We start from the raw sequence: 57,671 nt of genomic DNA on the forward strand, positions 1-57,671 counted from the left end.
GCCGCCGCATCCGTCAGATGACGCGCTACCTGCCGGTGATCATCATCAGCGCCCGCAGCAGCGAGACCGACCGCATTACCGGGCTGGAAACCGGCGCCGATGATTATCTGGCGAAGCCGTTCTCGGTGCAGGAACTCATTGCGCGCATCAAAGCGCTGTTCCGCCGCCAGCAGGCGATGGGGCAGGCGCAAACCGACGGTCAAATTCAGGCCCACGGTCTGACCATCGATCCGCTGGCGCGCAGCGTGCTGCTTCACGGCCAGGTGGTGGATCTCACCCCGCGTGAATTCGAGCTGCTGTACTTCTTTGCCCGTCATCCTGGCGAGGTCTTTTCGCGTCTGGCGCTGCTGGAGCAGGTCTGGGGCTATCAGCACGAAGGCTATGAGCACACTGTTAACACCCATATCAACCGCCTGCGCATCAAGATTGAGAAGGACGCCGCCGAGCCGGAGATTATTCGCACCGTCTGGGGCAAGGGCTATAAATTTGCGGAGCCAAATCATGATGCGCCGCTTTAGCCTGGGCCAGCGCCTGACGCTGCTGTTTATCCTGCTGATGATGCTCTGCGCCACCGTCGCCTGTGCGGTACAACTCTACACCAGTACGCAGTACGGCAACGCGATGGTGCAGCGGCTGTCGGGCGGGCTGGCGCAGCAGATCGTTCAGCGTGAACCGATTCTTAACGCGCAGGGCAGGGTCGACCGAACGGCACTCAAGCCGCTGTTCGATCGGCTGATGACCTTTAATCCGAGCGTTGAGCTGTACGTTGTCTCCCCGGACGGCGATATCCTGGCGGATGCCGCACCGCCGGGCCACATTCAGCGACAAAAAATCGATCTGGCCCCGGTTCAGACCTTCCTGAGCGGTACCGCCATACCGGTCCTGGGCGACGATCCTCGCAGTCAAAATAAAAAGGTCTTTAGCGCCACGCCGCTGCGGCAGGACGGCGAGCTAAAAGGCTATCTGTACATTATTTTGCAGGGCGAAGAGTCAAACGCCCTGGCTGAAATGGCCTGGCATAAGGCGCTGTGGAGCACGGTACTGTGGTCATTGCTGTGGGTCGCGCTGTTTGGCCTGCTGGCAGGTTTACTGGTCTGGTACTGGGTCACGCGCCCGGTAAAACAGCTGACGGTGGAGGTCGCCGGGCTGGAGCAGGACAGCATCAGCGCTATCAGACAGCTGGCGGCACAGCCGTCGGACGCGGCGGCCAGGGATGAAGTGGCGATCCTGCGCAACAGCTTTATCGAGCTGGCACGCAAAATCACCCGCCAGTGGGACCAGCTGGCCGACAGCGACCGCCAGCGCCGGGAGTTTATCGCCAACATTTCGCATGATCTCCGTACGCCGCTGACCTCGCTGCTGGGCTATCTGGAAACCCTATCGCTAAAATCCGCCACGCTGACGCCGCAGGAGCACCAGCAGTATCTCGCCACCGCGCTGCGTCAGGGGCAAAAAGTCCGTCATCTATCGCAGCAGCTGTTCGAGCTGGCGCGCCTTGAGCACGGCGGCATTAAGCCGCAGCGCGAGCGTTTCGCGATGGGGGAGTTGATTTCCGACGTGGCGCAGAAGTTTGAGCTCACCGCCCGCACGCGCGAAGTGAATCTGCATATTGACGTGCCGGGACCGCTGCCGCTGATTAACGCCGACGTGTCGATGATCGAACGCGTGGTGACCAACCTGCTCGATAATGCGATGCGCCATACGCCATCTGGCGGGGAAATTCGTCTGGCGGTCTGGCAGGAGAATGAACGGCTTCAGGTCGAAGTGGCTGACAGCGGAACGGGCGTGGATGCCTCGCTGCGCGACGATCTGTTCCAGCGGCCATCGGCGTTGAACACCCAGGCATCGCGGGAGAATCGCGGCGGGCTGGGGCTGTTAATCGTGAAACGTATGCTGGAGCTGCACGGCGGTGGGATCAGGCTGATGGAGTCGGTGAGCGGGGCGCGGTTCAGGTTCTTTGTGCCACTGTGAGAGAGTGCCGGGTGGCGGCTTCGCCTTACCCGGCCTACAGACTACCACCCCCGTAGGCCGGGCCACCCGGCAAAAAAATCTTACTGCGGGAACCACTGCTCGCTGATTTTCTGGTACGTACCGTCAGCTTTAATCGCTTTCAGCGCGCCGTTCAGTTTTTCCAGCAGAGCCTTGTTATCCGGACGTACCGCGATGCCCAGACCCGTGCCGAAGTACTGCGGATCGGTCACTTTCTCGGTTGCGGTGCCCAGCTGCGGATTGGTTTTCAGCCATTCGTTCACCACGGCGGTATCGCCGAACACGCCGTCGATGCGGCCATTTTTCAGGTCGATAATCGCGTTCTGGTAGCTGTCATAAGCCACGGTTTTCACTTCAGGATGTTTGTCCTGGAGGTATTTCTGGTGCGTGGTGCCGTTTTCCATCCCGATGCGTTTGCCTTTCAGCTGATCGAAAGAGGTATAGGCGCCTTTCTTCGCAATCACGACCGCCGAGTTGGCGTAGTACGGGTCGGTGAACGCAACCTGTTTGCTGCGCTCAGGCGTGATGTCCATCCCGGAGATCACCGCGTCGTATTTTTTGAATTTCAGCGACGGGATCAGGCTGTCGAAGGCATGGTTGGTAAAGGTGCAGTCGGCCTGCATTTGTTTGCACAGCGCTTTTGCCAGGTCAATGTCGAAGCCCACGATCTGGTTGCTGGCATCCAGCGATTCAAACGGCGGATAGGTGGCGGACACGCCAAAATTGATTTTATCAGCTGCGGATGCGCCAGCGGCGAAGGTGGCGAGTAATGCGGCCAGAACTAACTTTTTCATTGTAATGCTCCCGTCTGTCTTATTTATGCGCCGTGTCTGCGGCATGGATGTACAATGCCATTTAATGAATTTATATGCAATAAAAATGATTAAGTATTATTTTTATGGAAAAAAAAAGCGGATAACCAGAAAGTTACCCGCATTGATTAATCACATTTATGCACTTCTTGCCGGGCGGCGCTGCGCTTACCCGGCCTACGATCTGCGCTCAAACGCCAGCGCTTTACGCTCGATCAGGCGCATCATCAGCGTCAACAGGCCGTTAACCACCAGATAGACCACGCCTGCCGCACCGAACACCATCACGTCATAGGTGCGCCCGTACAGCAGCTGTCCGTGACCCATCACCTCCATCAGGGTGATGGTGTAGGCCAGAGAAGTACTCTTGAACACCAGCACCACTTCGTTGGAGTAGGAGGAGAGCGCGCGCTTAAAGGCGTACGGCAGCAGGATCGCCAGCGTGTCTTTCTTGCTCATGCCCAGCGCTCCGCAGGACTGCCATTGTCCTTCCGGAATGGCGCGGATCGCGCCGTAGAACAGCTGGGTGGTATAGGCCGCACTGTTCAGCGAAAGGGCAATCAGGGCACACAGCCACGGTTCAGAAAGCAGATGCCAGATAACCGGATACTCCTGCAGCGACGGGAACTGGCCCGGGCCGTAGTAAATCAGGAAGATCTGCACCAGCAGCGGCGTACCGGTAAACAGGGTGATGTAGCCGCGCACAATCCACACCAGCACCGGCGTTTTCAGCGTCAGGATGATGGTGAAGATAAGGGCCAGGATCAGCGCCACGATAATGGACGCCACGGTCAGCGTCAGGCTGGTGTGCAGCCCTTTCATCAGCTCGGGGAAATATTCAAGCATCAGCCTGGTCTCCGTTCAAAGCGCGTCGCACGCAGGTCAATACGCTTGAGGATGTACTGACTGAGCAACGTGATCACCAGGTAGATAGCCGCCGCCACAATGTACCAGGTAAAAGGCTCCTGGGTGCGGGTGGCGATGCTTTTGGTTTGCAGCATCAAATCGTTAACGCTGATCAGGCTCACCAGCGCGGTATCTTTCAGCAGCACCAGCCACTGGTTGCCGAGGCCCGGCAGGGCATGGCGCCACATCTGCGGCATGACCAGACGGAAGAAGATGGCTGACTTCGACAGACCTAACGCCTGACCCGACTCCCATTGACCCTGCGGCACGGCTTTCAGCGCACCGCGCAGGGTTTGCGACGCGTACGCGGAGTAGAGCAGGGAGAGGGCAATCACGCCGCACAGGAACGGGCTGACGTCGAAGTTTTCAATCTGCATCTGCACCGGGATCTGCGCAAAGCCAAGATTGATCGTAAAACCGTCCGACAGCGTCAGCAGCAGCTGTGAGGAGCCGAAATAGATAAACAGGACCACCAGAATTTCCGGAAGCCCACGCAGCACGGTGACCAGCGCGGAGCCTGTCCAGGCGACGGGGAACCATTTCGCGGATTCCCACACCGCAAAGAACATCGCCAGCACGAGGCCGATAATCAGTGCGCAAACGGCAAGGCCGACGGTCATCCCGGCGGCGCTTGCTAAAGGAAAAATTTCATTCATCAGGAATTACTTCTGGAACCATTTTTTGTAGATGGTTTCGTAGGTGCCGTCTTTCTTCACTTTTTCCAGCGCAGCGTTGAATTTCTGCTGCAGCTCAGTGTTGCCCTGACGAACGGCAATCCCCAGACCGGTACCGAAGTAATCCTTATCGGTCACTTTGTCGCCCACTGGCGCCAGTTTATCGTTGGCTTTCAGCCACTCGGTTACGACCGCGGTATCACCAAATACGCCGTCGATACGGCCATTTTGCAGATCCAGCTTCGCGTTCTGGTAGCTGTCATACGGAACGGTAGTGATTTCCGGATGTTTATCCATGATGAATTTCTGGTGCGTGGTGCCGTTCTGCACGCCAACTTTTTTGCCTTTCAGCTGATCGACAGAGGTGAATTTCCCTTTCTGACCAATGAACAGGGCGGAGTTGTCGTAGTAAGGCGTAGAGAACAGAACCTGCTTTTCACGCTCCGGGGTGATGTCCATACCGGCCATCACGGCGTCGATACGGCGGAACTTCAGGCTTGGGATCAGGCTGTCGAACGCCTGGTTGCTGAAGGTACAGGTCGCGTCGATCTCTTTACACAGGGCGTTAGCCAGGTCCACGTCGAAGCCAACAATTTTGTTGTTCGCATCAATGGACTCAAACGGAGGGTAAGAGGCTTCCGTGGCGAAACGAATGGTCTGAGCTGCGGTAGCGGAAAGGGTAACGCCAGCAAGCAGCACGGCAAGTAATACTTTTTTCATTATATTTCCCCTGACACAATCAATGAGATAAATAGTTTTTGAAGGCATCGGTTTGCGGGTTCGCGAAGCAGCTCGCATCACCTTGCTCAACGATATACCCGTTTTCCATGTAGACCACACGGCTGGCGGTTTTACGCGCCACTTCCACTTCGTGGGTGACGATAACCTGCGTAATATTGGTTTCCGCCAGCTCGCGAATGATGCTGACGATCTGGGCGGTAATTTCCGGGTCCAGCGCCGCGGTTGGCTCATCAAACAGCAATACCGCAGGCTCCATCATCAGCGCGCGGGCAATGGCTACGCGCTGCTGCTGACCACCGGAAAGGTGCAGCGGATAGCGGTCGCTGTAGGGCTTAAGGCGCAGACGATCCAGCAGCTTTTCGGCGCGCGCGATCGCCTGCTCCTTGCTTAACCCCAGCACGCGGCACGGCGCTTCAATCAGGTTTTGCAGGACGGTCAGATGCGGCCAGAGATTGTATTGCTGGAAGACCATGCCGACGTTTTGACGCAGTTCGCGAATCGCTTTATCAGACGGCGTTTTCGCGAAGTCAAAATGGTTACCGGCAATTGCCAGCGTACCTGAACGGGGCATTTCAAGCAGATTAAGGACGCGCAGAAGGGAGCTTTTGCCTGCACCGCTTGGGCCAAGCAAAACCAGCGTTTCGCCTTCCGGGCAATTCAGCGTGATGTCAAACAGCGCCTGGTGTGCGCCGTAGAAGCAGTTAATGCCGTTTAGTTTAATACTCATCGGGGCAGTCTTTACTCATCCAGGCAATCTATAGCAATTGAGGCCGCAGATAGTACCGTTGACAGAATAGTTATGCAATATTTATGCGTTAAAAGTTAAATATAACCCGCGTTTCCTCTTAAACATAGCACAAAATAGCGAACGGTAAGGTCGGCGAGTATAAATGTCGGCATTCCGCATGAAATGCCGCACATTTTACGGGGGTTACCGGGTTGTATCGGCGGGTTTAGCGATTCTCAATCGACTGGCGCAGCGTGCCTGCCGGGGCATGAACGCTGCCGCCAACGTAGCGCACGTCGTCTACCGCCCAGCACTGTCCTTCACGGATCATCAGTACTTCATCCTGCCAGGTTTGGGTTCCCTGCGTCAGCTTAACGCGCAGCGGAATATTGCGGGCATCCGTGTTCGGGATGGTTGACGCGCTGGCTACTTCGGCGCTGTCCGGCAGCGTGGTGCGGCTGGAGAACGGATCGGATTTCAGCAGGGCGTTATGCTGCGGATCGCGGGTAGCGTCGTTAAGCAGTTTTGCCAGACCGTCGCTCAGATACGGGCGCAGGCCGATGAGATCGTTGCTGCGGTGCTGAATGCGATAATCATAGAACTGCTGCGCCACGGCGTCCGGGCCGCCCTCAATGCAAGGGCCGCTGCGGGTACCGATATCCTTAAAGGCTGGCGTGACCGTGGTGGTACAGGCGCTGAGCACCAGCGCGCAGGGCACCAAAAGTGTTAAAGCAGAATAGCGCATGTTGATTTCCTTATTTATTAACTATCCTTTCAATCATAGCGTAACGAACCGATAATGCTGTGCCTAAGGCATTGAACGCTAAAGAAGGAGAGAAACCATGCAGTTTTCAACAACGCCAACCCTGGAAGGGCAGACAATAACCGAGTATTGCGGTGTGGTTACCGGCGAAGCCATTCTCGGCGCCAATATCTTCCGTGACTTTTTTGCCGGTATCCGCGATATCGTTGGCGGCCGCTCGGGCGCATACGAAAAAGAGCTGCGTAAAGCGCGCGAAATCGCCTTTAAAGAGCTTGGCGAGCAGGCGGAAGCCCTCGGCGCTGATGCGGTTGTGGGGATTGATATCGACTACGAAACGGTCGGGAAAGATGCCAGCATGCTGATGGTGAGCGTAAGCGGTACGGCGGTGAAAACCCTCCGATGACGCGTTCGTTTGCCACGCTCCTGCTGGCGCTGCTGCTGGCAGGGTGTGCCACGGAAAAAGGGATTATCGACAAAGGCGCCTACGAGCTGGACACGCGTCATCAGGCGCAGGCGGCTTACCCGCGTATAAAGGTGCTGGTGATCCACTACACCGCGGATGATTTTGACAGCTCGCTGGCCACGCTGACGGATAAGAACGTCAGCTCTCACTATTTGATCCCGGCTAAACCCCCGGCACCGGACGGTAAGCCCCGCATCTGGCAGCTGGTGCCTGAAAGCGAACTGGCCTGGCATGCGGGCATCAGCTTCTGGCGCGGCACCAACCGGATTAACGATACGTCTGTCGGCATTGAGCTGGAGAACCGCGGCTGGCAAAAAACGTCGGGCGTTAAGCATTTTACGCCGTTTGAGCCTGCGCAAATTGCGGCGCTGGTTCCGCTCGCCAAAGACATTATTGCCCGCTACAACATCAGACCTGAAAATGTGGTGGCCCATTCGGACATCGCCCCGCAGCGCAAAGACGATCCCGGCCCGCTGTTCCCGTGGCGTGAGCTGGCGCAGCAGGGGATTGGTGCATGGCCCGATGCCGGGCGCGTTGCGTTCTATATAAACGGGCGACCGCCTTATCAGCCGGTAGACACCGCAGCGCTGCTGGATTTACTCGCACGCTATGGTTATGAGGTGCCCGACAACAGCACGCCTGCCCAGCAGAAGCGCATCATCATGGTGTTCCAGATGCACTTCAGGCCGCAGCTGTGGAACGGCGTAGCTGATGTGGAAACGATGGCTATTGCAGAAGCGCTTTTAGAGAAATACGGGCAGGGGTAATCCTTCGGATATCCCTCTCCGTGAATTAAGGCTATCGGTGCAACTTCCCGTGATCCCGCAGCCACGCCGCCGTACGCGTAATCCCTTCATCCAGCGTCACGATCGGTTTGTACCCAAGCTCGTTCTCCGCACGCGAAATATCCAGCGTGAAATCAAAGTTAAGCTTCGATACGCCGTAATGCGTCAGCGCAGGCTCTTTGGCCGATTTACTGCCAAAACGCTCCATGCTGCGGGCAATCATATCCAGCATTGGGTAAGGGACTGAACGGATGCGGCAGTCGATCTGCAGCTCGTCAATTAAACGCTGCACAATGCTGCGCAGCGTGCAGGGTTCGCCGTTCGTGATGTTGTAGGCGCGACCGGAGATCAGCTTATCGCAGTCCGGCTGGCTTGCCAGCCACATGGCGTGAACGGCGTTTTCGTAATAGGTCATATCCACCAGCGCATCGCCGCCGCGCGGCAGCAGCACGCTGCCGTAGTGGTGCATCATCTGCGCCAGGCGCGGAATAAACACTTTGTCGTGCGGCCCGAACAGGCTCTGCGGACGTAAGACCGTAAAACGGGTGTGCGGGTTCGACTGTGCCAGCAGGTCAATCACCTCTTCGCTGGCCGCCTTGCTGCGGGCAAACTCGCAGGCAAAGCGAGCGGGACGGAAATCTTCCTGCACCTCACGATGGTGGTGATAGTCGAAATAGAGTGAAGGTGACGAGATATGAATAAAGTTACGCACGCCCCAGGCAACGGCCCATTCGCCCAGACGGCGAGTGGCCCGCACGTTGGCGAGATCGAAGGCTTCCTGGGTACCCCACGGGGAGGTGAAGCTGGAGCAGTGCCACAGCGTGTCGATACCGGCGAGCATCACTTTCGCCTGAGAGGAGACCAGCTCCGTCAGGTCAGCATGGACGAACTCCGCGCCCATTTTTTGCAGCAGTTTTCCCATCGCTTCGTTGCGACCGGTAGCCCTGACGCTGATGCCCTTGTTGCGCAGAAATTCGACCGCATTTCGGCCTAAGCCGCTGGTCGCCCCGGTAACCAGTACCTTCATATCAATCCACTGTGTTGAAAAGAATTTCGTGCGCATTCTTTCGTGAATTACGGCGCTATGCAATGGGAAAGGTGAAAGAAAGAGAGTTTTATTTAGATCTTTTCCGTCTTTTGTTCTGCCCGTTGCGCAATCCGCTTTGCCATTCCGCGGAAGATAAACAGGTGGGCGGGGATCATCAACAGCCAGTAGAACAGACCCGGCATTCCGTGGGGATGCCACCAGGCGCGGACGTCCAGTTCACGACAATCGCCTTTGTCTTTCAGGGTAAAGCAGAGCCGGCCCAGCCCTGGGGCTTTCATACCGAACAGCAGCGCCAGCTGTTTTTCCGGCTCGACGATGATGACCTTCCAGCTGTCGACCGCGTCGCCCACCTCAAGATACGGGCGTGCCGGGCGGCCTTTTGCCAGCCTGTGCCCCACCAGCAGATCCATTGCTCCGCGCGTTTGCCACAGGATATTACCGAAGAAATAACCGTCTTTGCCGCCAATCTTGTTCACCACCTCCCACAGCGCGGCCATGCTGGCGTGGGTTTTCACCGTGCAGCCCGCCTGTTTCGGGTAATAGCCGTACTCCGGCCGCCAGCGGGCAAACGCCTGAGCGTCGTAACCCCAGTCGCTGGAGTTCACCAGCTGCTCTTCCTCTTTCAGCGTATTGCGCACGGCATCGTCAAAGCGGATCAGGTCCTGGGGAATGAGTGCCCGCAGTTCGCGATCGTCCGCCAGTAAATCGTGTTTGAGCCCCTGGATCAGCGCTTTGGCGGTCGTCGGCGGCACGGAGGTGATCACGTTCAAAAACCACACCGAAATCCAGCGGGTCGGGAAGGGGATGGGGATCAGCCAGCGGCGGCGGCCGCTGACGCGCATGAAATGTTCGAACTGCTCCTGATAGCTCAGCACTTCGGGGCCTGCCGCCTCCAGCACGCGGTGTTGCTCCGCCGGGTGATCCAGCAGGGCCACCAGATAATGCAGTAAATTCTCCAGCGCAATCGGCGTGGTGCGCGAGCGTACCCAGCGCGGCGGCGTGAGTACGGGCAGGTTGTAAACCATATCGCGCATCACTTCGAAGGCGGCGGAGCCTGCGCCGACGATGATCCCGGCGCGCAGTTCGGTGACGGGGATATTCGCCCCGCGCAGGGTGTCAGCCGTCAGCTGGCGGGCGCGCAGGTGATCGGACTGCTCGTGTTCGGGCGCCTGGAGCGAGCTTAAAAAAATGACCTGCTTCACCGGGGTTTGCAGCAGGGCGTCGCGAACGTTCATCGCCACCTGCCGCTCGTGGGCGATGAAATCCCCGCCTTCGCCCATGCTGTGCACCAGGTAGTAAAGCGTGTCGACCCCTTCCAGCAGGGCGGGAAGTTCCTTCGGCCAGTTGAGGTCAACGCTGTGGCAGGTGACGCCAGGCAAACTGAGCTTTTGCAGGCGTTCGGTGTTGCGTGCCGCTGCCAGCACCTGGTGTCCCTGCTGGCTTAACGCCGCGGTGAGATGCTGACCGATGTACCCGCTGGCGCCGAGCACCAGAATTCGTTGCGGCACGTGATGCTCCTTATCGCTGTAAAAACGCCTGCCAGTGTTTCACCACGTCCGCCAGCTGTTCGCGGCTCACGTCGAGATGCATGACCAGGCGCACGACGGGTGAGGCGTTGATCAGCACGCCACGTGATTTCATAAATTCACCCAGCGCGGCGGCGCGGTCATCGCCCACGCGTACGAACAGCATGTTGGTGTCGTGGCGCATCACGTCGGCGCCAATCTCGCGCAGCTGCGCCGCCATCCACGCGGCGTTGTCGTGATCGTCCTTCAGGCGCGCCACGTTATTTTTCAGGGCATACAGCCCGGCAGCCGCCAGAATACCTGCCTGACGCATGCCGCCGCCGGTCATTTTGCGCCAGCGGTTGGCGCGCTTGATGTAGTCCGCGTCGCCCACAAGCAGAGAACCCACCGGCGTGCCCAGCCCTTTAGAGAGGCAGATGGTGAACGAGTCGCAGTATTGCGCAATCTCTTTCAGCTCGCAGCCATACTCCACGACGGCGTTAAAGATACGCGCGCCGTCAACGTGCAGGCCGAGCCTGCGCTCGCGGGTGAATTCCCATGCAGCTTTCAGGTATTCGCGCGGCAGCACTTTGCCGTTGTGGGTGTTTTCGAGGCTGAGCAGCCTGGTGCGGGCGAAGTGAATATCGTCGGCTTTGATTTTCGCCGCGACTTTATCGAGCGGCAGGGAGCCGTCCGGCGCGGCGTCAATCGGCTGCGGCTGAATGCTGCCGAGCACCGCCGCGCCGCCGGCTTCGTAGAGATAGTTATGCGCGCCCTGGCCGACGATATACTCTTCCCCGCGCTCGCAGTGGCTGAGCAGCGCCACCAGGTTAGCTTGCGTTCCGGTCGGCAGGAACAGCGCGGCCTCCTTGCCGCTCAGCTCTGCCGCGTAACGCTGCAGTTCGTTGACCGTAGGGTCATCGCCGTAGACGTCATCCCCGACCGGGGCGGCCATCATCTCTTCGAGCATGGCGCGGCTCGGGCGGGTTACGGTATCGCTGCGTAAATCAATCATTTCACATCCCTTTATTTTAAGAGGTCATGCGAAATGTTTTACCTGAGCCAGTTGGTTTTTGCCAGTTCGATCACCTCGTCGCCGCGCCCGCTGATGATGGCGCGCAGCATATACAGGCTAAAGCCTTTGGCCTGTTCCAGCTTGATCTGCGGCGGGATCGCCAGCTCTTCTTTGGCGACGACGACATCCACCAGCACCGGACCGTCGATGGAAAATGCGCGCTGCAGGGCTTCGTCCACCTCTGAGGCTTTCTCCACGCGAATACCGGTGATGCCGCAGGCCTCGGCGATGCGTGCGAAGTTGGTGTCGTGCAGCTCGGTGCCGTCCGTGAGATAGCCTCCGGCCTTCATCTCCATCGCCACGAAGCCCAGCACGCTGTTGTTAAAGACCACGATTTTCAACGGGAGCTTCATCTGCACCACCGACAGGAAATCCCCCATCAGCATGCTGAACCCGCCGTCGCCGCACATCGCCACCACCTGACGCTCCGGCGCCGTCGCTTTTGCGCCCAGCGCCTGCGGCATGGCGTTAGCCATCGAGCCGTGGTTGAACGAGCCGAGCAGGCGACGCTTGCCGTTCATCTTCAGATAGCGTGCCGCCCAGACGGTTGGCGTGCCCACGTCGCAGGTAAAGATGGCGTCGTCGTCCGCGAAATGACTGATCTGCTGCGCCAGATACTGCGGGTGAATCGCTTTGTCGCTCGGTTTGGCGAGGTCGTCCAGCCCCTTGCGGGCGTCGCGATAGTCGCTCAGGGCTTTATCAAGGAACTTGCGGTCCGTTTTTTCTTCAAGCAGCGGCAGCAGGGCGGCAAGCGTGGATTTGATGTCGCCCACCAGCGCCATATCAACCTTGCTGTGCGCGCCGATGCTGGCCGGGTTGATATCAATCTGAATGATTTTGGCATCCGTCGGGTAGAACGCGCGATACGGGAATTGGGTGCCGAGCAGGATCAGCGTGTCGGCGTTCATCATGGTGTGGAAGCCGCTGGAGAAACCGATCAGACCGGTCATCCCCACATCAAAGGGGTTGTCGTACTCGACGTGCTCTTTGCCGCGCAGGGCGTGGACAATAGGGGCCTTAAGCTTACCGGCGAATTCAAGCAACTCCTTGTGCGCGCCCGCGCAGCCGCTGCCGCACATCAGGGCGATATTGCTTGAGTACCGCAGCAGCTGTGCCAGCTTTTTCAGCTCCTCTTCCGCAGGCGTCACCACCGGCTGCGGGGCGTGATACCAGTGGGTGCTGGCCCCTTCCGGCGCGGCCTTGAGGGCCACATCGCCCGGGATAACGACCACAGAAACGCCGCGGTTCAGCACGGCTTTGCGCATGGCGATCGCCAGCACCTGCGGGATCTGCTCTGGGGATGAAACCAGCTCGCAATAGTGGCTGCATTCACGGAACAGCTCCTGCGGATGCGTCTCCTGAAAATAGCCGCTGCCGATTTCGGAAGAGGGGATATGGGCGGCAATTGCCAGCACCGGCACGTGGTTACGGTGACAGTCAAAGAGGCCGTTGATCAGATGCAGGTTGCCGGGACCGCACGATCCGGCGCAGACGGCCAGTTCCCCCGTGATCTGTGCTTCAGCGCCTGCGGCGAAGGCGGCAACCTCTTCATGGCGCGTGGGCATCCATTCGATGGTCTTCATCTTGTTGAGGCTGTCGCTAAGTCCGTTCAGGGAATCGCCGGTTACGCCCCAGATACGTTTCACGCCAGCCTGTTCGAGCGTTTTCGCTATATATGCAGCCACGGTTTGTTTCATGGTTGTCCGTCTCCTTTTTGTGATATCGCTTACAAGCTTAGAAGAAAGTCTCCGTATTGCCCGTCGCATCCCCCCAATTAAAAGGTGCTTTTCATGCGCAATTATTCGGCATAATCTGGTGCTACCTCAGTAAAAACAGGAAGTATTTCAAATGGTTAAATCATTGTTAATCGCTGTTAATGAAAAGCTATCGTGCGACGATCTTGGCAAACTCTTGTTACGACTTGCCGTCGGCGGGCTGATGCTTTTTCACGGTTTGCACAAGCTTTTTGGCGGCGTGGGCTTTATTAGCGGCATGCTGGTGGAAAAAGGGCTGCCGGGATTTATCGCCTACGGCGTGCTGGTTGGCGAAGTGGTGGCACCGATCCTGATTATTGTCGGGCTCTTTACGCGTCCGGCCGCGCTGGTGCTGGCCTTTACGATGATTGTGGCGTGGCTGATGGTGGGAATGGGTGAAACGCTTGCCCTCGATAAGGTAGGCGCATGGGCGATTGAAAGCCTGGTGTACTTCTTTATCGGCTCGCTGGCGGTCGCCTTTTTAGGGGCGGGGCGGTTTGCGCTGGGTAAAGCGCCCGCGTGGCGGTGAGGTTGTTGTAGGTCGGGTAAACGCAGTACCACCCGACAAAAAGCCCGGTGGCGCTGACGCTTACCGGGCCTACGATCGAACGCTTACCGTTTATGCGAGGACGAGATCGCCCTGTGGATGGCATGAGCACGCCAGCACGTAACCCTCGGCAATTTCCGCGTCGGACAGCGTCATGGTGCTGGTGACGGTGTACTCCCCGGAAACCACCTTCGTCTTACAGCAGCCGCACACGCCCGCACGACAGGCAGCCGCTACCGGCACCTTGTTGCTTTCCAGCGCCTCCAGCAGCGTGGTCCCCACGCGGCCAAAGAAGGTCTGCGCAGGCTGCAGTTTGGTGAAGGTAATGCCGCTGGTTGCCGCTTCCGCCACCGGCGTGAAGAACTGCTCTTTGAAGAAGCGGGTCACGCCAAGCGCTTTCACCTCTTTCTCCACGATATCCATGTACGGCGCCGGGCCGCAGGTCATCACGGTGCGGTTCGCGATATCCGGCACGCTTTGCAGCAGCTCGCGGCTCAGGCGACCGGGCACAAAGCCGTGGGTCGCGTTGTGCTCCGCCACCAGCGTTACCGGATAATTACGCCACTCCCCGGCAAAAATCACATCTTCCGGGGAACGGACGCTGAAGATCGACTGCACATCGGCCTGCGGGCGATTTTTTGCCAGCCAGCGGCGCATCGACATAATCGGCGTTACGCCACAGCCCGCCGCCAGCAGCAGGAATTTATCGTCTGCTTTGTCGTCACAGGTGAATTCCCCCTGCGCGTCAGACAGCCAGATGTAATCCCCGCGCTTGACGTCCCGCGTCAGCCACTGCGAGCCCGCGCCGTCGTCAATGCGTCGGACGGTGAGCGTAATGTACTCGCTCACGCCCGGCGTGGAGGAGATCGTGTAGGCGCGCAGCGTGTCCGCCGAATTGCGAACGCTGACCAGCGCGTACTGGCCTGCACGGTACGGATAGTAGTCATGGCACAGCAGCGACAGCGTCCACACATCCGGCGTCTCCTGATGGATGTGATGAACCTGCATCCGCCACGGACATTGTGAGGTTGGCATGGTCATGAATAACTCCTTACGCGCTCAGCAGCTGTTTCATATCATCTTCAACGTTGGTCACGGAACGCAGGCCGAATTTCTCGTTCAGCACCGCCAGCAGGTCTGGCGTCAGGAAGCCAGGCGCGGTCGGGCCGGTCACGATGTTGGTGACGCCGAGAGAGAGCAGGGTCAGGAGGATGACAATCGCTTTCTGCTCGAACCATGACAGCACCAGCGACAGCGGCAGGTCGTTCACGCCGCAGCCCAGTTTCTCCGCCAGGGTGACCGCCAGAATGATGGCCGAGTAAGCATCGTTACACTGGCCTGCATCGATCAGGCGCGGCAGACCTTCGATGTCGCCGAAGTCCAGCTTGTTGAAACGGTATTTACCGCACGCCAGGGTCAGGATCAGACAGTCTTCCGGCACGCTGGTGGCGAAATCGGTAAAGTAGTTACGCTCGCCGCGCGCGCCGTCGCAGCCGCCGACGAGGAAGATGTGGCGCAGCTTTTCACGGCTGACGAGATCGATCAGCGAATCAGCGGCACCCAGCAGGGTTTCACGACCGAAGCCGACGGTAATAAGGTGCGGGATCTCGCTGTACGGGAAGCCTGCCATCTGCTGCGCCTGGGCGATAACCGGACCGAAATCGTCACCTTCAAGATGGCTCACGCCCGGCCAGCCAACGATGCTGCGGGTCCAGATACGGTCATCGTACGCGCCGACGGTCGGGTCGATGATGCAGTTAGAGGTCATCACGATAGGGCCAGGGAAGCGGGCGAACTCCACCTGCTGGTTCTGCCAGCCGCTGCCGTAGTTACCGATGAGATGCTTAAATTTACGCAGCTCAGGGTAGCCGTGCGCCGGCAGCATTTCGCCGTGGGTATAAACGTTAACGCCGGTGCCTTCGGTTTGCTTCAGCAGGTTGTAGAGATCTTTCAGGTCGTGACCGGAAATCAGAATGCACTTGCCTTCGGTTGCCTTGACGTTGACCTGCGTCGGCGTCGGGTGGCCGTAGGTGCTGGTTTCACCGGCATCCAGAATGCTCATCACGCGGAAGTTCATCTGGCCGATTTCCATTGAGCACTCAAGCAGGGCGTTCATATCGGCAGGCCAGGTGCCCAGCCACGCCATGATTTTGTGGTACTGGGCGTAGATGTCGTTGTCGTACTGACCGAGCACATGCGCGTGTTCCATATAGGCCGCAGCGCCTTTCAGGCCGTACAGGCACAGCAGGCGCAGGCCGAGAATGTTCTCGCCAATCGCCGCTTTGTCTTTATTCGGGGTGAATTCTGCCGCCTGACGCTGGAGGTCGCCCAAATCGTCGCTGACCAGCTGCAGTTCTGACATCGGGTTTTCCACGCGAGCGCTGGCGTCCGCCTTCAGGCACTGGGCTTTCAGCGCCTCACGCAGGGCAATCGCTTCGCGGGCGTAGCCGACAATGCGCGGAGAGTCGAAGTTAACGTTGGTCAGCGTGGAGAAAAACGCGCGCGGGGCGAAGCTGTCGACGTAGTGGTCGACAATGCCGTATTCGCGGGCTTTGAACGCCCATGCGGAAAGGCCTTGCAGAGCCGCAATCAGCAGGTCCTGCAGGTCAGATGTTTCTGCGGTTTTGCCGCACATACCCTGTGCGTAAGAGCAGCCATTGCCTGCCGGGGTACGGATGGTTTGTTCACATTGCACACAAAACATAATCACACCTGTTAAAGTTATATTTGATATACATGTTTAAGGTTATGCCTGTGCCAGAACGGAGAAAAGGGCTTTCTGCTACAAAATAGAGGGAGATTGATTTAGCGCAATTTTGGCGGCAGGAAACCTACCGCCAAAGAAGTATCAGGCAGAGAAGAAGGCCATCAGGACCGGAACCAGCAGGCTTAAAATAAAGCCGTGCACGATAGCCGCTGGAACCATCTCCAGACCTCCGGAGCGTTGTAGTACCGGCAGGGTAAAGTCCATCGACGTCGCGCCGCACAGGCCCAGCGCGGTAGAACGACTGCGGCGAACCAGGCTCGGGATCAGCATGATGGCAATCAGCTCGCGCGCCAGATCGTTAAAGAAGGCGGCGCTGCCGATCACCGGTCCGAATGATTCGGTCAGCAGAATACCGGAGAGCGAATACCAGCCAAAACCGGATGCCATCGCCAGGCCGGTTTTCAGCGGCAGATCGAGAATAAAGGCGTTGATGACGCCCGCCACCATTGAACTGGCAACAACCATAACCGCAACCATCATTCCCCGACGGTTGAGGACAATTTGTTTCAGCGTCATGCCATTATTTCGCAGCTGAATACCGATCAGGAACAGCAGGAAGATCAACGTATATTCACTGGCCTCAGTCGCGTGCTGTAAAAATGCCCAACCGGTCAGCCCAAGAAGAAAACCGAGCACCACGACGCCGCATAATTTTAATGATTCAAGCGCCATTGCAATTCGTGAAGGGAGTTTTTCCTGATGATGGTGATTTTTCCATGGAATAGTGCGTTCCAGCCACAGCAGCGCGGCAATATTGCACAGCAAAATAACCACTACGGTGACGACAGAATAATGGAGGATGGAGAGTAAATTCGCCGATAAGTTGTCCAGAAATGCCAGGCTAATCCCCATAAAGAAAAGAATAACGTAGACAATCCAGCTCAGGAATCGATTAATGAGCCTTAATGCGGATTCACGATGCAGCGGAATAAGATAGCCCACGATCAAGGGCAGCAAAATGATGAGGAGTCCTGAAAACATGAACAGCCGGTCCTTTTTAGTATCGGTTAAGCGCCAGTGACACTACCCAATAAAGGCTGTTCAGTAAAGCGGCAAAAGAAAGCCGGGTGGCGCTAACGCTTACCCGGCCTACAAAGTGCAATCTCACGTAGGTCGGGTAAGTGTTAGCGCCACCCGACATTACAGGCCGCACTTAATTAATCGCGTTTTTCCAGCAGGGTGCGATACAGCACGCCACCCAGAATACCGCCGATAACTGGCATCACCCAGAACAGCCACAGCTGCTCAAGCGCCCAGCCGCCCTGGAAGATGGCGACGGCGGTACTGCGTGCCGGGTTAACGGAGGTGTTGGTGACCGGAATAGAAATCAGGTGGATAAGCGTCAGCGCCAGACCAATGGCAATCGGGGCAAAACCGGCTGGGGCGTGTTTGTCCGTTGCGCCGTGGATCACCAGCAGGAAGCCTGCGGTCAGCACGATTTCAATCACAATGGCAGACAGCATGGAGTAGCCGCCCGGAGAGTGTTCGCCAAAGCCGTTAGAGGCAAAGCCGCTGGCCGCCGCGTCGAAGCCGGCTTTACCGCTGGCAATCACGTACAGAACGCCCGCCGCGATAATACCGCCAACCACCTGCGCCACGATATAGCCAATCACGTCTTTCGCCGGGAAACGGCCGCCCGCCCATAAACCTAACGTCACTGCCGGGTTAAAATGACCGCCGGAAATATGTCCCACGGCAAACGCCATGGTTAATACGGTTAAACCAAAAGCCAGTGCAACGCCGACAAAACCGATACCTAATTCCGGGAATGCTGCTGCCAGAACGGCGCTACCGCAGCCACCAAATACCAGCCAGAATGTACCAAAGCATTCTGCTGCCAATTTTCTAAACATAACCACCTCAAATAATTATCCGCACGCATTCCCGCGTGCGGGATATATCGCCATAAAGGGATGACGACTCAAAGAGCCCGTATTTTAAAAACCAACAACACCCCTTCGCCACTTAAATAAATTCGATTAATTTGATTTAAGGCAATGTGATGTCAATCCTTGTTCAAACTGGAGGTAAATAGAGCATAGTCCAATTTGCGGGCGGTAGTATCTTGCGAGATGTTGGTTATTTCAAATGAAACCTAATGGATAAATTCTGAATTTTTCGTGCTTCCGCCAGGTTATGGAGGCGGATTGCAGTGTCAAGCCCGTCTGCATCCCGCTATACTGCTGATAACTTGAAGGAAAAAGTGATCATATCGCGGGGGATTTATGCTTCTCGAACGTGTGGAAATTGTTGGGTTTCGCGGTATTAACCGCCTGTCGCTGCAGCTGGAGCAAAACAACGTCCTGATCGGCGAGAACGCGTGGGGTAAGTCCAGCCTGCTGGATGCGTTGACGCTACTGCTTTCGCCCGAGGACGATCTGTATCACTTCGTCCGCGACGATTTCTGGTTCCCGCCCGGCGACGTGACGGGGCGCGAGAAGCACCTGCATATCATCCTGACGTTCCGCGAATCCGAACCCGGACGTCACCGCGTGCGTCGCTTCCGCCCGCTGTCACCCTGCTGGGTGCCGTGCGATGACGGTTTCTACCGGATTTTCTATCGGCTGGAAGGCGAGATGGCGGAGAACGAAGGGGTACTCACCCTGCGTGATTTTCTCGATGAGAAAGCCAACCCGATCCCGCTGGACAATATCGACGACCTGGCCCGCCACCTGATCCGCCTGACGCCGGTGTTACGCCTGCGCGATGCGCGCTTTATGCGGCGTATTCGTAACGGTACCGTACCCAATATGCCGGAAGTGGAAGTCACCGCCCGCGAGCTGGATTTTCTGGCCAGAGAGCTGGTGTCGCGTCCGCAGAATCTGACCGATGGACAAATTCGTCAGGGATTGTCCGCAATGGTGCAACTCCTTGAGCACTATTTTTCCGAGCAGGGCACGTCGGAATCGCGCCACCGTCTGATGCGCCGCCGCTCTCATGATGAGCAGCGAAGCTGGCGTTACCTCGACATCATTAACCGGATGATCGACCGGCCCGGCGGTCGCACCCATCGGGTGATTCTGCTGGGGCTGTTTTCAACGCTTCTGCAGGCCAAAGGCACCGTTCGTCTGGACCGGGACGCCCGGCCGCTGCTGCTGGTGGAAGACCCGGAAACGCGCCTGCATCCCATCATGCTCTCTGTGGCATGGCATCTGCTGAACCTGCTGCCGCTCCAGCGCATCACGACCACTAATTCCGGGGAATTGTTATCGCTGACGCCGGTAGAACACGTCTGTCGCCTGGTGCGTGAATCCTCCCGCGTCTCCGCTTTCCGGCTTGGGCCGGGCGGTTTGAATGCGGAAGACGGGCGGCGCATCGCGTTTCATATTCGCTTTAACCGGGCGTCGTCGCTCTTTGCCCGCTGCTGGCTGCTGGTGGAGGGGGAGACGGAAACCTGGGTCATCAACGAACTGGCGCGCCAGTGTGGCCACCATTTTGATGCGGAAGGCATTAAGGTAATCGAATTCGCCCAGTCGGGATTAAAGCCGCTGATAAAATTTGCACGCCGGATGGGGATCGAGTGGCACGTGCTGGTCGACGGTGATGAGGCGGGTAAAAAATATGCCTCGACCGTGCGGAGCCTGCTGAATAACGAGCGCGAGGAAGAGCGCGACCATTTAACCATGCTGCCCGCGATGGACATGGAACACTTTATGTATCGCCAGGGGTTCGACGACGTCTTTCACCGAATTGCCATGGTGCCGGTCGATGTCCCGATGAACATGCGGCGGGTGATCGCCAAAGCCATTCACCGTTCGTCAAAACCGGATTTAGCCATTGAAGTGGCGACGGAAGCGGGAAGGCGCGGCGTGGAGGCGGTACCGACCCTGCTGCGGAAGATGTTCTCCCGCGTGCTGTGGCTGGCACGCGGGAAAGCGGATTAGCGCTGGGTCGCCTGTTTCACCTGCTGAATCAGGCTATCCAGCAGCTCGTAGCGGCGGCGATATTCGGAGCGTTTTTTGCTGGCGATCTCTTCCATCGGTTTACGCGGCATGACGAGCGGCAGCATAAAGTTACCGTTGTCCTGCTTTTCACCGCCGATGGAGCTCCAGAAACTGTCGTAATCGGCCAGCAGTTTGCCCTCTTTTTTCTTGCGGTAGCGCCAGCTGCGATAAATGTGGGTAGCGTTACTGACGGCGACAATCTGCTCTACCGGGAACGCGGCGCCGAGCGTCATTGCGGCCTCGACCAGCAGACGTTTCGGGAACAGACCGTGGCAGGCTTTCGTCGCACCCTGGATCAGCTCGTGGGGAACATGCGCTTTTGCACCCTGCAAACCGCCAATGAACAGCGTCGATTTTCCCTCAAACGGGCATAGCGTAAAGGTCATCTCCGCCAGCGCCGTATTTTGACTGTCACAGAAAACGAGGGTAGCTTCTCCCTCTTTATCCATAAACGCGTCGGCACACAGGCGGACGGTAAATTGCTGTTCATCTTTTCCGGTTAAGGTCAGCAGAGTCACGCCCTGTTTTGAAAGGTAACCCTTTGTCAGCGTTGCCGGCAGCTGGCGGCACATCATCTGATAGTGCCAGGACAGCGATTCCAGCGCACGCTGTCGATCCATATTGACCGTCAGCCACGGACGATGAAGGCGACACGGCAGCCCCGGCTGAACCTGGAGCATTTGCATCAGGTGCGGATGTTTCGCAAGATCAGACAGCAGGCGAGCGGTGCTGAGCGGTGTCGCCAGTGAACGCAGCATGAACTTACGTCGGTAGGCGGTTTTTTCCCATGCCAGCCCGGGTGCGATCTCACCAAAAGCCAGGTTTTTGAAGAGCTGCCAGCCGGTTTTTGGCTGCGGCAGGTTTGAAAGTGATGTATCGACGATAGAAGACATGGTAGATCCTGATCCTTTTGGAATATCGCTATTTCAACAGGGGAAATGTCAACGTCTCGTAAACAAATTAGGGCGATTTCGGAGAACAGGGGTTTCGTTGAGGAGTCGTTTAGATAGAATCAACATTTATAATTGCCAGAACATTTATTTGGAATATTTATGAACCTCAAGGGAAAACGCAGAACGCTGTTTCTGCTGCTGGCGGTCGCGGTTTTAGCCGGTGGGTACTGGCTATGGCAGGTGCTGAATGCGCCGGTGCCGCAGTATCAGACGCTGATTGTTCGCCTGGGCGAACTGCAGCAAAACGTCCTCGCGACGGGCAAGCTTGACGCGCTGCGCAAGGTTGACGTCGGCGCTCAGGTCAGCGGCCAGCTGAAAACGCTGTCGGTTGAGATTGGCGACAAGGTGAAAAAAGGCCAGCTGCTCGGCGTTATCGATCCTGAGCAGGCTGAGAACCAGATCCGCGAGGTGGAAGCCACGCTGATGGAGCTGCGCGCGCAGCGTGCGCAGGCGCTGGCAGAACGTAACCTGGCTCAGGTAACGCTGACCCGTCAGCAGGCGCTGGCCAAAACCCAGGCTATTTCGAAACAGGATTTAGATACTGCCACCACAGAACTGGCGGTGAAACAGGCGCAGATTGGCACGATTGACGCGCAAATCAAACGCAATCAGGCCTCGCTGGATACGGCAAAAACCAACCTCGACTACACCAAAATCGTCGCGCCGATGGCGGGCGAAGTCACCCAGATCACCACGCTGCAGGGCCAGACGGTGATTGCCGCGCAGCAGGCGCCAAACATTCTGACGCTGGCTGACATGAGCACCATGCTGGTCAAAGCCCAGGTCTCAGAGGCGGATGTTATCCATCTTAAGCCCGGACAAAACGCCTGGTTTACGGTGCTTGGCGACCCGCAGACGCGCTACGAAGGCGTGCTGAAAGACATTCTGCCGACGCCGGAAAAAGTTAACGACGCTATCTTCTACTATGCCCGCTTTGAGGTGCCAAACCCGCAGGGCGTGCTGCGTCTGGACATGACCGCACAAGTGCATATCCAGCTGACCGGCGTGAAGAACGTGCTGACCATTCCGCTCTCTGCGCTCGGCGAGTCCGCCGGGGAGAGCCGTTATAAAGTGAAAGTGCTGCGCAACGGCGAAACGCGCGAGCGCGAGGTCGTGATCGGCGCGCGCAACGACACCGACGTGGTGGTGGTGAAAGGTCTGGAAGAGGGCGAGGAGGTTGTTGTCAGCGAAAGCCTGCCCGGAGCCGCTAAATGACGGCGCTGCTTGAGCTGAATAACATTCGTCGCAGCTATCCGTCAGGCGACGGTCCGGTGGAGGTGCTGAAGGGCATCTCCCTGCGCGTGGAAGCGGGCGAGATGGTGGCGATTGTCGGGGCATCGGGTTCCGGTAAATCGACGCTGATGAACATTCTCGGCTGTCTGGATAAACCGACCAGCGGTACCTATCGCGTGGCCGGGACGGATGTCTCCACGCTGGACGGCGACGCGCTGGCGAAGCTGCGTCGGGAACATTTCGGCTTTATCTTCCAGCGTTACCATTTGCTTTCTCACCTGAATGCGGCGCAGAACGTGGAAGTGCCTGCGGTGTATGCGGGCGTCGAGCGGAAAAAGCGCCTTGAGCGCGCGCAGATGCTGCTGACGCGTCTGGGGCTGGCGGAGCGGGTGGAGTACCAGCCCTCGCAGCTGTCCGGCGGCCAGCAGCAGCGCGTGAGTATTGCCCGTGCCCTGATGAACGGCGGGCAGGTGATCCTCGCGGATGAACCGACTGGGGCGCTTGACAGCCATTCCGGCGAAGAGGTGATGGCGATCCTCCATCAGCTTCGCGATCAGGGGCACACGGTGATTATCGTTACCCACGATCCGCAGGTAGCGGCGCAGGCGGAACGCATTATTGAGATCCACGACGGCGAGCTGGTCAGCAATCCGCCGCCGCGTGAGTCCAGGGCAGCGGCGCCGAAAGAAGCGCTGCCGGCATCAACCGGCTGGGGACAGTTCTCCAGCGGCTTTCGCGAAGCGCTGACCATGGCCTGGCTGGCGATGGCAGCCAATAAAATGCGCACCCTGCTGACGATGCTCGGCATCATTATCGGTATCGCCTCGGTGGTATCGATCGTGGTGGTGGGCGACGCGGCGAAGCAGCTGGTGCTGGCCGATATTCGCGCCATCGGCACCAATACCATTGACGTCTATCCCGGCAAAGACTTTGGCGACGACGAGCCGCAGTATCAGCAGGCGCTGAAATACGACGATCTGGCGGCGATTCAGAAGCAGCCGTGGGTGAACTCCGCCACGCCTGCGGTTTCGCAGAACCTGCGTCTGCGCGTGGGCAATGTTGACGTGGCCGCCAGCGCTAACGGCGTGAGCGGAGACTACTTCAACGTCTACGGCATGACCTTCAGCGAAGGTGCTACCTTCAACGCAGAGCAGCTGGCGGGCAGGGCGCAGGTGGTGGTGCTGGACGCGAACTCGCGCAGGCAGCTCTTCCCAAACAAAGCCAACGTGGTGGGCGAAGTGATTCTGGTCGGCAACATGCCTGCCACGGTCATCGGCGTGGCGGAAGAGAAGCAGTCGATGTTTGGCAGCAGCAAGATCCTGCGCGTCTGGCTGCCCTACACCACCATCTCAGGGCGGATTATGGGGCAGTCCTGGCTCAACTCCATCACCGTACGCGTGAAGGAGGGCTACGACAGCGCGCTGGCCGAACAGCAGCTTGAACGGCTGTTAACCCTGCGCCACGGGAAGAAAGATTTCTTCACCTGGAATATGGACGGCCTCTTGAAAACGGCGGAAAAGACCACACGTACTCTTCAGCTGTTCCTCACGCTGGTGGCGGTGATTTCGCTGGTCGTCGGCGGCATCGGGGTGATGAATATCATGCTGGTGTCGGTAACCGAACGTACCCGGGAGATCGGCATTCGCATGGCGGTCGGCGCCCGGGCCAGCGACGTGCTGCAGCAGTTTTTGATTGAAGCGGTGCTGGTGTGTCTGGTTGGCGGGGCGATGGGTATTGCGCTCTCGATGATGATCGCGTTTGCGCTTCAGCTCTTTTTACCCGGCTGGGAGATTGGCTTCTCGCCGGTTGCCATTATTACCGCATTTTTGTGCTCGACCTTTACCGGCATTTTGTTTGGCTGGTTGCCCGCCCGCAACGCGGCGCGGCTGGATCCGGTGGACGCGCTGGCTCGGGAATAACCCGAAAATAAAAATGCCAGCCGATCGGGCTGGCATTTTGACTGCGGGATGTACACAATAAAACAGAGAGCTATGCAACCGTCTCTGCTTCAACGGGTACGATTAGGCTGGCATGATTGCCTTTTGGTCCCTGATGTACATCGAACCGGACGGACTGCCCGGCTTTGAGCGTTCTGTAACCATCCATCTGAATGGTGGAATAGTGAGCGAAGATATCCTCGCCGCCGCCTTCGGGGCAGATGAAGCCAAACCCTTTGGCGTTGTTGAACCACTTAACAGTACCCATTTCCATGCTTCGACATCCTTCGTAAATCTTATAAGTTAAGATGGAATGAACCGGTGGTGGAGTGGGGGCTGTTCAAAACCTCGCCATCTCACGCTTGTACAATTTAGAGAAACGAAAGAAGTCGTCAAGCGTTTGGCGCTGGAGATGGGACAATAATCAACCAAAGTTTGAAGCAGTTAACGCTATTGCAACAGTTTGTGACAGACATCGCGGATGACAGTAATAGATGATTGTTATCTAACATCTGAGGTAGATTCAAAGTGGTTATGCATAATGGGTAAGACCAACGATTGGCTGGATTTCGACCAGCTGGCGGAAGACAAAGTGCGCGACGCGCTAAAACCGCCATCTATGTATAAAGTTATGTTAATGAACGATGATTACACGCCGATGGAATTTGTTATTGACGTGCTACAAAAGTTCTTTTCTTATGATGTAGAACGTGCAACGCAACTGATGCTTACCGTTCATTATCGTGGCAAAGCTATCTGCGGCATCTTCACAGCCGAAGTGGCGGAAACCAAAGTGGCGATGGTGAACGACTATGCGAGGGAGAACGAGCATCCGTTGCTGTGTACGCTGGAAAAGGCCTGATAAGGCATAAAATTGGGGGAGGTGCCTATGCTCAATCAAGAACTGGAACTCAGTTTAAACATGGCTTTCGCCAGAGCGCGTGAGCACCGACATGAGTTTATGACCGTCGAGCATTTACTGCTCGCACTGCTTAGCAACCCATCTGCCCGCGAAGCGCTGGAAGCCTGCTCCGTGGATCTGGTGGCGCTACGTCAGGAACTCGAAGCCTTCATCGAACAAACCACACCGGTGCTGCCAGCCAGTGAAGAAGAGCGCGACACGCAGCCGACGCTCAGCTTCCAGCGCGTGCTGCAGCGCGCGGTATTCCACGTCCAGTCTTCCGGGCGTAGCGAAGTGACTGGCGCAAACGTCTTAGTCGCCATCTTCAGCGAGCAGGAGTCACAGGCTGCCTACCTGCTGCGCAAACACGAAGTCAGCCGCCTCGACGTGGTTAACTTTATTTCTCACGGAACGCGCAAAGACGAGCCTAACCAGGCATCGGATTCCAGCAATCAGGTCAATAACAATGAAGAGCAAGCAGGCGGGGAGGATCGTATGGAAAACTTCACCACCAATCTTAACCAGCTTGCTCGCGTTGGCGGTATCGACCCGCTGATTGGTCGCGATAAAGAGCTGGAGCGCGCGATCCAGGTGCTGTGCCGTCGCCGCAAGAACAACCCGCTGCTGGTGGGTGAGTCAGGCGTGGGTAAAACCGCGATTGCCGAAGGGCTTGCCTGGCGCATTGTGCAGGGTGACGTGCCGGAAGTGATTGCCGACTGCACCATCTACTCGCTGGATATCGGCTCGCTGCTGGCGGGCACCAAATACCGCGGTGATTTTGAAAAACGCTTCAAGGCGCTGTTGAAACAGCTGGAGCAGGACACCAACAGCATCCTGTTTATCGATGAGATCCACACCATCATCGGCGCAGGTGCGGCCTCCGGTGGCCAGGTGGATGCCGCGAACCTGATCAAACCGCTGCTCTCCAGCGGCAAGATTCGCGTGATTGGCTCCACGACCTACCAGGAGTTCAGCAACATCTTTGAGAAAGACCGTGCGCTGGCGCGCCGCTTCCAGAAAATCGACGTGACCGAACCGTCCGTCGAGGAAACGGTGCAGATCATCAACGGCCTGAAGCCGAAGTACGAAGCGCACCACGACGTGCGTTACACCGCGAAAGCGGTACGTGCGGCGGTGGAGCTGGCGGTGAAATATATCAACGACCGTCATCTGCCGGATAAGGCGATTGACGTGATTGATGAGGCAGGGGCGCGTGCGCGCCTGATGCCGGCCAGCAAGCGTAAGAAAACCGTTAACGTGGCGGATATTGAGTCCGTGGTGGCCCGCATCGCGCGTATCCCTGAGAAGAGCGTTTCTCAGAGCGACCGCGACACGCTGCGCACCCTCGGCAATCGCCTGAAAATGCTGGTCTTTGGTCAGGATAAAGCCATTGAGGCCTTAACCGAAGCGATTAAGATGGCCCGCGCCGGGCTGGGGCATGACCACAAACCTGTCGGTTCCTTCCTGTTCGCTGGCCCGACCGGCGTGGGGAAAACCGAGGTGACGGTTCAGCTCTCCAAAGCGCTGGGCATTGAGCTGCTGCGCTTTGATATGTCCGAGTATATGGAGCGTCACACCGTCAGCCGTTTGATTGGTGCGCCTCCGGGCTACGTGGGCTTTGACCAGGGCGGCCTGCTCACCGACGCGGTGATCAAGCATCCGCACGCGGTCCTGCTGCTCGATGAAATCGAGAAAGCGCACCCGGACGTGTTCAACATCCTGCTGCAGGTGATGGACAACGGGACGCTGACCGACAACAACGGGCGCAAGGCGGACTTCCGCAACGTGGTGCTGGTGATGACCACCAACGCCGGCGTGCGTGAAACCGAGCGTAAATCCATCGGCCTGATCCACCAGGATAACAGCACCGATGCGATGGAGGAGATCAAGAAGATCTTCACGCCGGAGTTCCGTAACCGTCTGGACAACATTATCTGGTTCGATCATCTGTCTACCGAGGTGATCCATCAGGTTGTGGACAAGTTCATCGTCGAGCTGCAGGTTCAGCTGGATCAGAAAGGCGTGTCGCTGGAAGTGAGCCAGGAGGCCCGCAACTGGCTGGCCGAGAAAGGCTACGACCGTGCGATGGGGGCCCGTCCGATGGCGCGCGTGATTCAGGACAACCTGAAGAAACCGCTGGCGAACGAGCTGCTGTTTGGCTCGCTGGTGGACGGCGGTCAGGTGACCGTGGCTCTGGATCAGGCGAAGAACGAACTGACGTACGATTTCCAGAGTGCGGCGAAGCACAAGCCGGAAGCGGCTCACTGAGTTAAACGTTAATGTAAAAAACCGGGCATTTGCCCGGTTTTTTTATGCCTGCCAAGGTAAAAGCAAAACGACAACAGTGTTGTCGTTTTTAGGGTTTTCTCCCTCTCCCTGTGGGAGAGGGTTGGGGTGAGGGCAACAGACCACAGAGGAATTTTGCGAGGCGCTTTCCAGTTTCTTTCGAAGTCAGTTGCTGGATAAATTCACAGTAATAAAATGGCGGCGCACCTGCAAAATCAGGTGCCGGGATTGGCGTCCTGATTACACACGAGAAATGATGTTGATACGTTAACTATCATCAGGTTCGTTCACACTTTTGAAAGCTAGCGATATAATCCGCAGACTCAATTATGGTGGGCTGAACCGGGGCTTCTTTTGAAGCGCCGATTTTCCCGTGTGGGTCGGTACGCCAAACCGGTTCAGTCTGCCACCTGAGTTGGCGTTCGGGTGGAGATCTCATCATTTCACACGGAGTCAAAATCAAATGGAACATAACAATCTTTCACTGCTTTACAGCGAACTCTCCCTTAACCCCGATCTCCCAACCCTTGCAGAGCGCTGCAAATTGCTCACTGAAATCCTCCTCGACTGCACATCACTCCCACAAACGCAGCCCGTCTGCCGCTGCCTGGGTGCGTATCTGGAAGAAATGAAAGCTGGCCTCACAGAATCAATGCGTGATTTTCAGGTGGTGGAATTTGAGGACGAAGCGGAACAACCGCGACAAAAAGAGTGGCTGCTGGAAGATACCGAAGCACAGTGTGATTACTGCCGGGCGTTAAACCACATACTGCTGGTATCGCATTTTGACCGCGATATGTTGCCGCACCTGACGGGACTGCTGCATGACATAACGCATTCGATGGCCGCAGATGTCGTTGCACCTCAAAGTGCAAAAACGGTAATTCACATTATTTCCTGACGTCGATCCGAGGCGTCGGGGGAGTTCCTCTGACGCCAAATGGATTAATCTTCGTAAAAATGGGTGTTACGGGAAGCCGTTAATAACTTTTGATGACAATAAAATAGTGCAGTTCGCTGCCGTACAGCTCGCGTTATGTAGCCCTTAACTGCCTGAATTTTCCTCCATCTGTTGGTTGTAAATACAGCCAAGACCCACTAAATGCTGGCTCACTACCCGCGCCCCAAAGTTATGACATCGTAATGACCATGGATGGGATTTCAGCCAGACAGCAAATGCAGTGCAGGATGCAAGTGAAATCAACGCGGGCTCCGCTGTACTTTGCTGTCCGGTCAGCAGGCCAATCATCTTGCATATCTCGCCATTATCCCAACGCTGCCACACATTTTTCCACCATCCCATTTTCCAGCTACCAGTAAGGCAAAATGCTTTGTCAGAGAGGTTGGCGTTTTCAATATTTTCAGACACAAACCAAAGATCGGTTTTCCCAAGTCGGACTTCTGTTGACCAGGCAGTTATAGCGCCGCCGCGCAAAACGCACTCATGGGCGAGATAATGATCGGTTACACCCGGGAAGCGTCGTTTTAATCTCTGGAAATGACTGTGTATGGTAATGACAGGACGGACCATGCTTCCCCGGTCGTTTCGCTTAAGCTCGGCACTACCGTACTGAATTTCATCAAATTGACTCCGTTTAAGAAATTGCATTTCTTGCTCCCGAATAACATCGGAGTCGCTCGACGGTAGTATCGAAGAAGGGAAAGACTTAGAACCCTGATAGAGCAATGAATCACCTGCCTTCCAGTCGCAATAGTTGGTTGTTACTTGAATAATTTTGCCGGAGTCAGCATCGGCACTGATCACAACATACAGTTTCTGCCTCGCAGAATGACCCTGAAACGGTATAACCATTGTGGTCGTTGACACCCTTGTTAGCGCAGGGAGTGAAACATGCAGATCGTGTTCGAAACCGTTAACCGCTTGCGCAAGGACCCTTTGGTTTGTCGTTTCACCAGAGTGCACCCCTTGTTCGAGCTGGGAAAGAAGGGTGATATTTTTATTCCGGCCTACAGCATTGTCATAGTGTGGAGTAAATACATAACGGCAAGTGCAACATTGAAAGCGGGGTGTTCTGGCTTTTGTGTATCCATAGCGAATGATGTGCGCTGTAAAACAGCGGGGACAACCTTGTCCTGTATTTCCTAATTTTCGTTGCATGAATTGACTGAACCACTCGTCACATTCTTTTGTATTAAACAGTGGAGGAAGACTGCCACATTTTTGACATTCAAGTGCAGCGTAGCCCAGACGATAAACAGGAAAAACATAATCACTCGCATCTGGTATTCCGAGATTTGGACATGACCAGCTTTTACAAACATTGAGATCTATTTTTGGAGCGGATTCCATGTGCTTCACCAACTGATTCTGCTAGTCGTAAATTTTCGCGTCTCCCTTTTTCATATGTCGTGAGAAGGTTCACAAAATCTGTTTTTTGCTAATCGATAATGAAATTCTTTCTTTAATTCGAGAGTTAAAAAATGAAAAAAACAGTAATCGCGGTTTTATTACTATCGGGATATGCTTCGCTAAGTCCAGCGCAGGACGTTACCGTCATTTATACCAATGACCTGCATGCACATGTTGAGCCCTATAAACTCCCTTATGTTGCAGAAGGTAAAAGAGCTGTCGGTGGCTTCGCAAATATTGCGACTTACGTCAAGCAAGAAAAGCAAAAGAATAAGGCTACTTTTTATTTCGATGCTGGAGATTACTTTACCGGTCCGTACATTAGCAGCCTGACAAAAGGGCGGGCAATCATAGATATTATGAATACAATGTCATTTGATGCTGCGTCTGTCGGCAATCATGAGTTCGACCATGGATGGGATAATACGCTGATACAGCTCAGTCAGGCTAAATTCCCGATACTGTTAGGTAACGTGTTTTATAAAAATAGTAATGTCCTTTTCTGGAATAAGCCGTATACAATCCTTGAAAAGGATGGCGTTAAAATTGGGGTCATTGGGTTGCATGGCGTATTCGCTTTCGATGATACCGTTTCATCGTCAATGCGTCAGGGTATTGAAGCGCGTGACGAGGTGAAATATCTCCAGCGTTATCTGGATGAACTACGTGGAAAAGTAGATATAACCGTTGCACTCATGCATGAAGGTTTCCCTGCACGCCAGTCCAGTATCGGCAATACTGATGTCAAACGCGCCCTTGATAAGGATATCCAGACGGCGAAGCAGGTGAAAGGACTGGATATTCTGATTACCGGACATGCGCATGTTGGGACGCCGGAGCCGCTTAAAGTAGGTAACACGCTGGTGCTTTCGACTGACAGCGGTGGGATTGATATTGGTAAGCTGGTCCTGGATGTGGATCTAAAAAAACATCACAACAAAATAAAAAGCTTCGAACTTAAAACCCTTTACGCTGATGAATGGAAACCCGATCCGGCAACTCAGAGTGTTATTGATAGCTGGAATAAACAGCTCTCCGAAACGGTTCGCCAAAAAGTTGGAGAGACGCCTGTTACGCTTACGCGCGCCTACGGGGAATCATCTTCGCTGGGCAATTTATTTACCGATGCAATGCTTGCCGCTGCGCCTGATGCGCAACTGGCGCTCACTAATTCAGGTGGTTTGCGGGCTGATTTGAATGCCGGTCCGATAACCCTCGGCGATGTTATTAGCGCGTTCCCGTTTCCAAATGAGCTTACCGTAATGGATTTGAATGGGAAATCCTTACGAAATCTTATGGAGCACAGTGCGTCACTCACTAACGGTGTTTTGCAGATGTCGAAAGGACTGGAAATGCGCTACGACCAACATAAACCTGTCGGGCAACGCGTTGTGCTACTTACGCTTAATGGCAAGCCAATTGTAGACTCTGAAACCTATCGCGTAGCGACAAATAGTTTCCTTGCTCCTGGTGGCGATGGCTTTACTGCATTCATTGATGGCCAGAACAAACAGGTAAAAGGTGGATATAACCTTTCCAATGCGGTTATTGATTATCTGGTGAAAGGAAATAAGATCATTCCCCAACAGGTGAATGAGATGCGAGTAAAAGAAGTTACACAGTAATAATTAACAACAGGTGAATAATATGGCAATTACCTATCTTGGAATGGAACTCGCCCCTGCTAACAACCAGCTTGCGGTCTATCTGAAGTTTATAATTGATGAGGCGATAACATATTCCTATACGGTACTGGGAAGATCGACTAGCACGACAAGTTTAGACTTTACGTATTCTTCAAATGACATTGTCTCTTTACCTGAGATAAAAATTCCGGTTATTGGACTGTATGCAAACTACCTTAACCAGGTGCAGGTTGTCTTTAAAAACCTTAGCGGAGTGGAAATTTTTAATCAAACCATCCAGGTAAGCACACAGCAACAACTCTACCGCGATGGGACAATTTTCCATATCGATATTGAGCAAACGGATCCCGCTAACTTCACGACCGTATGGGGAAACAGTTGGTTAATGACTACCAATTGTGATGGCTACGACCGGAACGGCGATCTTCGCTGCTATTATGCTCAGCCCTACCGTAATCAGATGCTAAAAACGCATAATGGTTATTTCTATATCGGCAGTGATGAAGATGAACACTGGTATGGGCGACGCTTTTTCAAAATCGATATTTTGGGCAACGAGATTCTGGAGTTTGATTTACGTGACCACGATGGTAACCGCTACGCTAACACCCACGATCTGATTTGGGATTCCGCCGATAATCTTTTCATGATTGGTAATGATAACCCGGACCGTTCGACTAACACGATGAGACAGGACGCATCAATTTTAAAATTTGATGAAAAGACAGGCGTGATGCTGTGGGCAAAAAATTATACCCGTGCATTTGATAATACTCAGATCCTGAATAACAGCCCCACAAACGATGCTCACCTTAACTCGCTTTCCTGGATCCCCGCAGGCGAGGCAAATGCTGAAGCGATTGTTGTCCATACTCGCTCTGCAGGCCTGACGTTTGGTATTTCTCCTGCCGACGGCAAGATATTATGGAGTATTAATACCGGGGGATTTAACAGTAATTTTGCAGCAGGACAGGGCGTTACGCAGATAGATACTTCCAGTATTGAGAGTTTTGAAAATGGCGCTCATACCGTATTCGTCACTAAAAATAGCGCTTTTGCTGGGTTAAGCAATGAGACTGAAGGAAAATTTGTTCTTTCGCTCTTTGATAATCGCTCCTGCGTTGATAATGAAGGCAATGCGGTTACTCGAGATATTACACGTGATTCAACGACTGATTCTTACAAAACCGATCCTGCGAGAGTCATGTTCTATGCTGTTGATCTCGTCGCCAATACAGCAACCCAGGCAGGTAGCATTATCCAGTTACCCTCCGATCGTGTTCCTCAGGTCACTGATTTTATGGGGGCAGCAATAGATTATGGTGACTACTATGGCATCTACACCAACCACGCACGCTCTTTCTTTATCAGCGATGCAACAGGCCATATTATTGCCACAATCTACGATCTGATTTGCTCGATGGATGGATATCCAGAGTTCCCTGGTGAATGCTACCGGGCAAGGTTGTTTGCAAAAGACGAGCTTGATGCTTTGATAAATATAGGTTATCAGGTGGCAAACGGCTGATAGCTTAGCAAGACACAGCCATTAAAAGGGCATTGCTGTCGAACAGACAGCCCTGACGCTGAATCGAACGGACAAATAATTGTTCAAATAATAGCCTGCAGCACAAAAAAGTAAGGCCGGGAAAATCCCGGCCTTATTTAATATTCATCTGCCATTACAGGCGAAAACAATTAGCGACTACGGAAGACAATGCGGCCTTTGCTCAGGTCGTACGGGGTCAGTTCAACAGTCACTTTGTCGCCCGTCAAAATGCGGATGTAGTTTTTGCGCATTTTACCGGAGATGTGCGCAGTTACCACGTGACCGTTTTCCAGCTCTACGCGAAACATGGTATTAGGCAACGTATCAAGTACGGTACCCTGCATTTCAATATTGTCTTCTTTGGCCATCTAATCCTCTGGGGTATCACTACCAAGTTTTGAACCGGCAAGATAATGCCGAAATTCATCAATTAAGTAAAGAATTGCGCGATTAAAACGCAGCAAAACAGTTTCGGCGCATTGCCCAAGCGTCACGGTACAACCGAACAGGAAGCGCATTCGTAAAGGGGAGACAACAGGATAAACGTCAGGACGTTATCTGAAGCGAGGGTCCCAAACGGCGGCGGGGCAACGGGCAGAAGCTACTCTGCGGCATAATTATAACACCCTCACAAAAAATATGCGGAAAACATTTAGGCATTGGGCATAAAGAGCGTTCTCGGTATCCAGAAGTCGCGCGGGAGCTTCTCCTGGCGGCTGACGTCCAGATGCTCGATATACTGGCGTCGCGGGATTTCAACAGCACCCAGCGAGGCCGTGTGCTCGTTGAGCACCTGACAATCAATCAGGCTTCCGCCGCGCTGGGCAAACGCCTCGCAGAAGACCAGCAGTGCGGTTTTCGAGGCGTTAACCGTACGAGAGAACATCGACTCGCCGCAAAATAGGGTGCCTTGCGCCACGCCGTACATGCCGCCGACGAGTGCTCCGCCTTCCCACACCTCGATAGAGTGGGCGTAGCCAAGCTCGTGGAGCTGGTGGTAGGCGGTAATGATATCGCGGGTTATCCATGTCCCTTCATAGCGGTCTTCGGCACAGCCTTCAATGACCTGACCAAAGGCGTGATTGAGGGTGACGCGGTAGGGTGATTTCGCATGGAAACGCTTCATGCTGCGGCTCACGTGAAACTGCGCTGGCCACAGCACGGCACGCGGATCGGGGGACCACCATAAAATCGGATCGCCGGGGGAAAACCAGGGAAATATACCGCGCTGGTACGCCATTAAAAGCCGTGCGGGACTGAGGTCACCACCAAGGGCCAGCAGCCCGTTGGGCTCACGCAGCGCCCCTTCCGGAGAAGGGAACGCGATGTTATGACGAGAAAGCTGGACCAGGCGCATGACAGCAAAACTCCAGTACGCGAGTAAGGACGCTACAAATATAGTCTACAGACGCTGTTTAAACTGGTAGTAGCGACCCTGTTTCGCCAACAGCTCTGCGTGACTACCTTGCTCAATAATGTGTCCGTTGTCCATCACAATTATCCGATCAAAACTCGCCAGTCCGCGCAGGCGGTGTGTGACCATCAGCACGGTTTTGCCGGTCATGACATTCGCCAGCAAATCAAGGATTTGGCTCTCGGTGGTGGCATCCAGCCCCTCGGTGGGTTCGTCGAGCAGCATCAGCGGCGCATCGTGCAGCAGCGCGCGCGCAATTGCCAGACGGCGCAGTTCACCGCCGGACAGCTGACGGCCGCCTTCGCCCAGCCAGCTGTTTAGCCCGTCGTCCTCAAGCAGTTTTTGCAACCCGACCTGCTCCAGCACGGCGCGAAGCGCATCATCAGAGGCCTCTGGCGCGGCCAGCAGCAGGTTATCGCGCAGTGTGGCGCTAAACAGATGCACGCGCTGCGGAACGACGCTCACCGTCTTGCGCAGGGCCTGCTCGCTGAAATCGGTCAGCAACGTGTTATTAAAACGAATCTGTCCGCGCTGCGGATCCCAGGCGCGGGTCAGCAACTGCAGCAGCGTCGATTTACCGCAGCCGGTACGGCCGAGGATCGCCATCCGCTGACCTGCGTTAACAGAAAGGTTAATACCGTCCAGCGCGTTCTGCGCCTGTTTGTCATAGGCGAAGGTGACATCTTCAAGCGTCAGCGCAACCTGCTCTGGTACCGCGGTCTGCCCGGCACTGAACGTGACTTCAGGCTCCTGCTCGGCAATCTGCGTGATGCGCAGGGCAGAGGCGATCACCTGGCCCAGATGCTGGAAGGCGCCCGTTACCGGGGCCAGCGCCTCAAACGCCGCCAGCGCGCAGAAGACGAAAAGGGCAATAAGAGGACCCGGCTGTGAATTCCCCCCGACATCGCCGGAAGCCAGCCACAGCATGGCAATCACCGCCACGCCGCCGATTAACATCATCAGCGCCTGAGAGAAGGCCGTCAGCTCCGACTGGCGGCGCTGGGCCTCATGCCAGTTAAGCTCCGTACTTTCCATGCGGGCGCGATAGCGCTTGCTGGCGCCAAAAATCGTCAGCTCTGCCTGCCCCTGAAGCCAGGAGGTGAGCTGCTGACGGTAGTCCCCGCGCAGGCGCGTCAGGTTTTCCCCGGTGGATTTCCCGGCGCGGTAAAACAGCGGCGGCAGAATGATGAGCGTCAGCAGCATGATCCCGCCCAGCGTCAGCGCAACGGAAACATCCAGAACAGACAGCCCCAGCGTGACCACCACAATCACCACAAACGCGCCCACGATCGGGGAAATCACGCGCAGGTACAGGTGATCCAGCGTGTCGACATCCGCAACGACACGGTTAAGTAACTCACCCTGACGAAAACGCGCCAGCCCGGCAGGGGAGAGGGGCAGCAGTTTGCTGAAGGTGTAGATGCGCAGGTGCTGCAGCACGCGGAAAGTGGCGTCGTGGCTGACCAGGCGTTCGAAATAGCGACCGGCAGTACGGGTGATGGCGGTACCGCGAACACCGGCAGCCGGGAGCATATAGTTGAAGCTGTATAAACCGGCAAAGCCCGCGACGGCCGAGGCCGACAGGAACCAGCCGGAAAGCGTGAGCAGGCCAATGCTGGCGAGCAGCGTGACAATCGCCAGTACAATCCCCAGCGTCAGCATCCATTTGTGGCGTTTATAGAGCGCAAGATAAGGCAGCAGAGCACGCATCAGATGTCCTCCTGACGGTTCGCCAGCAGGGCGGCAAACGGTCCCTGGGCGGCAACGAGAGAGGCGTAATCGCCTTGCTCAACAATACGGCCGTTCTCCATGACCCAGATCTGGTCCCAGTCGGCAATCCCCTCCAGCTGATGGGTAACCATCAGGGTGGTTTGCTGCCGGGAGGCGGCGTTCAGGGCCTCCATTACGCGCTGCTCGCTGTGGGCATCCAGGCTGGCGGCGGGCTCATCCAGCAGCATCAGCTGACAAGGATTCAACAACGCGCGGGCAACGGCCACGCGCTGCGCCTGTCCGACCGACAGCCCGGCGGACTGGTCGCCGACCACGGTATCTACACCTTGCGGGAGCAGGGGCAGAAACTCGCTGACCCAGGCGCGGTCGAGCACCGACTGCAGTTCATCTTCACGCGCGTCCGGGCGCGCCAGCAGAACGTTTTCACGCAGCGTTGAGGCTGGAAGCTGCGGGTTTTGTCCTACCCAACTGAGCTGTTTACGCCAAGCGTCTGGATCGAGGTTGCGCAGTTCGGTTTTGTTGATCCGCAGTGAACCCGTGTAGGTCATAAAGCCGGATAGCGCATTCAGCAGAGAACTTTTACCGGAACCGCTGGTGCCGACGAGCACCACCCGTTGTCCGGCAGGTAAGGTAAAGTTCAGCGGACCCGCGAGCACTTTGCCTTCGGGTGACAGAATAGAAAAGTCCTGCGCTTCAATCGTCACGGGGTCTTTAGCATTCAGCGTCACGTCACCCCGCTCCGGGTGTGCCAGCGGCGTTTCCAGGAACGTTTTCAGACTATCGGCTGCGCCAACTGCCTGCGCTTTGGCGTGATAGAAGGTTCCCAGATCGCGGAGCGGCTGGAAAAACTCCGGGGCCAGGATCAGCGCCAGGAACCCGGCTGAAAGGGTTACCGCCGTGCCGTAATGGCCGAAATCCAGCGCGCCGAGATAGGAGAAGCCGAAATAGACCGCCACGAGGGCAATCGACAGTGAGGTAAAGAATTCCAGTACGCCGGAAGATAAGAAGGCGAGGCGTAACACTTCCATGGTGCGCTGACGGAAGTCCTGCGATGCCTGGCGAATGTTTTCGGTTTCTGCTTCACCGCGGCCAAAAATGCGTAATGTCTCCATGCCTCGAAGACGATCGAGGAAATGACCGCTCAGGCGACCCAGTGCCAGGAAGTTACGGCGGTTGGCATCCGCTGCACCCATGCCGACCAGCGCCATAAACAGCGGGATCAGCGGGGCGGTGCCCATCAGAATCAGCGCAGCCATCCAGTTCACCGGGAAGATGGCGATCACGATCAGCAGCGGAACGAAGACGGCAAGGGCCATTTGCGGCAGATAGCGCGCATAGTAGTCGTGCATATCGTCAATCTGCTCAAGGATCAGCGTCGCCCAGCTACCGGCCGGTTTACCCTGGATCCACGCGGGCCCGGCTTCCTGAAGACGATCGAGCACCTGACGACGGATCTCGTAGCGGATGTGCTGTCCGGCGTGAAAACCGACGCGCTCACGCAGCCACACCACCCAGGCGCGCAGGATAAAAATCAGGATCAGGACAATAAAAGGCAGCAACAGCGCTTCGCGCGGGATGTTCTCCATGATCATGTGATTAAGAATGCGGGCCAGCAGCCATGCCTGGGCAACAATCAACAGACCGCTAACGAACCCCAGGAGACGGGAAATCGTAAGCCAGCGGCGGGAAATAACGCTTTGCTGTTTCAGCCAGCGTGTTAACTCTTGTTGACGGGTTTTTTCCATTGCGTACTTTGCAGGTGACGTTATTAGAAATTGGGCAGCGCAATGTTACAACGGGGAGACAATAAAGGCGACTTATCGCCGCCTTTATTTACGTTTGTTACTGACTTGTAAAGATTATTTACCTTGTTCAGCCAGTCCATCGAGGTAGCGTTCAGCGTCCAGCGCGGCCATACAGCCGGTGCCCGCAGAGGTGATCGCCTGACGATAAATATGGTCCATTACGTCGCCAGCCGCGAACACGCCCGGGATGCTGGTCTGGGTCGCGTTACCGTGAATGCCGGACTGCACTTTGATGTAGCCGTTTTCCAGCTCCAGCTGACCGTCGAAGATCGCGGTGTTCGGGCTGTGACCGATCGCTACGAAAAGACCCGCCACTTCAAGCGTTTCGACGTTATCGGTGTTCTGGGTATCACGAATGCGCAGACCGGCAACGCCCATCTGGTCGCCCGTCACCTCTTCCAGGGTACGGTTGGTGTGCAGCACGATGTTGCCGCTTGCCACTTTATCCATCAGACGTTTGATCAGGATCTTCTCCGCGCGGAAGGTTTCGCGACGGTGGATCAGGTGCACTTCAGAGGCAATGTTCGCCAGGTAGAGCGCTTCTTCCACTGCGGTGTTGCCGCCGCCGATGACCGCGACTTTCTGATTGCGGTAGAAGAAACCGTCACAGGTTGCGCAGGCAGAGACGCCGCGGCCTTTGAACGCTTCTTCGGATGGCAGACCGAGGTAACGGGCAGAGGCGCCGGTGGCGATGATCAGCGCGTCACAGGTGTATTCGCCGCTGTCGCCCGTCAGGCGGAACGGACGGTTCTGCAGATCGACCTTATTGATGTGGTCGAACAGAATTTCAGTTTCGAATTTAGCGGCATGCTCGTGCATACGTTCCATCAGCAGCGGCCCGGTCAGGTCGTTCGGGTCCCCTGGCCAGTTTTCCACTTCGGTGGTGGTGGTCAGCTGACCGCCTTTTTCCATCCCGGTGATGAGTACCGGGTGCAGGTTAGCGCGTGCAGCATAGACCGCTGCGGTATATCCCGCAGGTCCAGAACCAAGGATTAGCAGCTTACTGTGTTTGGCCGTGCCCATGAGATCCCCATTGTTGTTGGCAGACATTTGGCTGGATTGTAGGGAATTTGTTGTCGTAAAAAAAGAGCGCAGCAATTTTGATATCAATCTGTGTAATAGCCACGGGCGATGAATGAGGCGCTATAACATCACGCTTTCGCCTGAAAACCGGTCGTTTGTAAGGCAATAAAATGAGGATTAATACCCTGCCGTAATGAATATCCGGCATGTTGTACTAAAAAACGATGTTTTGCTTTGACAATCCCCTGCGCTTTTGCGAAAACATTCAAGGAAGAAAAAAAACCGCGTTAACCGTATGCCGCATAGGCATGCACGTAAATGCCATTTTTACCGGGTCAGTGAAATCTACGCATGGCGTGGACAGACGCCATACGTGATGTCGGTGACTGCCTTCGGGCAACGGTCTTCTTACCAACAGAACCCGAATCCGCATCGCGTCTAATACAAAACCAGGCGATGTGATGACTAACGGGTACAGGCTCTGAACAGTGATGTGCACAGGGTCCAGGCAGGAGTAGGGAAGGAATACAGAGAGACAATAATAATGGTAGATAGCAAGAAGCGCCCTGGCAAAGATCTCGACCGTATCGATCGTAACATTCTTAATGAATTGCAAAAGGATGGGCGTATTTCCAACGTCGAGCTTTCAAAACGTGTGGGACTTTCCCCGACGCCGTGCCTTGAGCGTGTGCGCCGACTGGAAAGACAGGGTTTCATTCAGGGCTATACTGCTCTGCTGAACCCGCATTATCTGGATGCCTCACTTCTGGTATTTGTTGAGATTACTCTGAATCGTGGTGCGCCGGATGTGTTTGAGCAATTTAACGCCGCTGTACAAAAACTTGAAGAAATTCAAGAGTGTCATCTGGTATCCGGTGATTTCGACTACCTGTTGAAAACCCGTGTGCCTGATATGTCCGCCTACCGTAAGCTGCTGGGGGAAACCCTGCTGCGTCTGCCAGGCGTGAACGACACCCGTACGTATGTGGTGATGGAAGAGGTCAAACAGAGCAATCGTCTGGTTATTAAGACGCGCTAACACGGAACAGGTGCAAAATCAGCGTAGTTTGATTACACTCCTGTTAATCCATACAGCAACAGTGCCGGGGAGTCCCGGCGCTGTTGTCCGTTTTAGCAAAAAGGCAGGATATGCCTGATACCTGGAGAGCCTTTTTTGAGCCAGGAATACACTGAAGACAAAGAAGTCACACTATCGAAGCTAAGCAGCGGACGTCGTCTCCTCGAGGCTTTGCTGATTGTTATTGCCCTTTTTGCCGTCTGGCTGATGGCAGCCTTACTCAGTTTCAACCCCTCAGATCCCAGCTGGTCACAAACTGCATGGCATGAGCCTATCCATAATTTAGGCGGTGTCCCCGGTGCCTGGCTTGCGGACACGCTGTTCTTCATTTTCGGTGTGATGGCCTACACCCTTCCCGTCATTATCATTGGCGGATGCTGGTTTGCGTGGCGTCATCGTCAGAACGATGATTACATCGACTATTTTGCCGTGTCGCTGCGCCTGATTGGCGCGCTGGCGCTGATCCTCACCTCGTGCGGGCTGGCGGCAATCAATGCGGATGATATCTGGTACTTCGCCTCTGGCGGAGTGATCGGCAGTTTACTCAGTTCTGCGCTGCAGCCGATGCTGCACAGCAGCGGCGGCACGCTGGCGCTGCTCTGTATCTGGGCGGCCGGGCTGACGCTGTTTACCGGCTGGTCCTGGGTAAGCATTGCTGAGAAGATCGGAAGTTTTATCCTCACCATTCTGACTTTCGCCAGCAACCGTACCCGCCGTGACGATACGTGGGTTGATGAAGACGAATACGAAGATGAAGAGGAAGATGACGCGCCTGTGCAGCGTCGCGAGTCTCGTCGTGCGCGTATTCTGCGCGGCGCGCTGGCGCGTCGTCAGCGTGTTGCAGAGAAATTTGCCAACCCGCTGGGTCGTAAAACCGATGCGGCGCTCTTCTCCGGTAAACGCATGGATGAAGACGAGCAGGTGGCGTATCGCGCTGCGGGTGTCGCCGTCGATCCTGACGATGTGCTCTTCTCCGGCAGCCGGGCCACTCCGGGTGACTTCGACGAATACGATCCGCTGTTAAATGGCCACTCGGTTACCGAGCCGGTTGCAGCCGCCGCAGCCGCGACGACCGCTGCGCAGGCGTATGCCGCGCCTGTCGATGCCGTGATGCCATCCGCGCCGGTTTCGCCGCCGGAATCCGTTATTCAGCAGCCTCAGGTTGACTGGCAGACTGCGCCAGGCGTTCACACGCCGGAGCCGGTTATCGCACCTGAACCAGAGAGCTACATCCCTGTGCAGCAGGAGCAGTGGCAGCAGCCTTATCAGCCGCCGCAGCCTGCGTATGAACCGCAAGAGTACCCGCACTATGAACAGCCTGTGGCCCAACCTTATCAGGAGTATGTGCCTGAGCCGGTTGAACCTGTGCAGCCTTATGTAGAGCCGCAGCCTGAACCTGAAATCGTGGAAGAGGTAAAACCCTCTCGTCCACCAATGTACTATTTTGAAGAAGTTGAAGAGCGTCGTGCGCGTGAACGCGAGCAGCTGGCGGCCTGGTACCAGCCTGTGCCTGAACCGGTGCAGGAGCCGGTGACGAAAGCGCCTTCTGTTTCCGTTCCACCGATCGACCCGACGCCTGCTGTTGCCCCCGTAGCGGAAAGCGTGAAGCAGGCTACCGCGGCCGCTGCCGTAGCTGCACCTGTCTTTAGCCTGGCAACAGGGGGCACGCCACGTCCTCAGGTGAAGGAGGGGATTGGTCCGCAACTGCCTCGCCCTAACCGCGTTCGCGTTCCAACCCGCCGTGAGCTTGCCTCTTATGGCATCAAGCTGCCTTCCCAGCGTATGGCGGAAGAGAAAGCGCGCGAGCCTGAGTACGAAGATGACGCCGATGAAATGCAGCAGGACGAGCTGGCCCGTCAGTTCGCCGCGCAGCAGAATCAGCGCTACGGTAATGAATACCAGCACGATGAACCTATGCTGGAAGACGAAGAGGACGCGGCTGAAGCAGAATTGGCGCGCCAGTTCGCCGCCACCCAGCAGCAGCGCTATTCCGGTGAACAACCGGCTGGAGCAAATCCGTTCTCGCTGTCTGATTTTGAATTCTCGCCGATGAAGGATCTGGTGGATGATGGCCCTAGCGAGCCTTTATTTACCCCGAGCGTGATGCCGGAAGCGGAGCCTGTGCGCCAGCAGCCAGCACCACAGGCCTACGCGCAGCCGCAGCAGCCTGTTCAGCAGCCGTATGCGCAGCCGCATCAATCTGTTCAGCAACCGCAGCAGCCACCACAGCCGCCGCAGTTCCAGCAGCCTGCGCCTCAGCCGCAGGAAAGTCTGATTCACCCGCTGCTGATGCGTAACGGTGACAGCCGTCCGCTGCAGCGTCCAAGCACTCCGCTGCCGTCGCTGGATCTGTTAACGCCTCCGCCGTCAGAAGTGGAGCCGGTCGATACCTTCGCGCTGGAGCAGATGGCGCGTCTGGTTGAAGCGCGTCTGGCTGACTTCCGCATCAAGGCGGACGTGGTGAACTACTCGCCGGGTCCTGTGATCACCCGTTTTGAACTGAACCTGGCGCCTGGCGTTAAAGCCGCGCGTATTTCCAACCTGTCCCGCGACCTGGCGCGTTCTCTCTCGACCGTGGCGGTACGTGTGGTGGAAGTGATACCGGGCAAACCGTACGTTGGCCTTGAGCTGCCGAACAAGAAACGTCAGACCGTCTACCTGCGTGAAGTGCTGGATAACACCAAATTCCGCGATAACCCGTCCCCGCTGACCGTGGTGTTGGGTAAAGATATCGCTGGCGATCCGGTCGTGGCCGATCTCGCCAAAATGCCTCACCTGCTGGTAGCGGGTACCACCGGTTCCGGTAAGTCTGTCGGTGTGAACGCCATGATCCTCAGCATGCTCTATAAAGCGCAGCCGGAAGATGTGCGTTTCATTATGATCGACCCGAAAATGCTCGAACTGTCGGTCTACGAAGGCATCCCACATTTACTGACCGAAGTGGTCACCGATATGAAGGACGCCGCCAACGCCCTGCGCTGGAGCGTCAACGAGATGGAACGCCGCTACAAGCTGATGTCTGCGTTGGGCGTGCGTAACCTGGCCGGTTATAACGAGAAAATTGCCCAGGCTGTGCGCATGGGGCGTCCGATCCCGGATCCTTACTGGAAGCCGGGTGACAGCATGGATGCCCAGCATCCGGTGCTGGAAAAACTGCCTTATATCGTCGTGCTGGTCGATGAATTCGCTGACCTGATGATGACCGTCGGTAAGAAAGTAGAAGAGCTGATTGCCCGTCTGGCGCAGAAAGCGCGTGCGGCCGGTATTCACCTTGTGCTGGCGACCCAGCGTCCTTCCGTGGACGTGATCACTGGTCTTATCAAAGCGAACATCCCGACGCGTATCGCCTTTACCGTATCCAGTAAAATTGACTCCCGTACCATTCTTGACCAGGGCGGCGCAGAATCGCTGCTGGGTATGGGTGACATGCTCTATTCAGGCCCGAACTCCACCTCTCCGGTGCGTGTCCACGGTGCGTTCGTCCGCGATGAGGAAGTTCACGCCGTCGTGCAGGACTGGAAAGCGCGCGGTCGTCCGCAATACGTTGACGGTATTACCAGCGACACGGAAAGCGAAGGCGGCGGCGGTGGCTTCGACGGCGGCGAAGAGCTGGATCCGTTATTCGATCAGGCGGTTAACTTCGTTACCGAAAAACGCAAAGCGTCCATCTCAGGCGTGCAGCGTCAGTTCCGCATCGGCTATAACCGCGCGGCGCGCATCATCGAGCAAATGGAAGCGCAGGGTATTGTGAGCGAGCAGGGGCATAACGGTAACCGCGAGGTGCTGGCGTCGCCGCCGTTTGATTAACCTTCAGCGATTGCAAAGAAGGGTAAATCAGCCAAAATTAAGCATTTTCTTCTGTCGCCTGCCTTCGGGCAGGTCCAGAATAGAAGACGGAAACCCCATATCGGGAAGACGTATTTTAAGGAATAACAATGAAAAAAATCGCCATCGCCTGTGCATTACTCACCAGTTTTGTCGCCAGCAGCGTCTGGGCTGATGCAGCCAGCGACCTTAAAAGCCGACTGGATAAAGTAAGCAGCTTCCACGCCAGCTTCACGCAAAAAGTGACTGACGGCAGCGGCAACGCGGTGCAGGAAGGTCAGGGAGATTTGTGGGTAAAACGCCCAAATCTGTTCAACTGGCACATGACCCAGCCGGATGAGAGCATCTTGGTGTCTGACGGCAAAACCTTATGGTTCTTCAACCCGTTCGTTGAGCAGGCAACGGCGACCTGGCTGAAAGATGCCACCAGCAATACGCCTTTTATGCTGATTGCCCGTAACCAGTCCAGCGACTGGCAGCAGTACAATATTAAACAGACGGGTGACGAGTTTGTCCTGACGCCGAAAGGCAGTAACGGCAACCTGAAGCAGTTCACCATTAACGTAAGCACCAACGGTACGATTAATCAGTTTGGCGCGGTTGAGCAGGACGATCAGCGCAGCAGCTACCAGCTCAAGTCTCAGCAAAACGGCGCCGTTGATGCATCGAAATTCACCTTTACCCCGCCGCAGGGCGTAACGGTGGACGACCAACGCAATAAGTAAGAGGCGTGAGTGGGCAATCTGTCGCTCGATTTTTCAGATAACGCGTTTCAACCTCTGGCCGCCCGTATGCGGCCAGAAAATTTAGCGCAGTACATCGGCCAGCAACATCTGCTGGCTGCCGGTAAGCCATTGCCGCGCGCCATTGAGGCCGGGCATCTTCACTCCATGATCCTCTGGGGCCCCCCGGGCACCGGCAAGACCACGCTTGCAGAAGTTATCGCCCGCTATGCCAACGCGGACGTTGAACGTATCTCGGCGGTCACCTCCGGCGTGAAAGAGATCCGTGAGGCGATCGAGCGTGCGCGGCAGAACCGCAACGCCGGGCGGCGCACCATCCTCTTCGTGGACGAAGTCCACCGCTTCAACAAGAGCCAGCAGGATGCCTTCCTGCCGCATATTGAAGACGGCACGATCTTCTTCATCGGTGCGACCACCGAAAACCCATCGTTTGAACTGAACTCGGCGCTGCTTTCCCGCGCGCGCGTTTACCTGCTCAAATCGCTGACCACCGAAGATATCGAAAAGGTTCTCACCCAGGCGATGGACGACAAAGCGCGCGGCTACGGCGGGCAGGATATCGTTCTGCCTGACGACACGCGTCGTGCGATTGCCGAGCTGGTCAACGGCGATGCGCGTCGGGCGCTGAACACGCTGGAAATGATGGCCGATATGGCCGAAATCGACGATGCCGGGAAGCGGGTGCTGAAACCGGAACTGCTCACCGAAATTGCGGGGGAGCGCAGCGCGCGTTTCGATAACAAAGGCGACCGTTTTTACGACCTGATCTCGGCTCTGCATAAGTCCGTGCGCGGCAGCGCGCCGGATGCGGCGCTTTACTGGTACGCGCGCATTATCACTGCGGGCGGCGATCCTTTATATGTCGCGCGTCGCTGTCTGGCGATTGCGTCAGAAGATGTCGGCAATGCCGATCCTCGCGCCATGCAGGTTGCGCTGTCGGCCTGGGACTGCTTCACCCGCGTTGGACCTGCGGAAGGCGAACGTGCCATTGCGCAGGCGATTGTTTATCTGGCCTGCGCGCCGAAAAGCAATGCGGTTTATACCGCCTTTAAAGCGGCGATGTCCGACGCGCGTGAACGTCCGGACTACGATGTGCCGGTTCACCTGCGTAACGCGCCGACCAAACTGATGAAAGAGATGGGATATGGGCAGGAGTATCGTTACGCTCATGATGAACCCAATGCCTACGCTGCCGGGGAGGAATATTTCCCGCAGGAGATGGCACAAACGCGCTATTATCACCCCACAAACAGAGGTCTTGAAGGCAAGATTGGTGAAAAGCTCACCTGGCTCGCCGGACAGGATCAAAATAGCCCTATAAAACGCTACCGTTAGTTCAATCGTTGCGGTAATGTTGGCAATGTATCCTTGTGGCCGCAGGCTGTGGTCACATTTTCCTATTTTAATTCGATAAGCACAGGATAAGCATGCTCGATCCCAATCTGCTGCGTAATGAGCCAGACGCAGTCGCTGAAAAACTGGCACGCCGGGGCTTTAAGCTGGATGTAGATAAGCTGCGCGCTCTCGAAGAGCGTCGTAAAGTTCTGCAGGTACAAACTGAAAATCTGCAGGCAGAGCGTAACTCTCGATCGAAATCCATCGGCCAGGCGAAAGCGCGCGGGGAAGATATTGAGCCATTACGCCTGGAAGTGAACAAACTGGGTGAAGAACTGGATCAGGCGAAAGCTGAGCTGGACGTTCTTCAGGCCGAGATTCGTGATATTGCCCTGGCTATCCCGAATATTCCTGACGACAGCGTGCCTGTCGGCAAAGATGAAAACGACAACGTTGAAGTGAAACGCTGGGGTACGCCTCGTGAGTTTGACTTCGAAGTGCGCGATCACGTGACGCTGGGCGAAATGCACGCGGGCCTGGACTTTGCGGCAGCGGTTAAGCTGACCGGCTCCCGTTTTGTGGTGATGAAAGGCCAGATTGCCCATCTGCACCGCGCGCTGGCTCAGTTCATGCTGGATCTGCACACCGAGCAGCATGGCTACAGCGAAACCTACGTGCCGTATCTGGTCAACCACGATACGCTGTACGGTACGGGCCAGCTGCCGAAATTTGCTGGCGATCTGTTCCATACCCGTCCGCTGGACGAGGAAGCAGACAGCAGCAACTACGCGCTGATCCCAACCGCTGAAGTGCCGCTGACTAACCTCGTGCGTGATGAGATCATCGATGAAGACGACCTGCCAATTAAACTGACGGCACATTCACCGTGCTTCCGCTCTGAAGCAGGTTCTTACGGTCGCGACACGCGCGGTCTGATCCGTATGCACCAGTTCGACAAAGTTGAGATGGTGCAGATCGTCCGTCCTGAAGCGTCCATGGACGCGCTGGAAGAGATGACCGGCCACGCTGAGAAAGTGCTGGAGCTGCTGGGCCTGCCGTACCGTCGTATGGCCCTGTGCACCGGTGATATGGGCTTTGGCGCCTGCAAAACCTTCGATCTGGAAGTGTGGGTGCCTGCTCAGAACACCTATCGTGAGATCTCCTCCTGCTCTAACGTCTGGGATTTCCAGGCGCGTCGTATGCAGGCACGCTGCCGCAGCAAATCTGACAAGAAAACCCGTCTGGTGCATACCCTGAACGGTTCTGGTCTGGCTGTGGGCCGTACGCTGGTTGCCGTGCTGGAAAACTACCAGCAGGCAGACGGTCGTATTGAGATCCCTGAAGTGCTGCGTCCATACATGAAAGGCCAGCAGTACATCGGCTAATTCTTTGCCTCACAACAAAAAAGCGCCTTTGGGCGCTTTTTTTATGCCTCTGAATTGACACGACGCAATACCCCCTCACTCTAAAGTAGTAATACTCCTCCGAATGAAAGTCAGCATAAAAAGCTGATTAGGTAAAAATTCGTTGTATATAAAACTACATAGCGGTTTGCGCCGCCACTCTTTTCTTTGTGAGCAACCAAAGTGAGTCTCTATGAAAATCAACGCGCCTGAAGCATTAATGGCTGCCGAGGTCACTCGCCGTGGGTTGATGAAAACCACGGCAATAGGCGGCCTGGCCGTAGCCAGCAGCGCCTTCACGCTTCCTTTTACCCGACTGGCCTCAGCGGCGGATGCACTATCCCCAGCCTCAGCTCCGGAAAAAGTGGTGTGGAGTGCCTGTACCGTAAACTGCGGTAGCCGTTGTCCGCTGCGTATGCATGTGGTGGACGGCGAAATAAAATATGTCGAAACCGACAATACCGGGGACGATAACTATGAAGGGTTACATCAGGTTCGCGCCTGCTTGCGCGGCCGCTCCATGCGTCGTCGCGTGTATAATCCGGACCGCCTGAAATATCCGATGAAGCGCGTCGGTAAGCGTGGGGAAGGGAAGTTCGAGCGGATTAGCTGGGATGAAGCCTACGACATTATCGCCACCAATATGCAGCGCCTTATCAAAGAGTATGGCAACGAATCCATCTACCTGAACTACGGCACCGGGACGCTCGGCGGTACGCTGACCCGCTCCTGGCCACCGGGTAAAACGCTGGTGGCACGTCTGATGAACTGCTGCGGTGGTTATCTTAATCACTATGGTGACTACTCATCGGCGCAGATTGCTGCGGGCCTGAACTACACCTACGGCGGCTGGGCGGACGGCAACAGCCCGTCCGATATCGAAAACAGTAAGTTGGTCGTCCTGTTCGGTAACAACCCGGGCGAAACCCGCATGAGCGGCGGCGGGGTAACCTATTACCTCGAACAGGCCCGCGCCAAATCCAATGCCCGCATGATCATTATCGATCCGCGCTATACCGACACCGGCGCCGGACGTGAAGACGAGTGGATCCCAATCCGTCCGGGTACCGATGCAGCGCTGGTCTCGGCGCTTGCGTGGGTAATGATCACAGAAAACCTCGTCGATCAGCCTTTCCTGGATAAATACTGCGTCGGCTATGACGAGAAAACCCTGCCAGCCAGCGCGCCTGCTAACGGTCATTACAAAGCCTATATTCTCGGGCAGGGCAGCGACGGCGTGGCGAAAACGCCCGAGTGGGCGTCCACCATCACCGGTATTCCGCCCGAGCGTATCGTTCAGCTGGCGCGTGAGATTGGCTCGGCCAAACCGGCCTACATCAGCCAGGGCTGGGGACCGCAGCGCCATGCGAACGGCGAAATCGCGACTCGCGCCATCTCCATGCTCTCCATTCTGACCGGCAACGTCGGTATTCACGGCGGTAACACCGGCGCGCGTGAAGGCTCGTATGAAGTGCCGTTCGAACGCATGCCGACGCTGGATAACCCGGTTCAGACCAGCATCTCCATGTTTATGTGGACCGATGCGATCGAACGTGGTCCTGAAATGACCGCCCTGCGCGACGGCGTGCGCGGCAAGGACAAGTTGGACGTGCCGATCAAGATGATCTGGAACTATGCCGGTAACTGTCTCATCAACCAGCACTCCGAAATCAACCGCACCCATGAAATCCTGCAGGATGATAAGAAGTGCGAGATGATTGTGGTCATCGACTGCCACATGACCTCCTCGGCGAAATATGCCGATATCCTGCTGCCGGACTGCACGGCCTCTGAGCAGATGGATTTCGCGCTGGATGCCTCCTGCGGCAACATGTCCTATGTGATCTTTACCGACCAGGCGATTAAACCGCGCTTCGAGTGCAAAACCATTTATGAGATGACCTCTGAGCTGGCGAAACGTCTTGGCGTTGAGCAGCAGTTTACCGAGGGGCGTACTCAGGAAGGGTGGATGCGCCATCTGCATGAACTCTCCCGTAAGGCGGTCCCTGACCTGCCGGATTTCGATACCTTCCGCAAGCAGGGTATGTACAAACAGCGCGATCCGGAAGGGCACCACGTGGCGTACAAAGCGTTCCGTGAAGATCCGCAGGCGAACCCGCTGACCACGCCGTCGGGCAAAATCGAAATCTACTCAGAAGAGCTGGCAAAAATCGCGTCGACCTGGGAGCTGCCGGAAGGGGACGTTATCGATCCGCTGCCGATCTACACGCCAGGTTTCGAGAACTATAACGATCCGCTGACGGCGAAATTCCCGCTGCAGCTGACAGGTTTCCACTACAAAGCGCGCGTGCACTCCACCTACGGTAACGTCGACGTACTCAAGGCCGCCTGCCGTCAGGAGATGTGGATCAACCCGATGGATGCCAAAGCACGCGGCATCAGCAATGGCGATCGCGTGCGTATCTTCAACGGCCGCGGCGAGGTGCACATTGAGGCCAAAGTGACGCCGCGCATGATGCCAGGCGTGGTGGCGCTGGGGGAAGGGGCCTGGTACAACCCTGATGCCAACCGCATCGACCAGGCGGGCAGTATTAACGTGCTGACCACGCAGCGTCCGTCGCCGCTGGCGAAGGGCAACCCATCCCACACAAACCTTGTCCAGGTTGAAAAGGTTTAAGGAGTAGCCGATGACAACCCAGTATGGATTTTTTATCGATTCCAGCCGTTGCACCGGGTGCAAAACCTGCGAGCTGGCCTGTAAAGATTACAAAGACCTGACTCCTGACGTCAGCTTCCGCCGCATCTACGAATACGCCGGGGGCGACTGGCAGGAAGATAACGGCGTCTGGCATCAGAACGTCTTTGCCTATTACCTGTCGATTGCCTGTAACCACTGTGAAGATCCGGCCTGCACCAAGGTCTGCCCGAGTGGGGCGATGCACAAGCGTGAAGACGGTTTTGTGGTGGTGAACGAAGATGTCTGCATCGGCTGTCGGTACTGCCACATGGCGTGCCCGTACGGCGCGCCGCAGTACAACGCCGCCAAAGGTCATATGACCAAATGCGACGGTTGCCACACCCGCGTGGCGGACGGCAAAAAGCCGATTTGCGTCGAGTCCTGTCCGCTGCGCGCGCTGGACTTCGGCCCGATTGAAGAGCTGCGTCAAAAACACGGTCAGCTTGCCGCAGTGGCACCGCTGCCGTCTGCGCACTTCACGAAGCCGAGCATTGTGATTAAACCTAACGCCAACAGCCGTCCTACAGGTGACACCACCGGCTACCTGGCAAATCCGAAGGAGGTGTGAGATGGGAAGTGGATGGCATGAATGGCCGCTGATGATCTTCACGGTCTTTGGCCAGTGCGTGGCGGGCGGTTTCATTGTGCTCGCGCTGGCGCTGCTGAAGGGGAATCTCAATGCCGAACAGCAGCAGCGTTTAGTGTTGAGCATGTTTGGCCTGTGGGTGCTGATGGGAATGGGCTTTATCGCCTCTACGCTGCACCTGGGTTCGCCGATGCGCGCGTTTAACTCTCTGAACCGCGTTGGGGCATCGTCCCTCAGTAACGAGATTGCCAGCGGGGCAATTTTCTTTGCCGTCGGTGGGCTGGGCTGGCTGCTGGCCGCTTTGAAGAAATTGCCTGCGGGTCTGCGCAGCCTGTGGCTGATCGTGACCATGGTGCTGGGCGTGGTGTTCGTGTGGATGATGGTGCGCGTCTATAACACCATCGATACCGTTCCAACCTGGTACAGCGTCTGGACGCCGATGAGCTTCTTCCTGACGATGTTTATCGGCGGGCCGCTGCTGGGCTACCTGCTGCTGCGCGTGGCGGGCGTAGACGGGTGGGCAATGCGTTTGCTGCCGGCTGTTTCGCTGCTGGCGCTGGTGGTGAGTGCGATGGTCGCCCTGATGCAGGGTGCCGAACTGGCAACCATTCACAGCTCTATCCAGCAGGCTTCTGCCCTGGTGCCGGACTACGGTTCTCTGATGGCCTGGCGCATCGTTCTGCTGGTCGCGGCGTTGGTATTCTGGATTGCTCCTCAGCTCAAAGGTTATCAGCCCGCGCTGCCGTTGCTGTCACTGGCCTTTGTGCTGGTCCTGGCGGGTGAACTGATTGGCCGCGGTGTGTTCTACGGGTTGCATATGACCGTAGGTATGGCTATCGCCAGTTAACGTTGCATTGAGTTATATCAAGCCGGGTCTGAGTGCCCGGCTTTTCTTTTTTCGATCATGAAATTTTTCGACTGTCGTTTTGTTTTAATTTCGCTCATTAATAAATAAAAACAGACACATAATTAATATCTATAGCAGGCGTGGCATTAGCAGGATAAGTTTTTTAAATCGACAGGGAACATATTGTGCGAGGCGGCTAAATCAGTGGATTGACTTTGGTTTTGCCAGTGGCATGATGCGCACGAAATCTGAACTTCCTCACGGTTTTTAATCCATGACCACCTATACCCGGCCAGTGCTTCTGTTGCTTTGTGGCCTGCTTCTGTTGACCCTGGCGATCGCAGTGTTAAATACGCTCGTCCCGCTATGGCTCGCCCATGAAAACTTACCGACCTGGCAGGTGGGTATGGTCAGCTCGTCCTTTTTTACCGGGAACCTGCTGGGTACGCTAATGACCGGGAGCCTGATTAAGCGCTTTGGCTTTAATCGCAGCTATTATCTGGCTTCGCTGATTTTCGCCGCCGGGTGTGCCGGGCTGGGCCTGATGGTCGGCTTCTGGAGCTGGATGGCGTGGCGCTTTATCGCTGGCGTAGGCTGCGCGATGATTTGGGTAGTGGTTGAAAGTGCGCTGATGTGCAGCGGCACCTCCCGCAACCGCGGACGCCTGCTGGCGGCCTATATGATGGTTTACTACATCGGCACCGTGCTGGGTCAACTGATGGTCAGCAAGCTGCCAACCGACCTGATGAGCGTTCTGCCGTGGGTAACGGGCATGGTGCTCGCTGCGATCCTGCCGCTGCTCTTCACGCGCATTGTGAACCAGAACAGCGAGCATCAGGAAGCGACCCACGTCTGGCCGATGCTCAGACTCCGTCAGGCGCGTCTTGGCGTTAACGGCTGCATTATCTCGGGGATTGTACTGGGCTCGCTCTACGGCCTGATGCCGCTTTATCTGAATCATCAGGGCGTCAGCGATTCCGGAATTGGTTTCTGGATGGCGGTCATGGTGAGTGCGGGGATCGTCGGGCAGTGGCCGATTGGCCGACTGGCGGATCGTTTCGGCCGTCTGCTGGTGCTGCGCGTTCAGGTCTTTGTGGTCATCATGGGATGCCTTGCCATGCTCAGCAACGCCGCGATGGCGCCTGCGCTGTTTATTCTCGGGGCGGCTGGCTTTACGCTCTATCCGGTCGCGATGGCCTGGGCCTGTGAGAAAGTTGAACATCACCAGCTGGTAGCAATGAACCAGGCGCTGTTACTGAGCTATACCATCGGCAGCTTATTAGGCCCGACGTTTACCGCGATGCTGATGCAGAATTACTCTGATAATTTATTGTTTATCATGATCGCCAGCGTATCGTTTATTTATCTCTTAATGCTGCTGCGCAAAGTGGGCGAACACCCAACGCCTGTGGCTCATGCCTGATTAATTAAAAGCCTGTCGATGACAGGCTTTTTTGTCCCTGTCACAACTAAGAGTTTTACTTATTGTTTGTTTATTGCGCCAGGCGATAATTCATGTGAGTCCTACCACTATAAGGCAGCAATCATGTCTATTCGTCGTTTTTCCACTACCGCGCTTGCCGTAGTGTTGTCTTTAACGTTTGCAACGGCTCCGGTCATGGCTAATCCTGGAAACGGGAATGGCGGTGGTCACGGAAACGGTGGCGGGCAAGGTAATGGCGGTAATCATGGTAACGGGAATTCTGGTAACCATGGCAATAAGCAAAATAACGGTCAGGATAACCCAGGAAAATCGGATAAAAGCTTTAAAAGCAGTAAAGATGTCGGCAACGATGTCGACGCTCGCGTGAGCTTCGATCATGCCCGCCATCTGGCGCTGAATTATGGCTTAACGGGCTATGACTCTCTGCCTCCGGGTATCGCGAAAAACCTGGCGCGCGGTAAGCCGTTGCCTCCGGGCATTGCGAAGAAAACCGTGCCGGCCTCAATGCTGGGTCAGCTTCCTTCCTACCCTGGCTATGAATGGCGCGTGGTCGGAGACGACCTGGTCTTAATTGCGCTGAGTACAGCCATTGTGACGTCCGTTATTAACGGCGTCTTTAAATAGAATATAAAAAGGCCCGGTTTTCACCGGGCTTTTCTTTAATACATCACCTTGTGGCCGTACTGTTCAAGAATACCTTTGACGCGTTCCATCGTCTCTTTTTTTGGCGGCTTCACGCCATCAAGTTTGTACTCTTCGCCCATCGCCACCCATTTATGTTTACCCAGCTCGTGATAGGGCAGAAGCTCGATTTTCTCGACGTTGCCCATGTCGCGGGTAAATTCCCCCAGGCGGTGCGCGGAGTCGTCATCATCTGACCAGCCGGGAACCACCACGTAGCGGATCCAGGTTTTGATGCCTTTATCGGCAATGTATTTGGCAAATTCCAGCGTGCGGTGGTTTGAGACGCCAACCAGGTTCTGGTGGATCTCATCGTTCATCTGTTTAAGATCGAGCATCACCAGATCGGTCACTTCAAGCAGCTCGTCGATAACCGGATCGTAGCGGCGCACAAAGCCGTTGGTGTCGAGGCAGGTATGAATGCCTTCTTTATGGCAGGCGCGGAACCAGTCGCGGACAAATTCGGCCTGCAGAATGGCTTCACCGCCGGATGCGGTGACGCCGCCGCCGGACGCGTTCATAAAGTGGCGGTAGGTCACCACCTCTTTCATCAAGTCTTCAACGGTCACTTCTTTACCGCCGTGCGTATCCCAGGTGTCACGGTTATGGCAGTACAGGCAGCGCATCAGGCAGCCCTGGAAAAAGGTGATGAAACGGATACCCGGGCCATCGACGGTGCCACAGGATTCAAAGGAGTGAATGCGACCAATAATTGACATTGCGGTGATATCTCCAGCATCGGCCCGTCCGGGGCCTGAGTATGCACAGCTCAAAGCCGGCTGTGTTGAAGTCTGTTTTGGCTGATATCCATAGAGTATAGATAGCGGACAAAAGAGACTGAGGTGGAGAGGGTGCTAAAAAGGCCCCACTGACGTGGAGCCTTTATTGTACGCTTTTTAACGCGTGATTTCAGTCAATTCCAGTTACATGGACTGAGTGAAAGTACGGGTGATAACGTCCTGCTGCTGTTCTTTAGTCAGGGAGTTAAAACGTACTGCGTAGCCAGATACGCGGATGGTCAGCTGAGGATATTTCTCAGGGTGTTCCATCGCGTCGAGCAGCATTTCACGGTTCATGACGTTCACGTTCAGGTGCTGACCACCTTCGATGGACGCTTCGTGGTGGAAGTAACCATCCATCAGACCCGCGAGGTTAGTTTTACGCACTTCGTCGTCTTTACCCAGCGCGTTTGGCACGATAGAGAAGGTATAAGAGATACCATCTTTCGCGTAAGCAAACGGCAGTTTAGCAACGGAGGTCAGAGAGGCAACCGCACCTTTCTGGTCACGACCGTGCATTGGGTTAGCACCTGGGCCAAATGGCGCGCCAGCACGACGACCGTCTGGGGTGTTACCGGTTTTCTTACCATACACAACGTTAGAGGTGATGGTCAGAACAGACTGAGTCGGGATAGCGTTACGGTAAGTAGTCAGTTTCTGAATTTTCTTCATGAAACGTTCTACCAGGTCAACCGCCATGTCATCAACGCGAGAGTCGTTGTTACCAAACTGCGGATATTCACCTTCGATTTCGAAGTCTACAGCCAGGCCGTCTTCGTCACGAATTGGTTTAACTTTCGCATATTTGATTGCAGACAGGGAGTCAGCAGCAACGGACAGACCAGCGATACCACACGCCATGGTGCGGATAACGTCACGGTCGTGCAGCGCCATCAGAGAGGCTTCGTAGCTGTACTTGTCGTGCATGTAGTGGATTACGTTCAGCGCAGTGACATACTGTTTAGCCAGCCAGTCCATGAAGTGATCCATACGTTCCATCACTTCGTCGAAGTTCAGAACGTCGCCTTTGATCGGCTCAGACTTAGGACCAACCTGCATTTTCAGTTTTTCATCAACGCCGCCGTTGATTGCGTACAGCATGGTTTTCGCCAGGTTTGCACGCGCACCGAAGAACTGCATTTGTTTACCAACAACCATTGGGCTTACGCAGCAAGCGATAGCGTAATCGTCGTTGTTGAAGTCCGGACGCATCAGGTCATCGTTCTCGTACTGCAGAGAAGAGGTATCGATGGACACTTTAGCGGCGAATTTCTTGAAGTTCAGAGGCAGTTTTTCAGACCACAGAACGGTGATGTTCGGCTCCGGAGAAGGACCCATGGTGTAAAGGGTGTTCAGGAAGCGGAAGCTGTTTTTGGTTACCAGAGTACGGCCGTCAACGCCCATACCACCGATTGATTCTGTTGCCCAGATTGGGTCACCAGAGAACAGCTCATCGTATTCAGGAGTACGCAGGAAGCGAACCATACGCAGTTTCATGACCAGGTGGTCAATCATTTCCTGAGCGTCTTGCTCGGTGATTTTGCCTGCTTTGATGTCGCGTTCGATGTACGCATCCAGGAAGGTGGATACGCGACCAAAGGACATTGCTGCACCGTTCTGAGACTTAACAGCGGCCAGGTAGCCGAAGTAGGTCCACTGGATAGCTTCCTGAGCGTTGGTAGCCGGACCAGAGATATCGCAGCCATATTTTGCTGCCATCTCTTTGATCTGACCCAGCGCGCGGTGCTGTTCAGCGATTTCTTCACGCAGACGGATAGTCGCTTCCAGGTTTACGCCGTTTTCCAGATCGGACTGCAGGGAAACAAACTGCGCGTACTTGTCTTTCATCAGGAAGTCGATACCGTACAGCGCAACGCGACGGTAGTCACCGATGATACGGCCACGGCCATACGCATCTGGCAGACCAGTCAGAACGCCAGATTTACGGCAGTTCAGAATGTCTTTGGTGTAAACATCGAATACGCCCTGGTTGTGGGTTTTGCGGTATTCGGTGAAGATTTTTTTCAGCATTGGGTCCAGCTCGCGGTTATACGCTTTGCAGGAACCTTCAACCATTTTGATACCACCGAACGGGATGATTGCGCGTTTCAGTGGTGCTTCAGTCTGCAGACCAACGATTTTCTCAAGGGCTTTGTTGATGTAGCCAGCATCGTGAGAAGTGATGGTGGAAGCAACGGAGGTGTCAAAATCAACTGGCGCGTGAGTGCGGTTTTCCAGTTTAACGCCTTCCATTACGCTGTCCCACAGCTTGGTGGTCGCGTCAGTTGCGCCAGCCAGGAAGGATTCGTCACCTTCATACGGGGTATAGTTTTTCTGAATGAAGTCACGTACGTTTACTTCATTCTGCCAGTCACCTTTCGCAAAACCTTCCCAGGCTGTGGCTAACTTTTCATTAAGCTCGGACATGTAACACCTACCTTCTTAAGTGGATTTTTTATTTACTGCCTGAGAAAACCATCAATGATGATCGTCGCCACGCAGGTAAATGACCCAGTATGTCAACCCAACTAACAGACCCCCACCGATAATGTTCCCGATAGTGACAGGGATCAGGTTATCAGTAATGAAATTCATAATAGTCAGGTGAGAGAAACTTTCCGGGGATGAACCAACTGCGGTCCAGAACTCCGGGCTTGCAAAGTCGCGGATGACAATGCCCATTGGGATCATGAACATATTCGCGATACTGTGCTCAAAGCCGCTGGCAACAAACATCGCAACCGGCAGAACCATAATTAAGGCTTTGTCCATCAGGCTACGACCCGAGTAGCTCATCCATACAGCCAGGCAGACCATCAGGTTAGCGAGGATGCCGAGAGCAACGGCTTCGATAAATGTGTGGTGCATTTTGTGGTCGGCGGTTTGCAGGACGTTAAGGCCCC

General features: G+C 55.7%; 48 protein-coding genes (2 of these 48 only partly in view). 23 read left to right on the forward strand and 25 right to left on the reverse strand.

Features of this window, described 5'->3' with window-relative positions:
* Together UR289_RS02775 and UR289_RS02780 are read left to right on the forward strand one after the other, a co-directional pair.
* Positions 1-518, forward strand: the 3' portion of a protein-coding gene (locus UR289_RS02775; RefSeq protein ID WP_320709121.1) for a response regulator transcription factor. Its footprint begins 190 nt before the window's first position; 518 of the gene's 708 nt are visible here — the last part of the coding sequence; the start codon falls outside the window, past its left edge; its stop codon occupies positions 516-518.
* Positions 502-1,971: an ATP-binding protein gene (locus tag UR289_RS02780; protein WP_320709122.1), complete on the forward strand. Its 1,470-nt coding sequence runs from the start codon at positions 502-504 to the stop codon at positions 1,969-1,971. The genes UR289_RS02775 and UR289_RS02780 overlap by 17 nt, the downstream gene beginning before the upstream one ends.
* A gap of 80 nt (positions 1,972-2,051) precedes the next feature.
* Here the strand turns inward: UR289_RS02780 and artJ are convergent, their stop codons facing one another.
* The 6 genes from artJ to UR289_RS02810 all read right to left on the reverse strand — a co-directional run bounded on the left by artJ (position 2,052) and on the right by UR289_RS02810 (position 6,594).
* Positions 2,052-2,783, reverse strand: a complete 732-nt coding sequence (gene artJ / locus UR289_RS02785; RefSeq protein WP_021240923.1) for an arginine ABC transporter substrate-binding protein ArtJ — start codon at positions 2,781-2,783, stop codon at positions 2,052-2,054.
* A 195-nt stretch (positions 2,784-2,978) separates the two neighbouring features.
* Positions 2,979-3,647 carry an arginine ABC transporter permease ArtM gene (artM, locus tag UR289_RS02790; protein ID WP_033145048.1) on the reverse strand — a complete coding sequence of 223 codons (669 nt, stop codon included), beginning with the start codon at positions 3,645-3,647 and terminating at the stop codon, positions 2,979-2,981.
* The gene (gene artQ, locus UR289_RS02795) at positions 3,647-4,363 is read right to left on the reverse strand and encodes an arginine ABC transporter permease ArtQ (RefSeq protein ID WP_023310941.1); all 717 of its coding nucleotides are present in this window, start codon (positions 4,361-4,363) and stop codon (positions 3,647-3,649) included. The genes artM and artQ overlap by 1 nt, the downstream gene beginning before the upstream one ends.
* A 6-nt stretch (positions 4,364-4,369) precedes the next feature.
* A complete protein-coding gene (gene artI / locus UR289_RS02800) occupies positions 4,370-5,101 on the reverse strand; it encodes an arginine ABC transporter substrate-binding protein ArtI (RefSeq protein ID WP_033145049.1) in 732 nt (243 codons plus the stop codon).
* Between the two features lie 19 nt (positions 5,102-5,120).
* Positions 5,121-5,849 carry an arginine ABC transporter ATP-binding protein ArtP gene (artP, locus tag UR289_RS02805; RefSeq protein ID WP_148242699.1) on the reverse strand — a complete coding sequence of 243 codons (729 nt, stop codon included), beginning with the start codon at positions 5,847-5,849 and terminating at the stop codon, positions 5,121-5,123.
* 226 nt (positions 5,850-6,075) lie between these two features.
* On the reverse strand, positions 6,076-6,594 hold the full coding sequence (locus tag UR289_RS02810) for a lipoprotein (protein WP_033145050.1): 519 nt from the start codon (positions 6,592-6,594) through the stop codon (positions 6,076-6,078).
* A 97-nt stretch (positions 6,595-6,691) separates the two neighbouring features.
* Between UR289_RS02810 and UR289_RS02815 the strand changes: the two genes are divergently transcribed.
* Positions 6,692-7,015 carry a heavy metal-binding domain-containing protein gene (locus UR289_RS02815; RefSeq protein WP_023310944.1) on the forward strand — a complete coding sequence of 108 codons (324 nt, stop codon included), beginning with the start codon at positions 6,692-6,694 and terminating at the stop codon, positions 7,013-7,015.
* Positions 7,012-7,842, forward strand: coding sequence for an N-acetylmuramoyl-L-alanine amidase (locus tag UR289_RS02820; protein ID WP_320709123.1), 831 nt, complete (start codon positions 7,012-7,014; stop codon positions 7,840-7,842). Before UR289_RS02815 ends, UR289_RS02820 begins: the two co-directional genes overlap by 4 nt.
* Before the next feature lie 31 nt (positions 7,843-7,873).
* On the opposite strand, the gene UR289_RS02825 is transcribed toward UR289_RS02820, so the two are convergent.
* The 4 genes from UR289_RS02825 to poxB all read right to left on the reverse strand — a co-directional run bounded on the left by UR289_RS02825 (position 7,874) and on the right by poxB (position 13,185).
* A complete protein-coding gene (locus tag UR289_RS02825) occupies positions 7,874-8,887 on the reverse strand; it encodes an NAD-dependent epimerase/dehydratase family protein (RefSeq protein WP_048979761.1) in 1,014 nt (337 codons plus the stop codon).
* A 92-nt stretch (positions 8,888-8,979) separates the two neighbouring features.
* Positions 8,980-10,416 carry an SDR family oxidoreductase gene (locus UR289_RS02830; RefSeq protein ID WP_320709124.1) on the reverse strand — a complete coding sequence of 479 codons (1,437 nt, stop codon included), beginning with the start codon at positions 10,414-10,416 and terminating at the stop codon, positions 8,980-8,982.
* A gap of 10 nt (positions 10,417-10,426) precedes the next feature.
* Positions 10,427-11,428, reverse strand: a complete 1,002-nt coding sequence (gene ltaE, locus UR289_RS02835) for a low-specificity L-threonine aldolase (protein ID WP_033145067.1) — start codon at positions 11,426-11,428, stop codon at positions 10,427-10,429.
* 38 nt (positions 11,429-11,466) lie between these two features.
* Positions 11,467-13,185 carry a ubiquinone-dependent pyruvate dehydrogenase gene (gene poxB, locus UR289_RS02840; protein WP_039261536.1) on the reverse strand — a complete coding sequence of 573 codons (1,719 nt, stop codon included), beginning with the start codon at positions 13,183-13,185 and terminating at the stop codon, positions 11,467-11,469.
* A gap of 151 nt (positions 13,186-13,336) precedes the next feature.
* Here poxB and UR289_RS02845 point away from each other — a divergent pair, with 151 nt between their 5' ends.
* A complete protein-coding gene (locus UR289_RS02845) occupies positions 13,337-13,771 on the forward strand; it encodes a DoxX family protein (protein ID WP_033145069.1) in 435 nt (144 codons plus the stop codon).
* Positions 13,772-13,861: 90 nt separating this feature from the next.
* Here UR289_RS02845 and hcr read toward each other — a convergent pair whose 3' ends face one another.
* The 4 genes from hcr to aqpZ form a co-directional block, all read right to left on the reverse strand.
* On the reverse strand, positions 13,862-14,830 hold the full coding sequence (gene hcr / locus UR289_RS02850) for an NADH oxidoreductase (protein WP_320709125.1): 969 nt from the start codon (positions 14,828-14,830) through the stop codon (positions 13,862-13,864).
* A 10-nt stretch (positions 14,831-14,840) separates the two neighbouring features.
* The gene (hcp, locus tag UR289_RS02855; protein WP_217072699.1) at positions 14,841-16,493 is read right to left on the reverse strand and encodes a hydroxylamine reductase; all 1,653 of its coding nucleotides are present in this window, start codon (positions 16,491-16,493) and stop codon (positions 14,841-14,843) included.
* A gap of 144 nt (positions 16,494-16,637) precedes the next feature.
* Positions 16,638-17,537, reverse strand: a complete 900-nt coding sequence (locus UR289_RS02860; protein ID WP_033145072.1) for a lysine exporter LysO family protein — start codon at positions 17,535-17,537, stop codon at positions 16,638-16,640.
* Positions 17,538-17,713: 176 nt separating this feature from the next.
* Positions 17,714-18,409 (reverse strand): aquaporin Z, encoded by a 696-nt coding sequence (aqpZ, locus tag UR289_RS02865; RefSeq protein WP_033145073.1) that lies wholly within the window; start codon positions 18,407-18,409, stop codon positions 17,714-17,716.
* 372 nt (positions 18,410-18,781) lie between these two features.
* On the opposite strand from aqpZ, the gene UR289_RS02870 reads away from it, so the two are divergent.
* Positions 18,782-20,440: an ATP-dependent endonuclease gene (locus UR289_RS02870; RefSeq protein WP_033145074.1), complete on the forward strand. Its 1,659-nt coding sequence runs from the start codon at positions 18,782-18,784 to the stop codon at positions 20,438-20,440.
* Here UR289_RS02870 and UR289_RS02875 read toward each other — a convergent pair.
* Positions 20,437-21,393 (reverse strand): VirK/YbjX family protein, encoded by a 957-nt coding sequence (locus UR289_RS02875; RefSeq protein WP_033145075.1) that lies wholly within the window; start codon positions 21,391-21,393, stop codon positions 20,437-20,439. The genes UR289_RS02870 and UR289_RS02875 overlap by 4 nt on opposite strands.
* A gap of 159 nt (positions 21,394-21,552) precedes the next feature.
* Here UR289_RS02875 and macA point away from each other — a divergent pair, with 159 nt between their 5' ends.
* Positions 21,553-22,668 carry a macrolide transporter subunit MacA gene (gene macA, locus UR289_RS02880; RefSeq protein ID WP_320709126.1) on the forward strand — a complete coding sequence of 372 codons (1,116 nt, stop codon included), beginning with the start codon at positions 21,553-21,555 and terminating at the stop codon, positions 22,666-22,668.
* Positions 22,665-24,605 (forward strand): macrolide ABC transporter ATP-binding protein/permease MacB, encoded by a 1,941-nt coding sequence (gene macB, locus UR289_RS02885; RefSeq protein WP_032658224.1) that lies wholly within the window; start codon positions 22,665-22,667, stop codon positions 24,603-24,605. The genes macA and macB overlap by 4 nt, the downstream gene beginning before the upstream one ends.
* Before the next feature lie 70 nt (positions 24,606-24,675).
* Here macB and cspD read toward each other — a convergent pair whose 3' ends face one another.
* Complete coding sequence (cspD, locus tag UR289_RS02890) at positions 24,676-24,897, reverse strand: cold shock-like protein CspD (protein ID WP_006809408.1); 222 nt, start codon at positions 24,895-24,897, stop codon at positions 24,676-24,678.
* Positions 24,898-25,164: 267 nt separating this feature from the next.
* On the opposite strand from cspD, the gene clpS reads away from it, so the two are divergent.
* The 3 genes from clpS (at position 25,165) to UR289_RS02905 (ending at position 28,711) form a co-directional block, all read left to right on the forward strand.
* Positions 25,165-25,485, forward strand: coding sequence for an ATP-dependent Clp protease adapter ClpS (clpS, locus tag UR289_RS02895; protein ID WP_006174393.1), 321 nt, complete (start codon positions 25,165-25,167; stop codon positions 25,483-25,485).
* A 27-nt stretch (positions 25,486-25,512) separates the two neighbouring features.
* Positions 25,513-27,792, forward strand: coding sequence for an ATP-dependent Clp protease ATP-binding subunit ClpA (clpA, locus tag UR289_RS02900; protein ID WP_008499992.1), 2,280 nt, complete (start codon positions 25,513-25,515; stop codon positions 27,790-27,792).
* A 481-nt stretch (positions 27,793-28,273) separates the two neighbouring features.
* Positions 28,274-28,711 (forward strand): hypothetical protein, encoded by a 438-nt coding sequence (locus UR289_RS02905; protein ID WP_320709127.1) that lies wholly within the window; start codon positions 28,274-28,276, stop codon positions 28,709-28,711.
* 144 nt (positions 28,712-28,855) lie between these two features.
* Here the strand turns inward: UR289_RS02905 and UR289_RS02910 are convergent, their stop codons facing one another.
* Positions 28,856-30,130, reverse strand: coding sequence for a hypothetical protein (locus UR289_RS02910; protein WP_320709128.1), 1,275 nt, complete (start codon positions 30,128-30,130; stop codon positions 28,856-28,858).
* A gap of 122 nt (positions 30,131-30,252) precedes the next feature.
* Here UR289_RS02910 and UR289_RS02915 point away from each other — a divergent pair, with 122 nt between their 5' ends.
* Positions 30,253-31,806, forward strand: a complete 1,554-nt coding sequence (locus UR289_RS02915; RefSeq protein ID WP_320709129.1) for a bifunctional UDP-sugar hydrolase/5'-nucleotidase — start codon at positions 30,253-30,255, stop codon at positions 31,804-31,806.
* A 22-nt stretch (positions 31,807-31,828) separates the two neighbouring features.
* Positions 31,829-33,355 (forward strand): aryl-sulfate sulfotransferase, encoded by a 1,527-nt coding sequence (locus UR289_RS02920; protein WP_320709130.1) that lies wholly within the window; start codon positions 31,829-31,831, stop codon positions 33,353-33,355.
* A 170-nt stretch (positions 33,356-33,525) separates the two neighbouring features.
* Here the strand turns inward: UR289_RS02920 and infA are convergent, their stop codons facing one another.
* From infA to trxB, 5 genes are all read right to left on the reverse strand, one after another.
* Positions 33,526-33,744 (reverse strand): translation initiation factor IF-1, encoded by a 219-nt coding sequence (gene infA, locus UR289_RS02925; RefSeq protein ID WP_002211347.1) that lies wholly within the window; start codon positions 33,742-33,744, stop codon positions 33,526-33,528.
* 284 nt (positions 33,745-34,028) lie between these two features.
* Positions 34,029-34,733, reverse strand: a complete 705-nt coding sequence (gene aat, locus UR289_RS02930) for a leucyl/phenylalanyl-tRNA--protein transferase (RefSeq protein WP_320709131.1) — start codon at positions 34,731-34,733, stop codon at positions 34,029-34,031.
* Between the two features lie 45 nt (positions 34,734-34,778).
* Positions 34,779-36,500, reverse strand: coding sequence for a heme ABC transporter ATP-binding protein/permease CydC (cydC, locus tag UR289_RS02935; protein ID WP_048979707.1), 1,722 nt, complete (start codon positions 36,498-36,500; stop codon positions 34,779-34,781).
* Positions 36,500-38,266, reverse strand: coding sequence for a heme ABC transporter permease/ATP-binding protein CydD (gene cydD / locus UR289_RS02940; protein WP_033145082.1), 1,767 nt, complete (start codon positions 38,264-38,266; stop codon positions 36,500-36,502). Before cydD ends, cydC begins: the two co-directional genes overlap by 1 nt.
* Before the next feature lie 114 nt (positions 38,267-38,380).
* Entirely contained in the window at positions 38,381-39,349 is a 969-nt protein-coding gene (trxB, locus tag UR289_RS02945; protein ID WP_032638969.1) for a thioredoxin-disulfide reductase, read from the reverse strand.
* Between the two features lie 544 nt (positions 39,350-39,893).
* Between trxB and lrp the strand changes: the two genes are divergently transcribed.
* The 10 genes from lrp (at position 39,894) to UR289_RS02995 (ending at position 53,932) form a co-directional block, all read left to right on the forward strand.
* Positions 39,894-40,388, forward strand: coding sequence for a leucine-responsive transcriptional regulator Lrp (gene lrp, locus UR289_RS02950; RefSeq protein ID WP_000228469.1), 495 nt, complete (start codon positions 39,894-39,896; stop codon positions 40,386-40,388).
* A 135-nt stretch (positions 40,389-40,523) separates the two neighbouring features.
* The gene (locus tag UR289_RS02955; protein ID WP_320709132.1) at positions 40,524-44,234 is read left to right on the forward strand and encodes a DNA translocase FtsK 4TM domain-containing protein; all 3,711 of its coding nucleotides are present in this window, start codon (positions 40,524-40,526) and stop codon (positions 44,232-44,234) included.
* A gap of 128 nt (positions 44,235-44,362) precedes the next feature.
* Positions 44,363-44,977 carry an outer membrane lipoprotein chaperone LolA gene (gene lolA, locus UR289_RS02960; RefSeq protein ID WP_023310983.1) on the forward strand — a complete coding sequence of 205 codons (615 nt, stop codon included), beginning with the start codon at positions 44,363-44,365 and terminating at the stop codon, positions 44,975-44,977.
* A 9-nt stretch (positions 44,978-44,986) separates the two neighbouring features.
* A complete protein-coding gene (gene rarA, locus UR289_RS02965) occupies positions 44,987-46,330 on the forward strand; it encodes a replication-associated recombination protein RarA (RefSeq protein WP_033145084.1) in 1,344 nt (447 codons plus the stop codon).
* Positions 46,331-46,422: 92 nt separating this feature from the next.
* Entirely contained in the window at positions 46,423-47,715 is a 1,293-nt protein-coding gene (gene serS, locus UR289_RS02970) for a serine--tRNA ligase (protein ID WP_143347290.1), read from the forward strand.
* Positions 47,716-47,926: 211 nt separating this feature from the next.
* Positions 47,927-50,371, forward strand: coding sequence for a dimethylsulfoxide reductase subunit A (dmsA, locus tag UR289_RS02975; RefSeq protein WP_047061493.1), 2,445 nt, complete (start codon positions 47,927-47,929; stop codon positions 50,369-50,371).
* A 10-nt stretch (positions 50,372-50,381) separates the two neighbouring features.
* A complete protein-coding gene (locus UR289_RS02980; RefSeq protein ID WP_047061494.1) occupies positions 50,382-50,999 on the forward strand; it encodes a DMSO/selenate family reductase complex B subunit in 618 nt (205 codons plus the stop codon).
* A 1-nt stretch (position 51,000) separates the two neighbouring features.
* A complete protein-coding gene (locus UR289_RS02985) occupies positions 51,001-51,864 on the forward strand; it encodes a dimethyl sulfoxide reductase anchor subunit family protein (RefSeq protein ID WP_320709133.1) in 864 nt (287 codons plus the stop codon).
* Between the two features lie 274 nt (positions 51,865-52,138).
* A complete protein-coding gene (locus tag UR289_RS02990; protein ID WP_320709134.1) occupies positions 52,139-53,287 on the forward strand; it encodes an MFS transporter in 1,149 nt (382 codons plus the stop codon).
* A gap of 123 nt (positions 53,288-53,410) precedes the next feature.
* The gene (locus UR289_RS02995) at positions 53,411-53,932 is read left to right on the forward strand and encodes an anti-virulence regulator CigR family protein (protein WP_023310990.1); all 522 of its coding nucleotides are present in this window, start codon (positions 53,411-53,413) and stop codon (positions 53,930-53,932) included.
* A 35-nt stretch (positions 53,933-53,967) separates the two neighbouring features.
* On the opposite strand, the gene pflA is transcribed toward UR289_RS02995, so the two are convergent.
* From pflA to focA, 3 genes are all read right to left on the reverse strand, one after another.
* Positions 53,968-54,708: a pyruvate formate lyase 1-activating protein gene (gene pflA / locus UR289_RS03000; RefSeq protein ID WP_023310991.1), complete on the reverse strand. Its 741-nt coding sequence runs from the start codon at positions 54,706-54,708 to the stop codon at positions 53,968-53,970.
* 204 nt (positions 54,709-54,912) lie between these two features.
* Positions 54,913-57,195, reverse strand: coding sequence for a formate C-acetyltransferase (pflB, locus tag UR289_RS03005; protein ID WP_033145088.1), 2,283 nt, complete (start codon positions 57,193-57,195; stop codon positions 54,913-54,915).
* Positions 57,196-57,246: 51 nt separating this feature from the next.
* Positions 57,247-57,671, reverse strand: the end of a protein-coding gene (gene focA, locus UR289_RS03010; protein ID WP_008499974.1) for a formate transporter FocA. Its footprint extends 433 nt past the window's final position; 425 of the gene's 858 nt are visible here — the last part of the coding sequence; its start codon lies off the right edge, out of view — the gene reads right to left on this strand; its stop codon occupies positions 57,247-57,249.

It is taken from the genome of Enterobacter sp. 302C9 (genome assembly GCF_034106085.1).
GTDB lineage: Bacteria > Pseudomonadota > Gammaproteobacteria > Enterobacterales > Enterobacteriaceae > Enterobacter > Enterobacter asburiae_B.

What these genes read in the sequence shown, in the direction of transcription:
- UR289_RS02780 (WP_320709122.1), top strand. Translation starts at nt 502, where the DNA reads ATGATGCGCCGCTTTAGCCTGGGCCAGCGCCTGACGCTGCTGTTTATC.
- artJ (WP_021240923.1), bottom strand. Translation starts at nt 2,783, where the DNA reads ATGAAAAAGTTAGTTCTGGCCGCATTACTCGCCACCTTCGCCGCTGGC.
- artM (WP_033145048.1), bottom strand. Translation starts at nt 3,647, where the DNA reads ATGCTTGAATATTTCCCCGAGCTGATGAAAGGGCTGCACACCAGCCTG.
- artQ (WP_023310941.1), bottom strand. Translation starts at nt 4,363, where the DNA reads ATGAATGAAATTTTTCCTTTAGCAAGCGCCGCCGGGATGACCGTCGGC.
- artI (WP_033145049.1), bottom strand. Translation starts at nt 5,101, where the DNA reads ATGAAAAAAGTATTACTTGCCGTGCTGCTTGCTGGCGTTACCCTTTCC.
- artP (WP_148242699.1), bottom strand. Translation starts at nt 5,849, where the DNA reads ATGAGTATTAAACTAAACGGCATTAACTGCTTCTACGGCGCACACCAG.
- UR289_RS02810 (WP_033145050.1), bottom strand. Translation starts at nt 6,594, where the DNA reads ATGCGCTATTCTGCTTTAACACTTTTGGTGCCCTGCGCGCTGGTGCTC.
- UR289_RS02815 (WP_023310944.1), top strand. Translation starts at nt 6,692, where the DNA reads ATGCAGTTTTCAACAACGCCAACCCTGGAAGGGCAGACAATAACCGAG.
- UR289_RS02820 (WP_320709123.1), top strand. Translation starts at nt 7,012, where the DNA reads ATGACGCGTTCGTTTGCCACGCTCCTGCTGGCGCTGCTGCTGGCAGGG.
- UR289_RS02825 (WP_048979761.1), bottom strand. Translation starts at nt 8,887, where the DNA reads ATGAAGGTACTGGTTACCGGGGCGACCAGCGGCTTAGGCCGAAATGCG.
- ltaE (WP_033145067.1), bottom strand. Translation starts at nt 11,428, where the DNA reads ATGATTGATTTACGCAGCGATACCGTAACCCGCCCGAGCCGCGCCATG.
- poxB (WP_039261536.1), bottom strand. Translation starts at nt 13,185, where the DNA reads ATGAAACAAACCGTGGCTGCATATATAGCGAAAACGCTCGAACAGGCT.
- UR289_RS02845 (WP_033145069.1), top strand. Translation starts at nt 13,337, where the DNA reads ATGGTTAAATCATTGTTAATCGCTGTTAATGAAAAGCTATCGTGCGAC.
- hcr (WP_320709125.1), bottom strand. Translation starts at nt 14,830, where the DNA reads ATGACCATGCCAACCTCACAATGTCCGTGGCGGATGCAGGTTCATCAC.
- hcp (WP_217072699.1), bottom strand. Translation starts at nt 16,493, where the DNA reads ATGTTTTGTGTGCAATGTGAACAAACCATCCGTACCCCGGCAGGCAAT.
- UR289_RS02860 (WP_033145072.1), bottom strand. Translation starts at nt 17,537, where the DNA reads ATGTTTTCAGGACTCCTCATCATTTTGCTGCCCTTGATCGTGGGCTAT.
- aqpZ (WP_033145073.1), bottom strand. Translation starts at nt 18,409, where the DNA reads ATGTTTAGAAAATTGGCAGCAGAATGCTTTGGTACATTCTGGCTGGTA.
- UR289_RS02870 (WP_033145074.1), top strand. Translation starts at nt 18,782, where the DNA reads ATGCTTCTCGAACGTGTGGAAATTGTTGGGTTTCGCGGTATTAACCGC.
- UR289_RS02875 (WP_033145075.1), bottom strand. Translation starts at nt 21,393, where the DNA reads ATGTCTTCTATCGTCGATACATCACTTTCAAACCTGCCGCAGCCAAAA.
- macA (WP_320709126.1), top strand. Translation starts at nt 21,553, where the DNA reads ATGAACCTCAAGGGAAAACGCAGAACGCTGTTTCTGCTGCTGGCGGTC.
- macB (WP_032658224.1), top strand. Translation starts at nt 22,665, where the DNA reads ATGACGGCGCTGCTTGAGCTGAATAACATTCGTCGCAGCTATCCGTCA.
- cspD (WP_006809408.1), bottom strand. Translation starts at nt 24,897, where the DNA reads ATGGAAATGGGTACTGTTAAGTGGTTCAACAACGCCAAAGGGTTTGGC.
- clpS (WP_006174393.1), top strand. Translation starts at nt 25,165, where the DNA reads ATGGGTAAGACCAACGATTGGCTGGATTTCGACCAGCTGGCGGAAGAC.
- clpA (WP_008499992.1), top strand. Translation starts at nt 25,513, where the DNA reads ATGCTCAATCAAGAACTGGAACTCAGTTTAAACATGGCTTTCGCCAGA.
- UR289_RS02905 (WP_320709127.1), top strand. Translation starts at nt 28,274, where the DNA reads ATGGAACATAACAATCTTTCACTGCTTTACAGCGAACTCTCCCTTAAC.
- UR289_RS02915 (WP_320709129.1), top strand. Translation starts at nt 30,253, where the DNA reads ATGAAAAAAACAGTAATCGCGGTTTTATTACTATCGGGATATGCTTCG.
- UR289_RS02920 (WP_320709130.1), top strand. Translation starts at nt 31,829, where the DNA reads ATGGCAATTACCTATCTTGGAATGGAACTCGCCCCTGCTAACAACCAG.
- infA (WP_002211347.1), bottom strand. Translation starts at nt 33,744, where the DNA reads ATGGCCAAAGAAGACAATATTGAAATGCAGGGTACCGTACTTGATACG.
- aat (WP_320709131.1), bottom strand. Translation starts at nt 34,733, where the DNA reads ATGCGCCTGGTCCAGCTTTCTCGTCATAACATCGCGTTCCCTTCTCCG.
- cydC (WP_048979707.1), bottom strand. Translation starts at nt 36,500, where the DNA reads ATGCGTGCTCTGCTGCCTTATCTTGCGCTCTATAAACGCCACAAATGG.
- cydD (WP_033145082.1), bottom strand. Translation starts at nt 38,266, where the DNA reads ATGGAAAAAACCCGTCAACAAGAGTTAACACGCTGGCTGAAACAGCAA.
- trxB (WP_032638969.1), bottom strand. Translation starts at nt 39,349, where the DNA reads ATGGGCACGGCCAAACACAGTAAGCTGCTAATCCTTGGTTCTGGACCT.
- lrp (WP_000228469.1), top strand. Translation starts at nt 39,894, where the DNA reads ATGGTAGATAGCAAGAAGCGCCCTGGCAAAGATCTCGACCGTATCGAT.
- lolA (WP_023310983.1), top strand. Translation starts at nt 44,363, where the DNA reads ATGAAAAAAATCGCCATCGCCTGTGCATTACTCACCAGTTTTGTCGCC.
- serS (WP_143347290.1), top strand. Translation starts at nt 46,423, where the DNA reads ATGCTCGATCCCAATCTGCTGCGTAATGAGCCAGACGCAGTCGCTGAA.
- dmsA (WP_047061493.1), top strand. Translation starts at nt 47,927, where the DNA reads ATGAAAATCAACGCGCCTGAAGCATTAATGGCTGCCGAGGTCACTCGC.
- UR289_RS02980 (WP_047061494.1), top strand. Translation starts at nt 50,382, where the DNA reads ATGACAACCCAGTATGGATTTTTTATCGATTCCAGCCGTTGCACCGGG.
- UR289_RS02985 (WP_320709133.1), top strand. Translation starts at nt 51,001, where the DNA reads ATGGGAAGTGGATGGCATGAATGGCCGCTGATGATCTTCACGGTCTTT.
- UR289_RS02990 (WP_320709134.1), top strand. Translation starts at nt 52,139, where the DNA reads ATGACCACCTATACCCGGCCAGTGCTTCTGTTGCTTTGTGGCCTGCTT.
- UR289_RS02995 (WP_023310990.1), top strand. Translation starts at nt 53,411, where the DNA reads ATGTCTATTCGTCGTTTTTCCACTACCGCGCTTGCCGTAGTGTTGTCT.
- pflA (WP_023310991.1), bottom strand. Translation starts at nt 54,708, where the DNA reads ATGTCAATTATTGGTCGCATTCACTCCTTTGAATCCTGTGGCACCGTC.
- pflB (WP_033145088.1), bottom strand. Translation starts at nt 57,195, where the DNA reads ATGTCCGAGCTTAATGAAAAGTTAGCCACAGCCTGGGAAGGTTTTGCG.